Source organism: Halomonas sp. ISL-56 (assembly GCF_018612805.1).
GTDB lineage: Bacteria > Pseudomonadota > Gammaproteobacteria > Pseudomonadales > Halomonadaceae > Vreelandella.
On record NZ_JAGGRO010000008.1, the window covers coordinates 230,449 to 288,119 of the forward strand.

The following is a 57,671-nucleotide window of genomic DNA, read 5'->3' on the forward strand; positions in this document are numbered from 1 at the left end:
ATTTAGCCATTGGCACCTCCCTCGCCACCATCCTTGTCACCGGTTCATCCTCAACCCTGGGCCATTTCCGTCGAGGCAGTATTCACCGTGCATGGCTTAAAGCACTGCTGCCAGGGTTGGTATTAGGTGCCGTCGCCGGAGTGTTTGTTGCCGATAATCTCTCCGGCTCGTCGCTGGGAACTATGTTTGGCATCTTCGTTCTACTCATTGCCGCCAAAATGGTGTTTGGTTTAACGCCCAAGCCCGGCAGTGTCGCGCCAGGCAACTGGGTAATGGCGCTGGCGGGTGTCGCAATTGGCGCTGTTTCAGCGCTGTTTGGAATTGGCGGCGGTGCCATGACGGTGCCGCTGCTCTCGCGCTGCGGTGCCAGCATGACCCAGGCGGTGGGCACGGCTGCGGCAGTAGGGCTGCCTATTGCGCTGGTGGGAGCGCTGGCGTTTATCGTGGTGGGGTGGGGAAATCCTCTGCTACCTGCCTGGGCGACTGGCTTTGTTATGTGGCCTGCGTTCTTCAGTATTGTTATCACCAGCGTTCCATTTGCCCGCTTAGGCGTTAAACTTGCCCACGTTTTGCCTGCCCATGCGCTACGGCTCTCCTTCGCGCTACTGTTGGCGGTGGTAGGGATTCGCTTCCTGCTCTCCTAGCCGGGGAGTATTTGGCTTGTTGAGTGGGCGCTTTCAACGCTTCGTAAATGAACAATTTCCTTTGGTCAGATTAGAGAGTGTAAATGATTAATTACCCGACGATTGACCCAGTGGCTATCTCCTTGGGGCCGCTGCAAGTCCATTGGTATGGTCTGATGTATGTAGTGGGGTTTGTCGCCGCCTGGTGGCTTGGCTGTCGGCGCGCATCGCGTATCGGCCTCAATAATGATGATATCGGTGATTTGCTCTTTTACTGTGCAATCGGTGTCGTTGCCGGTGGGCGCTTAGGGTACGCGCTGTTCTACGGACTAGGGCAGTGGATGTCTGACCCACTGTGGATTTTCCGCGTATGGGATGGCGGTATGAGCTTCCACGGCGGCCTACTCGGCGTATTGCTCGCCGCCTGGATATTCGCCCGGCGCAAACAGCTGGCATTCCTAACGCTCACTGATTTTATCGCCCCGTTGGTGCCGATTGGCTTAGGCGCCGGGCGCATCGGTAACTTTATTAATCATGAGCTACCAGGCCGCGTAACCTCGCTGCCCTGGGGGATGCCGTTTCCCGGCATGGGCGCTGAACCGCGCCACCCATCAGCGCTCTATGAGGCGTTATTAGAAGGCGTCGTGCTGTTTGCCATTCTCTGGTGGGTCTCCGCCAAGCCAACAGCGCGTGGCTTTTTATCCGGGCTATTCTTAATCGGCTACGGTGTATTCCGCTTTATGGTCGAGTTTGTCCGCATGCCCGACGCCCACATCGGCTTTATCGCCTTCGGCTGGGTCACCATGGGCATGCTGCTCACCCTGCCGATGATCGCACTGGGCTTCATTATTATTGCCTGGTCCCGCTCTCAGCCAGTGGATGTTAAGGTTTGATGGGGGCAGAGAACCTTGCCTGATCCAGTTGGAAATAGCGTTATAATGCCAGTGTGTCACCAGAGCCTGTTGGGTAATAGCTGTGCACGATAAAGCCAAATTGAGTTGGTACAGAGGTGTGGTATGAGACTCAGTGAAGAGCAAAAAGCGATTGTAAAGCAGGTAGGTCGCGAAGTTTTTGGTAAAAATGTTCAGCTTGCGCTCTTTGGTTCCCGCTTAAACGACCATCTCAAGGGTGGGGATATTGACATTTTAGTCAAGAGCGATGAGCCAATGACGGGCAAAATGATCAAGATGTTGACCATGACGGCTCGGTTACAGATGCGCCTGGGTGACCAGCCAATCGACATATTGATTTATGATCCAGAAACACCCTTGTCACCTGTGTATGAGCAAGCGCTTACTAATGGAGAGCTAATATGAGTGGTCTTCTTCCGGTTGAGCGCTTCTTGGCTACGCTTAGCATAGTAAAGCGCGAAGGGGATCATTTAACATACAGTTGGCTTACGCTATTTGCTGAAGAAAAGCTGATTACCCAAACATGGGTAGAGACGTTAGATGATCAGCCACAAGAAGCGGTTTTCTTAGAAGCATTCGTTTCCAGGTTTGGCCGAATGCAAGATACGCTAGCCGACAAGTTATTACCTCGCTGGTTACAGGCGCTTGCGGAAAAACCGGGCAGTCAAATTGAAACACTTAATCGGGCTGAACGCTTAGGCGTAGTAAACAGTGTTGAAGGGTGGTTGATTGCCAGAAAACTTCGTAACCAGTTGGTTCATGAGTACATGGAAAATGCTCGCGAGTTTGCAGAAGCGATCAATATTGCGCGAGATTCGAGTCTGATGCTTTTGAGCACCTATAATCAGCTTCATCATTATGCAGAAAATAAAATGTTGTTAACTGAGCTTCCTGGACTGTTAAATTTGCCTAATTAGTAGGCTGAAGCTGTTTGGGGTAAGTTCACGCCCGCGGGAGCAGCGCGAAGCGGTGCCGGGTTTGGCTCGTGCAGGCAAGGTTGGTTGGGTGCCACCAGGCGTCGTTCCGCCGCCACCCGCGGGTGCCTCATTCGCTCGTGCCTCGCGAGATTCGTTACCACGCGCTACGGTTTGTGCACTCACTCTATTTCGGTGGTGTGATTACGTGCCACGGCCACGTTCATAATGTGCACACTCTCTTTGAACCCCCATGCTTCATGTGCATGCGAGATTTAGTAGCGCGTGGTAAGCCTCAGGCGCACCCGCGGAATCAGCGCGCAGCGGTGCCGGGGTTGGCCTAATAACGCTAACAGGCCGCCACCGCTAGACCGGGCAGCTATGGGCGCCTAGAATAAACCGCTACACCGCCCGTTAACTTGGAAATTCTGTGACTGCTACAACGCCCGCGCTTGAACAGCCTTATTTAGACTTGATGCAAACCGTTCTGGAGCATGGCGTTGATCGCCACGACCGTACAGGTGTTGGCACGCGCTCCGTGTTTGGCCATCAAATGCGCTTCGACTTATCGCGAGGCTTTCCGCTACTGACCACCAAAAAACTCCACCTGCGCTCAATCATTCACGAACTCCTGTGGTTCCTGAAAGGTGACACCAACATCGCCTACTTAAAAGAGAACGGCGTGCGGATCTGGGACGAGTGGGCGGATGAAAACGGTGACCTAGGCCCCGTTTACGGCTACCAGTGGCGCAGTTGGCCCGACCCCAAAGGCGGCAGCGTTGACCAAATTGCTAAAGTGCTTGGCCAAATTCGCACCTCGCCCCAGTCGCGCCGGCTGATTGTCTCGGCCTGGAACCCGGCCCAGGTCGATGAAATGCAGCTCCCGCCTTGCCATTGCCTATTTCAGTTTTATGTTGCCAATGGAAAGCTGTCGTGCCAGCTTTATCAACGTAGCGCTGACATTTTCCTCGGCGTGCCGTTCAATATCGCCAGCTACGCCTTGCTGCTAACCATGGTCGCCCAAGTGACCGGTCTGCAGCCGGGTGAATTTATCCACACCCTAGGCGATGCCCATCTGTACAGTAATCACCTTGATCAGGCCAAAGAGCAGTTGTCGCGCGCACCCAAGGAAGCGCCTAAGCTGGTGCTTAACCCCGAAATAGACGACCTGTTTGCATTCCGTTTTGAAGACATTCACATTGACGCTTACGAGGCGCACCCGCACATAAAAGCCGAGGTGGCGGTATGAGCCAGCAAAACGATATGAGTAACCAAAACGGCGCTTTCGACTCCCTAGTGCCGGTCGCAATGATCGTTGCCATGGCTAAAAATCGAGTGATCGGCGTAGACGGCAAGTTACCCTGGTACCTGCCTGAAGATTTAAAGTTCTTCAAACGCATTACTCAAGCAAAACCGCTGGTGATGGGGCGTAAAACCTATGCCTCCATTGGCAAGCCACTGCCCAATCGGCTTAATGTCGTCGTCACCCGCAACGCCGAGTTTTCTCATGAAGGCATACGCGTGTGCCACGACCTGCCTGCAGCGCTAGAACTAGCCGACCAGCATGCCACCATTGAGGCGGCAGAAGAGATCATGGTAATGGGAGGCGGTGAAATTTACCGCCAGGCGTTACCCTTTGCCCAACGGCTGTACATAACGGAAGTGGACATCGACGTAGAGGGCGACGCAACGTTTCCTGACTTCGACCCCAACGAGTGGCGAGAAGTACAGCGCGTAGCGGGGCAGCCAGCAGAAGGGCAGCCAAGCTACGATTTTGTCGTCTATGAGCGCATCGCCGACTGAAAAGGGCAAAGGAGAAGGCTATGGCCGCCAGCTTAATGAATATGCTAGATGACTTAGAAACGCGTCTTGAACGCACACAAGCTGAGCTACAGGCCCTGCGTGAGGAAAACCAGCGGCTAAAGCAGCAATTGGCGCAGAAAGATGCCCAAGCGCAAAGCGTGCCAAGCTCTGAGCCCGCGGCTACAATAAAAGCTGACACATCTAGTGAAGTGGCTTTTGGCACACAGCCCTTGGAAACATCGTCCTTGGAAACATCGTCCTTGGAAGCACCGTCCTTGGAAGCACAGCCCCTCAACACACAAGCACTTGACGTTCCGGTACCTGAAAAGAGTGCATCTGACGAAACTGTTCCTTTCGAAGCTGCCTCTGTCGAAGCTGACCCTGTTGAAGCTACTCCTGCTGAAACGGCCAAAGCACCTTCACCGCATGCCCTGCTTAATCAATGGTACGAGCGATACCCCAAAGCGTTCTTTAAGGGGCATACCAAACCGCTGAAAATAGGTATTCACCAAGAGCTTGCTGAGCGTGAAGAGTGGCCCAATAAGCTGATTCGTCGCGCCTTGGCCAACTATGTGAACCTGCCGCGCTATATAAAAGCAGTGCGAGAGGGTGCAGAACGGGTAGATTTGGATGGCCAGTCCGCTGGCAAAGTCGATAAAGAAGCAGCACTTCATGCGTCGCAAAAACGCGGTGATCAGAAAGCAGTTGGGCAGCCCAAAAAAGGGCAATCTAATTCGTCGCCTGCTGCTAAAAAGCCCCGTATAGTGGCTCCTAAGCAGCATGAAGTAGAACATGAAGTAAAAAAAGCTGAGCCACGTAAGCCGCTTAGCATGGAAGACAAATTGTTAGACCTGCAGCAGAAATTTAAAGGCCGCTGAGACCAACCCTGGCGGCAGGGGTTCCATAAAAAAGCACAATTAGTAAAAAAACACTGTTTTTTTCTATTGCGTTCCCTGGAGTCCCGGTATAGAGTTTGTTCTGCGAGCATTGGACTATAACAAGGCTTAGTTGAGGACATGCCGCATACCACCGGGAAAAACCGGCGGATGGCAAAAGAGCATGGCCCGCAAAAGCCAACTGCCAGCTTATCAAGAGCTGAGCAGCAACGATCGAAACAGTATACGAGTTAAGGAACTTACATCATGAAAAAAACACTTTTAGCGACTGCTATCGTTGGCGCCCTGGGTGCCTCAGCTGCAGCACAAGCTGCAACTGTTTACGACCAAGACGGCACCAAGCTTGACGTCTATGGCCGTATTGCCATGGGTGTCGCTGGTGGCGGCCCTGAGTACAACGGCAACGGCGACAAAATTGATAACGACGCTGAATTCGTAGATGTTTATTCACGTCTTGGCCTGCGCATGAGCCAGGAAATTTCTCGCGACCTGACTGCTTTCGGTCGTCTTGAGTGGCGTTTCGACGGTGACGAGCGTACCGGTCCTAGCGGTAACGGCAACACCGGCTTTAAAGAAGTTCGTCAGAGCTACATCGGTCTGCAAAGCGACCAGTTCGGTACTTTCCAGGCGGGTAACTTCGACGCATTCTACAACCAATTCGTTTCTCTGCCGTTCGATGTTTACATCGACCGTGGTCTGGAATTCGCTGGTCACCCGACTCAGTCACGTGGTGACTCTATCGGTTACTACACACCTGACCTGAGCGGCTTCACCGCATTCTTGCAGCTGAAACACTACAGCGAGCGCGGCCTGACTGAAGCAGAGCAGACTTCTGCTGGCGAAGTAATTGCACCGCAAGGTGGTGTTCGTTACGCACAAGGTCCTGTGACTCTTGGTCTCGGTTTTGTTGACGACGTTGCACGTGGCGGCGGCAACAATGAAATGTTGTACGGCCTGATCGGTTCTTATGACATTACTGACCAGTTCTCTGCGCGTCTGGGTTACGAAACTCGTGACGACAACGGTACTCGTGGCGGTGGTTTCGACACAGTTGGTCTAGGTGGTACTTTCACCACTGGCCCTTGGGCATTTGCTGCTGACATCTACGACGTAGATCCTGAAGGTTCAGACAGCCGCACTGCTTGGGCGCTGGGTTCTTACTACAAAGTTTCCAGCAACTTTGACGTGTTCCTAGAGCTGCAGCAAGCTGACCAGCAGTCCATCAGCGTAAACGTATTCGACAACGACGAAGTTGTTGGTGTTGATACTGCCGATGGCGACGACATGTACTGGCTGACAGGCGCTCGTTACCACTTCTAAGCTTGTTTTAAACACCATGCTTGAAAGGTAACTGCCTAGCAGAACCAAATAGAACCGGCCTCTTAGAGGCCGGTTTTTTTTTGGCTCATTGATTGCCTTTTCTGTAGTTAATACAAATAAGAACGTTTTTCCTTTAACGATAACTTGATATTGTATAACATTGTTCCGCTGCACAGCTGAATAGCTAAAGCAGACAATAAAATTAGCGTATCAAGGGATTATTTCTAATGCAGAAGAAGCAGTTGGCAGTGGCGGTAGCAAGCCTGTTAAGTATCTCCTCGGCTCAAGCCACAACGCTTTATGATCAGGATGGCACGAAGCTGGATATTTATGGACGTATTTCCATGGGTATTGCAGGCGGTGGGCCTGAGTTTAATAGCGCAGGAAATAAAGTTAATGACGGCGCTGAATTTGTTGATGTTTACTCCCGTCTTGGGTTTCGAATGAGTCATGCTGTCACGTCGGATCTAACGGCATTAGGGCACGTAGAGTGGCGCTTTACCGGCGACGAGAGAAACACTAACCAGGGTTTTAATGAAATTCGTCAGAGCTATATCGGCTTGGCGAGCAAACAGTACGGTACGTTGCTGGCAGGTAATTTTAATAGCATGTACTCCCAGTTTGTCTCAATGCCCTTTGATGTTTATCAAGACCGTGGCTTGCTGTTTAAATCCTCGGGTCTGCAGTCCTGGGGTGACTCGCTTGCCTATTACACGCCTGAGCTGAACGGTTTCACCTCTTTCCTACAAGTTAAACACTACAGTGAGCGCGGATTAACGGCTGCTGAACAGAGTAGTGAAGGCGATGTAACCGCTGCTCAGGGCGGCGTTCAGTACCAGCAGGGGGCTTTAAAGGTGGGGTTTGGCGCAGTTGAAAACGTAGTGCGTGGCGGTGGTAGCGGAAACGGCGAAATGCTTTATGGCCTTATCGGCTCATACTCACTATCTGATCAGCTATCAATGCGCTTAGGTATCGAAACCCAAGACAACAGCGATACCTATGGCGGCGGGTTTGAGACGGTCGGCCTGGGTGGTACTTACTCCACTGGGCCCTGGGCATTTACCGCAGATTACTACAACGTAGACCGCGACGACGGTGAAGAGAGCAACGCTTGGGCCGCGGGGGCTTACTATAAGATTTCCAGTGCATTTGATGTGTTCGTGGAGCTAGCGGACGGCGATGCGCCAAGCATACGAAAAGAAAGTTCGGCAGACAGGACATATTGGCTGACAGGGGCGCGTTATCACTTCTAGCGGCATAATAAAGCGCTAAGAGTTAATTTGTGTTTATCAAAACGGCCGCATGTTATGTGGCCGTTTTTTTGATTTTTAATGATCATTGCTCTCACAATAAGAATGAATAGGTTGTACAGGAACTGTCCATGTAGAGCCGGTGGCGGTATTCCCCTACAATGGGGGGCTGGCAAAAGTGCTTTGCGCTTGTGCCAACCACTTTCATCCACCCAGAGAAGTAGGGCAAGGGAATACGCCCGTTATAATCCCTGGGCGGTAGCGTGCCTTTTATTTGGAAATAACTATGTCGATATCTCAACGTTCAGTGGTCTCTCCAGCACGCATGCTGCTGGCAGCGCTGAGCTTAGCCGTGGTGAGTGGTTGTGCCTCGTACCCCTCCAGCTCAGCTCAGCAAGAAGCGCAATATGTATTGAATAACGACCCTGCCACCCTGCTGCAAGACGACAATCTCAATGGCTTTTTAGCACAGGCACCAGCAGGTGCTGTGTTGAATGTTCCTCAAAGCCCATGGGGGAATAATGTCGAGATTGTGGCTGACGCTGCTTACCTTGCCGCGAGTGGTCGTGAGTGTCGCAAGCTAAGAGTGGTAGCCGTAGACTCTAATAACGCGCGTTCTGCACTAGTCTGTAAAACACCCAATGGTTGGGTTAATCAACGCGTTGTGGCACAAACACTACAGGGGCGCAATTAATGAAAGTGACCACACTGCTCGACCGCGCTGCGCTAAATCGCTCGTTAGCCGTCGCTTCCATAGCGCTTGCCAGCGTTTTTGTAGCTCCCAACACCTGGGCGCAGGCGCTGAGCCTTTCCGACAGTATTTTGCCTCAGCAGGCTAACCAGCAAGGCAGCCTGCCGCAGCAGGAAGAAGTCGTCGACACGCCGCGTGCCAATTGGAATAGCGGCACCTATGGCCCGGTTTCAGCCTCTCCACAAGACCCCGATGCGCTACCGCCATTTGGCGCTAACCTATTTACCGGCGGTTTCCGCGGTGCAATGGGAGATGGCCTTAATCCTGATTACCGCATTAAACCAGGCGACCAAGTCACTGTTCGCGCCTGGGGTGCCTTTGAATTCGATCGTGTGCTACCCGTAGATGCCCAAGGTAATATTTTTATCCCTGGCTCAGGGCCGCTAAAAGTAGAAGGGCAGAGCAGTCAACAGGTAGATGGCAGTGTGCGCCAGGCCATTACCTCGGTATACCCGGATAACGTCCAGGTCTATACCAACCTGCAAGGCGTACAGCCCGTAGCCGTCTACGTGACGGGCTATGTTGAAAACCCTGGCCGTTATGCTGGCACTCCCAACGACTCACTGCTCTATTTTCTAGATCAGTCCGGCGGCATAGATCAAGACCTGGGTAGTTATCGTCAAATTCGTGTGATGCGTGAAGGCCGCAGTGTCGCCACCGTCGACCTCTACGATTTCTTGATCAATGGCAATATACCTCGCCCGCAATTCCAAGATGGCGATACCATCGTTGTTGAAGAGCGTGGCCCAGCGATTGCTGTAGGTGGAGATGTTCACCGAGAATACCGTTACGAAATGACAGGCAGCAGCCTAAGTGGCGCTGAACTTGTTAATCTAGCACGGTTAAGAAGCGGCGTTTCTCACGTTTTGCTTCGCGGTGATCGTGAAGATGGGCCTATTGCCCAATACTTCCCCATTGATATGTTTGCCGGTCAAATGATCCGTAGCGGCGACGAAGTATTATTCAGCTCTGATAAGCGCAGCGAAACCATCGTGGTGGAAGTAGAAGGTAGCTATTACGGCCCTTCACGGTACGCATTGCCGCGAGATGCCCGTTTAAGCGAATTGCTGGACGCCATCGCCGTACCTGAAAACATGACTGCCGTAGAAAGCATTTCAATACAGCGTGAAAGCGTCAAACAGCAGCAGGCGCAGTCGCTTGAAGACAGCCTACGCCGACTAGAGACAACCTACCTAGGTGCCCCCTCTAGCACCAATGAAGAAGCGCAAATTCGCGTACAGGAAGCGGAGTTAATTCAGGATTTCATCTCCCGGGCCAGCGAGTTAGAACCAAGTGGCCGTCTAGTAGTGGCCTACGATGGGCGCATTTCCGATATTCGACTGCAGGACGGCGATGTGGTCACCATTCCGGAATTGAGCGACTCCATGCTAATCAGTGGTGAAGTACTTGTGCCCCAAGCCGCTGTTTACCGCCCAGGTATGAGCGTGATCGATTACATTGAAGGTGCAGGCGGCTTCACCGACCGTGCAGATGACGACCATATTCTTGTGGTACGTCAGAACGGTGCAGTTGAAAATGCGCGCAATGTAAACCTGCGCCCCGGCGATGAAATCCTCGTCATGCCCGCTGCACCCACGCATAACCTGCAGCTAGCCTCCACGCTCACGCAGATCCTCTACCAGATCGCAGTAGCCACCAAAGTAGCGGTTGATCTGTAGAAAAGTTCTGTAAAAAGGTAAGGAGTGAGGGGGGAGGGGTAAGAAGCGAATGGTAAGGAGTTAGGAGTGAAGGGTGAGGTGTCAAACAAACACTTCACACCTCACAATTAACACCTCACTCCTCACGATTTACACCTTACCCTTCACAATTAACACCTCACCCCTTACACCTCACTTATTCAAGAAGTAGCGCTATGGATAACGTAAACGGCGGCCCTCGGCGGAGCGCACGAACACCGTGGCAAGTCACGCGCAGCGTGTGGTTCGCCATGTTCATGCGCGAAGCCATTTCGCGCACTATGTCTGACCGTATGGGCTGGTTCTGGATGATCTTCGAACCAGTCGCCTTTACAGGCATTATGGTAGGTATTCGTAGCTTTATTCGCGGCGACCGCCTGGTCGTTAACGCCGAATTTATCCCTTGGATGATTACAGGGTTAATGGGCTTTTTCCTAGTGCGGGAAGGCATGATTCGGGGGATGGGCGCGATTAGTGGTAACAAGGCCCTTTTTGCCTACCGCCAAGTACAGCCCGTAGACCCCGTATTAGTCCGCAACTTTTTAGAAGGCATGCTGCGTAGCTTTATCTTCCTGATTTTTATAGGTGGCGGGTTAATGCTCGGGCTGGACATGTACCCAGATAATGCGCTTAGGGCAATGGCTGCCTGGCTTTCCCTCTGGAGCCTAGGGCTTGGTTTGGGTCTGGTAACCTCAGTAGCGTCGACACTGGTACCTGAGCTTGGCCGAGTGATAACCATGCTCTCTTTACCCCTATTAATAATCTCAGGGGTGATTTTGCCGCTTAATTCCTTACCCCACTGGTTGCTGGAATACCTGATGCTTAATCCCATTCCCCACGGCCTTGAAACGCTGCGCCTGGGCTTTTTTGACAAGTACCAAGTCGTACAGGGCACCAGCATGCTCTATCTCTGGCTGTTTACATTCACGTTAATTGCCCTGGGGCTATTGATGCACCTGCGCTTTACTGATCGTTTGAAGGCACAATAAACTATGCAACGTTCTTATCGTCGTTTTGTAAAAACATCGCCACACTGGGCCGTGGCGTTAATCGCAATAGTGTTAGTCTCGTTTTACTGGTTTGCATGGGCACAGGAACGCTATGTATCCCGTGCCACCGTGGTGTTAGAAAGCCCCCAGGTAGCAACTCCAGAATTTAGCTTATCTTCTATTATGGGCAGCGGTGGTGGCGGTAATACTCACGACCTATTACTGCTGCGTGAGCACTTACTCTCTGTCGATATGTTGCGTCTACTGGATGAACAGCTAAATCTGCGTGAACACTATTCCGAAAACGGGGACATCTTCGCCAAGCTGCATAACCGCGATGCCCCTATTGAGGACCTGCACAAATACTATCTGCGCCGTGTTGAGGTAGAGCTGGACGAGTATGCCGGCGTACTCAATATTCACGTGCAAGCTTATACGCCTGAATTTGCCCACGACATGGCCACGCTGCTGCTGGAAGCAGGTGAAAACCACATGAACGGAATGGGGCACCGCCTGGCGGAAGAGCAGGTGAAATTTTTAGAGCAGCAAATGGTGCGTTTAGACGAGCGCTTCAAAGATACGCGCGCTGCGCTATTAGAGTTCCAAAACGAACATGGGTTGGTCTCGCCTACCAGCACAGTAGAAAGCATCAACCAGGTAGTCGCCACGTTAGAAGCCGACCTCGCCCGCTTCCAGGCGCAGCGCAATGCATTAGCGAGCTACCAGAGCACCCAGTCAGCGGAATTGCGCAGCGTAGAGCGTAATATTACCGCGCTACGCGACCAGATCGTTGAGCAACGCGACCGCCTCGCACAAGCCGCAGGTGGCTCGCTCAACAGTATTTCCGCCGAGTACCAAACGCTAGAGTTGCAGGCGCAATTTGCTCAGGAAACCTACTCAAGCGCGCTTGCCGCACTAGAAAATACCCGTTTAGAAGCCGCTCGTCAGCTCAAGCAGGTCAGCGTGCTGCAAAGCCCGCTGTTCCCGGAATACCCCACAGAACCTAACCGGCTCTACAACAGCAGCGTCTTCGCCATTATCACCATCTTCCTCGCCTTCATCTTCAGCATGCTGATGATGATCATCAAAGATCACCGGGATTAAGGTTGGAGTGAAGGGTGAAGGGTGAGGAGTTAGGAGTTAGGAATGAGGTGCCTCGTCGTGCGGTTTCGAGAAAGCGAGTTCAGCGAGCGTTTTGAGGCAGCTGCAGCGGCAGCCCGGCTCGAATGGCGTCGAAACGATGCCTAATATGGTATGGGTAAGGCGAGCATATTGAGGAGCCTTCATGGGTCAAAGAAAAAGCCACGATCAAAATTTCAAAAACTTGATCTTGGATTATCCTCATGAATCGCTTGCCTTTTTTGCCGCCGAAGAAGCCGAAAACCTTACTCCGAGCGTAAAGATTACGCCGATACGTCAAGAACAGTTAAAAGGGCGCTTAGGAGATCGATTTCACGAGCTAGATGTACCGCTGCTAGTAGAATGGCCCTGTGGCAAGCGTGAAGCACTGCTATTTACGCTGGAAGAAGAAACTGATCCAAACCGCTTCTCTATTCATAGGCTTGCTCACTACACCCTGCATCTGAGTGAGCTATTCGAAACGGAGCGAGTGGTGCCAGTAGTTTTTTTTTTACATTCAAACCAAAATATTGCAGAAAGCCTGCATATAAAAAGTGAGCGGCACAGCTACCTACAGTTCAATTATCTTCACACCCAGCTCAGCAGTTTGTCAGCGGAACAATTCTTTAACAGCCAAAATATAGTAGCGCGGCTGAATCTGCCCAATATGCACTGGGCAGACAAAGATAAAATTGACGTGTATGCCAACGCTATTCAAGGGCTGTTTGCGCTAGAACCCGACTTAGAAAAGCAACTTAAATACATTGATTTTGTCGATATTTATAGCGAACTAGATGAAGATGAGAGGCAAGCCTACCAAAGGCGCTATCCCCAGGAGGAAAGCAAAATGGCCGGTTTAGCAGAAAGACTTCGTAATGAGGGCATGCAACAAGGCATGCAACAAGGCCTTCATGAAGGCATTGAAGGTGCCCTACGGCTTCAACTCAAACTGAAGTTTGGTGAGCTACCAGGTTGGGCGGAAGCGAAGCTACGCCAGGCATCGGACGAACAGCTCACCCACTGGCTGACTCGTATTCTGAATGCTGACAGCCTCACCGGAGTTCTAAGCTAGGGGCAAGGTTGCCCAGACAATTATTCGCACCCGCGGAAGGCGTCGGAACGACGCCCAGTGGCATAGAGCCAAAACCCCGGCACCGCTCCGCGCTGCTCCCGCGGGTGCGCCGAAGGCTTACCACGCGCTACTAAATCACGCACGCACAGAACACAGTGAAAGCAAACCCGTAGCGCGCGGTAACGAAGAACGTGAGTTCAGCGAGCGTTCGTAGGCACCCGCGAAAGGCGTCGGAACGACGCCCAACGGCACAGAACCAAAAACCCGGCACCGCTCCGCGCTGCTCCCACGGGTGCGCCAACGCCTCACACCTCACAATTTACACCTCACAACTCACGGTTTTGCAATGCTCGACATCATTCACCACGGCGGGGCCACTGGGGTAACCGGCAGCTGTCACCAACTGCTACTCAATCGTCACGAATCCCTACTGGTGGATTGCGGCCTTTTCCAAGGGGAAGATGCCGCAGAAAATAGCTTCGAGCAGCTACAAATTGAATTCGATATCAGCACCGTCAAGGCGCTTATCATTACCCACGTCCATATCGACCACGTGGGCAGGCTGCCTTACCTGCTGGCCGCAGGCTTCACCGGGCCAATCATATGCTCGATTCCCACGGCCAAGCTGCTGCCCCTGGTGATTGAAGACGCGCTAAAAATCGGCTTCACCCGCAACGCCCAGCTGATCGAACGCTTTCAAGCCCAGCTCGAAAAGCAAATCGTCAGTGTGCCCTACGGCAAATGGCATAGCGTAAGCGAGGTAAGCGATCACACTGGCGCATGCGCAGGCACCACGCGGGTAAAACTCAAACGGGCAGGGCACATTCTAGGTTCCAGCTACGTGAAAGTGAGTTATCAGGATGCGGCCACCGGTGAAAAAGAGCGCATCGTCTTCTCCGGCGATTTAGGCGCCCCTTACGCACCGCTACTTCCTGCGCCAAAGTCGCCCTACGGCTGCGACCAACTGATACTCGAAAGTACCTACGGCAACCGCCAACACCCAGATCGCCGCCAGCGCCGCGCCACCTTAAAAGCCGCCGTAGAGCAAGCACTCGCTAACGGCGGCACGGTGATGGTGCCTGCGTTCAGTATTGGTCGCACCCAAGAATTACTCTACGAACTTGAAACCATTATCCACCAAGCGCGTTCACCGCAGTGGCAGTCACTGGAAATCATCGTCGATTCACCGTTAGCAGCTCGCTTTACCAAGGTTTACCGCGAGCTAAAACCCTACTGGGATAAAGAAGCCCAAGGACGCCTGCGCAGTGGCCGCCACCCGCTCAACTTTGCCAATCTCTATACCGTGGATAGCCACGCAGAGCACGAACAAACCGTTGAGTACCTAGCCAAAACAGGCCGTCCAGCAATAGTAATTGCCGCCAGCGGCATGTGCGCAGGCGGGCGGATCATGAACTACCTCAAAGCCATGCTCGGCGATGAACGCCATCAAGTACTGTTCGTAGGTTACCAAGGCGCAGGCACCCCAGGGCGAGATATTCAGCAATACGGCCCCCAGGGCGGCTGGGTAGCCATCGACGGTGAACGGTTTGATATAAAGGCAGGCGTGACCACCATCAGCGGCTACTCCGCCCACGCCGACCAAAAAGACCTGCTCAACTTCGTAAAGCGCATGCGCCGTTGGCCACACACCATCCATCTGGTACACGGCGAACAAACCGCCCGCGCTACGCTCAAAGCTGAACTCGAAAGCCTCTATAAACGCAAAGGCAGAAGTGTAACGGTAAGGAGTTAGGTGTGAGGTGTTCCCCCTCACAAGCGAAGCGCTCCCCCCTTACCCATCACTAAGAAAACCAATGATCGAGATAAAAAACCTCTACAAACGCTACCACAACCACCACGGCAGTGATTGGGTGCTTAAAGACATCAACCTCACGATCCCCAAAGGAGTCAGTGTCGGGTTGATTGGTGCCAACGGCGCGGGTAAATCCACGCTGCTGCGCCTGATTGCGGGCATGGATACACCAGAACGCGGCGAAGTGATTCGCCACACCCGCGTTTCCTGGCCCGTAGGGCTGTCGGGCGGCATGCAAAGCAGCATGACCGGTCGACAAAACGTCAAATTCGTTGCCCGAGTACAGGGCAGTAGTTCAGAAGAAGTAGCGCGGATAATCCAGTTCGTGGAAGACTTCGCTGAAATAGGCGAAGCTTTCGACGAGCCCATCCGCACTTACTCCTCGGGTATGCGCTCGCGCATCTCCTTTGGGCTCTCGCTAGCCTTCGATTTCGATGTTTATATCTCAGATGAAGCCACCGCCGTTGGCGATAGATCATTCAAAGCCAAAGCAAAAGAGCTTTTTGAATCAAAAGTAGGTCAATCCTCTCTGATCATGGTGTCTCACTCAGAAGGTATCTTGAAAGATTTATGCCAGGCCGGTGTTTACTTGAAACACGGCACTGCGCACTGGTACGACGATGTAAACGAAGCGATCGCTGCCTACCATGTTGATGTAGATGCCAAAAACGACGGCACCGCACTGCCCAGCGATGTGCCAAGTGCCAGGAAGCACTTGCAAGAGTGCCATCAGGTGCTCAAGGCCGCACAAGAAAACCTAGCGGACTACCAAGAGCGCCAAGCGCCACAGCAAGACATAGCGATAGCTAAGCAGGAAGTTCAAAAGGCGGGAAAAGCCTCGAAAATAGCGCGCGAGCACCTCGAAATGTTGGAAGAACAGCAGCGCAAGGCAAAACGCAAATCTGCCTAGTTTTTAGACCAAGTTCTTAGACCCAGTTTTTACAGATACCGAACCACAGTCAAAAGCCCATCAACATCGGCTATTAAGAGACCTATGAACCCCAAAACCTTTTTAATTACCGGTGGCGCAGGCTTTATCGGTTCTGCAGTAGTCCGCGAGCTTATTCAAAATACGGCCCACCATGTGGTGAACGTAGACAAACTGACCTATGCAGGCAATTTAGAATCTCTGGCAAGCATTGAAGCCAATGAGCGTTATACCTTTACCCAGGCCGATATTTGCGATGCACAGGCCATGCAGCAACTGTTCAAGCAGCACCAGCCAGATGTAGTGATGCACCTGGCAGCAGAGAGCCATGTAGACCGCTCTATCGACGGCCCAGCAGAGTTTATTCAAACCAATGTGGTTGGCACCGCCGTACTGCTGGAAGCCGCCCGTGCGTACTGGAACAGCCTTGAAGGCAAGCGTCGCGACGCTTTCCGGTTCCACCACATCAGTACCGACGAAGTGTATGGCGATCTGGCTGAATGTGAGGAGTCAGGAGTGAGGAGCGAGGAGGAAAACTCACCCCTCACAAGCGGGCAGCGCGCTCACGCCTCACTTTTTACAGAAACTACGCCCTACGCGCCCAGCTCGCCGTATTCAGCCAGTAAAGCCAGTTCTGACCATTTGGTTCGCGCTTGGCAGCGTACTTATGGCCTACCTACGTTAGTCACTAACTGCTCCAACAACTACGGCCCGTACCACTTTCCCGAAAAGCTCATACCGTTGATAATTCTCAACGCCCTAGCCGGTAAACCACTCCCGGTATACGGCGATGGGCAACAAATCCGCGACTGGCTGTATGTAGAAGACCACGCCCGCGCATTGATCAAAGTCGCCACAGAAGGGCAAGTAGGCGAGACCTACAACATCGGCGGGCACAACGAGAAGGCTAATATCGAGGTCGTAGAAGCGATTTGTGAAATCCTGGATGAATGGGTAGTGGGTGAGGAGTTAGGAGTGAGGGGGTCCTCCTTACCCCTCACAAGCCCGCAGGGCGCTCACCCCTCTCAAGCGAAGCGCTCACACAAAGATCTAATCACCTTCGTCACCGACCGCCCCGGTCACGACGTCCGCTACGCCATTGACGCCAGCAAAATCGAGCGCGAGCTAGGTTGGGTACCAGAAGAAACCTTTGAAACCGGCCTACGCAAAACCGTGCAGTGGTACCTCGCCAACGAAACCTGGTGGAAACGCGTCCAAGACGGCAGCTACCAAGGCCAACGGTTAGGTAGTTTGTGAAGAGTAAGCGCTTCGCTTGTGAGGGGTGAGGGGAAGAGTTGTGAGAAAGCATCAGCAACTGCGGGTATGGCAAGAAGCGATGGATCTCGTTGTCACTATTTACTCAATAACCTCAGCCTTTCCATCAGTTGAACGATATGGGCTTGCTAGCCAAATGCAACGTGCCGCTGTATCTGTACCAAGCAATATAGCCGAAGGGGCGGCGCGTGGGAGTAAACCCGACTTTTTAAGATTTTTGTATATAGCACGTGGTTCGCTCAGTGAGCTTGAAACTCAGTGCCAAATTGCCCAACGCTTAGGGTACATGGATGATATTTCAGCACTGGAACTAGCGATTAACTCTGTATTTTCACAGCTAGGCGGGCTGATCAGGCATTTAAAGGCTTCACTATGACATCTGAACACGCACACCTCACACCTCACGCTTCTCCCCTCACTATTTTCATCACCGGCGGCAACGGCCAGGTCGGCTTTGAGCTCCAGCGCCAATTTGCCCTCTTCGGCAACATCCTGGCCCCAACACGCCAAGAGCTCGACCTAACCAACGCCCAAGCGGTTGACACCTATTTAGCCGAGCACCAGCCAGCACTGATCCTTAACGCCGCCGCTTACACAGCGGTTGATAAAGCCGAAAGCGAACCAGCGCAAGCCAAGCGCCTAAATGCCGAGCTGCCAGCACAGTTAGCCGATTATGCCGCAAAGCACAACATTCCGCTGGTGCACTACTCAACCGACTACGTCTACCCAGGTGATGGTGAAGCACCCTGGCAGGAAGAGAGCTCCACCGCACCGCATAGCGTATATGGCCAAACCAAGCTGGAAGGCGACCAAGCGGTTACCCAAAGCGGCTGCCAGCACCTGATTTTCCGCACCAGTTGGGTATACGCCGCCCGAGGCAGCAACTTCATGAAAACCATGCTGCGACTGGGCCGCGAACGCGAAACACTAAGCATCGTCAACGACCAAATAGGCGCGCCCACCCCAGCACGCCTAATCGCCCAAGTCACCGCACTAGCGTTCACGACTCACGATTCACCCAACACCACTCCCCACTCCCCACTCACCATTCACATCCCCTCAGGCATCTACCACCTAGCGCCAAGAGGGGAAACCAGCTGGCACGGTTTCGCCAGCGAGATTTTCAAGCAAGCACAGGCACTTGGCGAAGAGTTAGCGATCCAATCCAGCACAGTGAACGGCATACCTACTACAGAATTTCCAACCCCCGCCCAGCGCCCGCTCAACTCACGTATGAGCCTGACTAAACTTGAAGCCGCGCTTGGTGTCACATTACCGGTTTGGCAATCCCAGCTAGCGCTAACGCTTGCAGAATGCTGTGAGGGGTAAGGAGTGAGGAGTAAGAACACCTAACCCCTCACGCCTAACCCCTCACACCTCACGGCTAATATTTGTATATTCACGGATGATAGACCATGACCACCTCACACCTCACACCTAACCCTTCACAAAGAAAGGGCATTATTCTAGCCGGTGGTTCCGGCACTCGGTTGCACCCCATTACCCGTGGTGTATCCAAGCAGCTCCTGCCCATTTACGACAAGCCGATGATCTACTATCCCATCTCGGTACTCATGCTAGCGGGCATCCGTGAAATATTGATTATTTCCACACCAGAAGACCTTCCCCAATACCAGAACCTGCTCGGCAACGGTGAAGATTTTGGTATCAGCCTGCAGTACGCCGAGCAGCCAAGCCCAGATGGCCTTGCCCAAGCATTCATTATCGGCGAAGAGTTTATTGGCGAAAGCCCCGTTTGCCTGGTACTAGGCGACAATATTTTCCATGGTCAGCACTTCTCCGGCCAGTTAAAGCGCGCCAGTCAGCAAGCTAGCGGTGCCACAGTATTTGGTTACCTAGTAAAAGACCCCGAGCGTTTTGGCGTGGTGGAGTTTGACGACAACGGTAACGCTATCTCCATCGAAGAAAAGCCGCAAAAACCCAAATCGGCCTATGCCGTTACCGGTCTCTATTTCTACGATAACGATGTCGTCGATATTGCCAAAGCCGTAGAGCCTTCGGAGCGGGGCGAGCTTGAAATCACCAGCGTCAATAACGCTTATTTAGAGCGTGGTGACCTGCGCGTAGAGCGTCTAGGCCGAGGCTTTGCCTGGCTAGACACCGGCACTCACGACAGCCTTCTAGAAGCCAGCCAATACGTGCAAACCATTGAGCACCGCCAAGGTCTCAAAATCGCCTGCCTGGAAGAGATCGCATGGCAACACGGCTGGATCGATGACGACCGCCTAGCCTCACTCGCCAAACCCCTCGCCAAAACCCAGTACGGCCTATATCTCCAGCGCCTTTTAAAAGTGAAGGGTAAAACGTGAGGTGAGAGGAGTCTTGCTTCTCGCTTTTAACGCCTCACACCTAACTCTTCACCCTTCACGAGCTCTCTATGCACTACGAAAAACTCGCCATTCCCGATCTAGTTCTGCTCACCCCCAAAGTATTTGGCGACGAGCGCGGTTTCTTCATGGAGACCTTTCGCCAAAGCGAATTTGAGCAGCACTGCGGCAACTACCAATTCGTTCAGGACAACCACAGCAAGTCCGTTCAAGGTATTTTGCGGGGCCTGCACTACCAATATAAGCAGCCCCAGGGGAAGCTAGTCCGCGTTACCCAAGGCGAAGTATTTGATGTTGCCGTTGATATGCGCAAAAGCTCACCCACGTTTGGCCAGTGGGTAGGGGTGACCTTAAGCGAAGAGAATAAGCAGCTGCTATGGGTGCCACCAGGGTTCGCCCATGGTTTTTATGTCACCAGCGAAAAAGCTGAGTTTCAATACAAGTGTACCGATTACTACGCCCCAGGCGACGAAGTGAGTATTCGCTGGGATGACCCTAAACTCGCCATTGAGTGGCCTACCTACGGGGCGGCGCCCCAGCTTTCAGAGAAAGATCAAGAAGGCCTTAACCTGGAAGCAGCCCCCACATTTTCCTAATAAATAGCCACAGGCGGACACATATGTCTTGGCAAATTGCAGTTAGCAGGGAACTGAATGGCGAAACAAATGCCATATAGGAGCTTTTCTTATCTCTTAATGTTGGTAAGTTCCTGTTCGTATTTAACGTTATCCATGGATGAAGCTGGAGAGTTGCAGTGAAAGCACACGAAGCAGTGCAGCTTGTAGAAGCATCATCACTATTTGATGCTAAGTGGTATGTAGAACGCTACCCCGATGTAAAAGCTGCCAAAATGAAACCCGCTGCCCACTACTGTAAATACGGCTGGCACATGTTACGTGACCCATCAAGCCAGTTTTCTACAGCAGGTTATTTGACAAAGCATGAAGATATTAAAAAAGAGGGAATGAACCCTCTTTTGCACTATCTACGTTTTGGAAAAAAAGAAGGCCGAGTGCTTGTAACCAGCGATGAGCATGGGGTTCGGAATAAGCAAAAGGAAGTCAAGTCACCAACTGCACCAGCCAAAGTTAACGCTACTCCAATTAAAAACAGCGCAGAAATAAAAAATCCTAATAAAAACAGCGCAGAAATAAAAAATCCTAATAAAAACAACGCAGAAATAACAAAGCAACTGGCAGAGACTCAGGCGTTGTTAGAACACTATTACATTCGGTGCCAGGAACTTGAGTATCAAGGGCTAGATCATATGCAAACGCTTAAAATGGAGTCTCTGTGAAAGTATTAACGGTATTTGGCACACGCCCTGAAGCCATCAAGATGGCCCCGCTAGCATTACAGTTGGCAGCAGATGAGCGCTTTGAATCCAAGGTATGTGTGACGGCGCAGCACCGTGAAATGCTGGATCAGGTGCTGGATTTATTCGAGCTAAAGCCAGAGTATGACCTGGATATCATGCAACCAGGGCAAGACCTCAATGACGTTACATGCGGTATTCTTCAAGGGTTAAAGCCCGTATTAGAAGAGTTTAAGCCCGATATTGTCTTGGTACATGGTGATACTGCCACCACCTTCGCCACCACCTTGGCCTGTTATTATCAGCAAATTCCGGTTGGGCACGTAGAAGCAGGTTTACGCACAGGGAATCTTTATTCGCCCTGGCCTGAAGAGGGCAACCGTAAATTGACAGGCGCATTGGCAGCCGTCCACTTTGCCCCGACTAGCACCTCCAAACAGAACTTGCTGGCAGAAGGTGTAGATCCCGCAACGATTCACGTCACCGGTAATACCGTAATTGATGCTCTGCTGGACGTTGTTGAAAAGCTCAAGAACAACCCTGAATTGGCGACAGAACTATCGGCCCGCTTTCCCATGCTGGATAGCAGCAAACGCTTGATTTTGGTAACGGGACATCGCCGTGAAAGTTTTGGGGGTGGGTTCGAACGTATTTGCCAAGCACTTGCGGAAACTGCCAAAGCGCACCCTTCAACGCAAATTTTATACCCCGTACATCTGAACCCAAATGTACGTGAACCCGTTAATCGGTTGCTGGCTGATGTAACAAATGTCCACCTGATTGAACCTCAAGACTACCTGCCTTTTGTTTATTTGATGAACCAGGCCGCCATTATCTTGACAGATTCCGGTGGTATTCAAGAAGAAGCGCCCTCCTTAGGCAAGCCAGTGCTCGTGATGCGTGACACCACCGAGCGCCCAGAAGCCCTTGAAGCAGGCACGGTAAAGCTAGTGGGCACAGATGTAGCCAAAATTACCGAAGCGCTGAATACGCTGCTGACAGATGAGCAAGCCTACAACGCCATGAGCTACGCCCATAACCCATATGGCGACGGCAAAGCCTGCCAACGCATCCGCGACGCCCTTAGCGAGAAGTAAGCGCTTCGCTTGAGAGAGGTGAGGAATTACACCTCACTCCTAACCATTCACTATTTACGGTTATATCAATGAAATTTGAAACTATCTCTATGATCGGCCTGGGCTACATTGGCCTACCTACTGCCGCCGTATTTGCCTCACGCAAGCAAAAAGTCATTGGTGTGGATGTTAACCAACATGCTGTGGATACCATCAACAACGGTGAGATTCACATTGTAGAGCCTGAGCTAGATATCATCGTGCATGCCGCTGTAAAGGAAGGTTATTTGCGGGCGACCACAACCCCGGAGCCTGCTGATGCTTTCATGGTGGCTGTGCCTACGCCGTTCCATACAGATGAACACGGCCAAAACCACAAAGCCGATCTCAGCTATATCGAAGCGGCTGCCAAGTCCATCGCCCCTGTTTTAACATCCGGCAATTTAGTCATACTTGAATCAACTAGCCCCATTGGTGCCACCGAGAAAATGGCCGAGTGGCTAGCTGAAGCGCGGCCGGACTTAACCTTCCCGCAAACCCACGGCGAAGCGTCGGATATTCGTATTGCCCACTGCCCCGAGCGTGTACTACCAGGCCATGTAATACGTGAGCTGGTAGAGAATGATCGCGTCATCGGCGGCATGACACCCAAATGTGCTGAAGTGGCCTGCGAGCTTTATAAAATCGTCGTAGAAGGTGAGTGTGTGGCCACTACCGCTCGCACAGCTGAAATGGCTAAGCTAACTGAAAATAGCTTCCGCGATGTCAATATTGCCTTTGCTAATGAGCTTTCCACCATTTGCCACGAGTTGGATATCAATGTCTGGGAACTGATCGCCCTGGCAAACCGTCATCCACGGGTTAATATCCTCACCCCCGGTGCGGGTGTAGGCGGCCATTGCATCGCCGTAGATCCATGGTTCATTGTAGATTCATGCCCAGAGCAAGCCAAAATCATCCGTGCGGCCCGTGAAGTAAATGATGCCAAACCGCTATGGGTACTTGAGCGCGTAAAAGAAGCCTTAGAGTACTACCACCAGCAGCACCCCGATGCAAAACGCAGCGACTTAACAGTGGCGTGTTTGGGCATTGCCTTTAAGCCAGATATTGATGACCTGCGTGAAAGTCCCGCACTAGGCATCGCGCAAAAGGTGGCTGAGCTTGGCTGCCACGTGCAAATTGTAGAACCGAATATTGATGTACTGCCTAAATCACTAGATTTGCCCAATGTAGAGCTTGTTTCGCTAGATGAAGCGCTTGTTCAAGCGGATGCGTTATGTGTTTTGGTTAAGCATAAAAGCTTTATTAAAAATACTGAAAGTGTACGATTAAAAGAGTACGTCATTGATGCAGTTGGTTTGCTAGGTTAATGTCTATTAGTTTTTAAGTTGCAAAATGTATTTTTAAATTATCAGGGCCACATTTACATGGATGAATTGCTTAATTACGCTAAACAGTTAGCGGAGCAAAAAGTTGCAACACTAAACGCCCCGATTGCTAAACGCATTGCCTATGTTGTAAGTCATGGTCAAAGTTACGCCAACAATGGTTATGCAGTTCGTACTCAAGGTATTGCAAAAGCACTAAACGACCATGGTTTTGAAACACTATGTTTTATAAGGCCCGGTAGGCCATGGGAGTTTGGTGCGACGCAAAAAGTGGCGCCCGTTAGTATCATTGATGGTGTGCGCTATATTCATAGTAGGTGGGAAAAGGGCATTTCTCCACAAGGGGAAGAAAAGCACTTAAAAGCGTCTGTAGACAAATTTGTTGAGCTTTTTCGTGTCTTCCGGCCCAATGTTGTGCTAGCAGGCTCTAATTTTATTATTGGCTTACCCGCCTATGTGGCCGCCAAAAAACTTGGCATTCCTTTTTATAATGAAGTAAGAGGCTTTTGGGAGCTTTCAAGAGCTGCTAGAGAGCCAGGTTATGAACTGACGGACAATTTTAAACAAGAGGCTGCAAGGGATAGTTTTGTGGCCAAGCAGGCACAGCGTGTGTTTACGCTAAATCAGCCTATGCAGAAAGAGCTAGCGAAGCGTGGAGTTGATGAAGCAAGAATCAAAATAATTGGCAACGGAATTAATAAACTACCGGTTATACATCCAGCTAGCGAACAGCTGAAAAGCAAGCTAGGTATTCGGCCCGAAGATAAAGTGGTTGGCTATGTAGGTAGCTTTAATGACTACGAAGGTTTGGATATATTAGTTGCCGCATGCCAAGCCCTTATAAATAACGGTACTAATCTAAAGCTCTTGTTAGTGGGTGATGACAGCGTATCAGAAAAAATAGCTGGAAGCACAGGCGAGCATAGCTACCCATGGCTGATTACCACTGGCCGCGTAGCCCATGAGGAAGTCGCTGATTACTACGCGTTAATTGACCAAGTAGTGATCCCACGCAAAAATTTACCCGTATGCCACCTAGTGCCACCAATGAAGGCCATGGAAGCAACCGCATACAATAAGCCACTACTAGTGTCAGATGTCACAGCATTGGTCGATTTAAAGCAGGTCAATCGTCAGATTAGTTTCTTCAAAGCGGATGATGCGGAAAACCTGGCTAGTGTAATAGCGCAAAATCTGGCGCAATCGACCCACCACGGTGATACCCAAAGTGAAAAGATCACTTTCTATGAGCAGGTTAAGCCGTTAGTCGAAGCATTAGAGTCGGCAAACAAAGGGTGGGATGATAAAGCAGCTAAAGAAGCGTTTGCCACTGCAAATAGCCGCTTTTATAAACAGGGCGATATTTCCAGCACGCTTTCAATTTTGCATGAAATGAAGCTGCAAAGCGTTAAGTTTGATAAGCCGAAAAGAGATTTCCAAAGCTTTATTGAAGGGTTAGCGCGCTTAAAGGGCGGCTGGCCGCTGCCGCCCCGCCAGCCAAACGCTGGATTGATGACGCGCCGTCGTCATGCGCTTTACTGCTTACACCAATCAGTACCCCATGCCACCAATGGCTACTCCACGCGCTCCCATGGAATTGCCGTAGGTTTGCAGCAAGCGGGTTGGACAGTGCGGGCCACTACCCGCCCCGGTTTCCCGTGGGACGCAGGCGCTAAAGGGATAAACAAAGGTTATCATGAAGCCAATGTAGATGGCGTTACCTACGCCGCCGTGGCGGGGTGGAACTTAAATAAAACGCCCTTGGACTACTACCTGGCAGAAGCCGCCGACCACTATGTAAGAGAAGCGCAAACCAGCGGTGCTGAAATCATCATCGCGGCGTCCAATCACATCACGGCGTTACCTGCACTGATGGCCGCTCGCCGTTTAGGCTTACCGTTTGTTTATGAAGTGCGTGGCCTATGGGAAGTCACCCAGGCTTCTACGCAGCCCGAGTGGGCAGACTCAGAACGCTTTCACCTCATGCGCGAGCTGGAACAGCAAGCCGCCCGAGAAGCGGATTTGGTCATCACGTTAACCCATGAGCTGGCCACAGAGCTAGAGAGTTGGGGCGTTAAGCGTGAAGGCATCGTCGTTATTCCTAACGCGGTCAATGCCGAGTCCTTTGTACCCACTGCTCCAGACCCTGCCATTACCCACGAGCTAAAGTTAAAGCCGGGCGTGCCTGTCATAGGCTATGCTGGCAGCGCCGTAGCTTATGAGGGCCTAGAGCTTCTAATGGAAGCCATGGCAAAGCTGAAGCAAAACCAACAGGACTTTGTTTTTGTGCTGGTGGGCGACGGTAAAGTGATTGATACCGTAAAAGCGAAGGCTAAAGCGCTGGGTATAGAAGAGCATTGCCGGTTTACTGGGCGCGTACCTTTTGACGCCGTGCCGCGTTACCTCTCTTGCATGGATATCATGCCAGTACCGCGCCTCTCCTCAGCTGTTACGGAAATGGTTTCGCCGCTCAAGCCGCTTGAAGCCATGGCCATGGGTAAAGCGGTGGTGCTTTCTGACGTTTCCCCACACAAGGTAATGGCAGGTGAAAACCAGCGTGCGCTGCTGTTTAACAAAGACAGTGTTGAAAGCCTCACCCAAGCGCTGACAAAACTGATTACTCAACCTGATGAACGCGCTCGATTAGGCCAAGCCGCGCGCGAGTGGATTGAAAAAGAGCGCACCTGGAAGTTTGTTACTAATAATTACCACCATGCACTGCAACGCGTGCTCAATAGCAAGGTAAGTGAGCCAATACAGAAAACAGCTAAAACCCTAGACCAAATCACCCTGGGGTTGATTGCCGATCAGTTCACCACCGACACCCTGGCAAGCGGTGTCAAGGTGGTTAAGCTTTCGCCAGAGAACTGGCAGCAAGAGTTAACCGATCAACCCATTGATGCGCTCTTTGTAGAGTCCGCATGGAAAGGCAATGACTGGGTTTGGCACCGCAAAGTGGGCTATTACGGTGAAGAGGAGTTCGCACCGCTCACCGCCTTATTAACGCACTGCCGCCGTCAGGGCATTCCTTCCCTGTTCTGGAATAAGGAAGACCCGGTACACTTTGACCGCTTCCGTAAAGCCGCGTCACTTTGTGACCATGTGTTCACCACGGATAGCCGCCGGATTATCCCCTATCTAACAACGCCAGGGGCGCTCACTCAGAGCGTTAGTAGCTGCGCCTTCTATGCATCACCAAAGATTCATAACCTGCTGCCTTCAAAGCGGGCATGGCAACCTACGGCAGCCTACGGGGGTACTTACTACGGCAAGCGCTACCCAGAGCGCACTGAGTATATGGATAAGATCATGAGCGCGGCAGCACCGCTTGGCCTTACCATCTATGATCGCCAGCATGACGACCCTGAATCACCCTATAAATACCCCGGTGGCTTGGGCAGCTATGTGGCCGGTAGTCTCAGCTATGAAGAGATGATCGAAGCCTACAAAGCCCATCCGGTTCAAATCAACGTGAATTCGGTACTGGATTCACCCACCATGTTCTCTCGCCGGGTAATGGAGGCCGCCGCCTGTGGTGCGCCCATTATTTCAGGCCCCGCACTGGGCATGAACCGCTACCTGGAAGCAGCAGGGCATGTGGTGCGCACGGAAACCGACGCTGCCCAAGCGCTTGAAAACCTAATGCATCACGATGCCTACCGTTGGCGCGTGGCATTAAAAGGGGCAAGGGCAGTTATGCGTGCCCACACCACGCAAACACGCTTAACCCAGATGCTGCGAACCGCCGGTATGGTGGTAAAAGCACCGGAACTGCCTAGCATAAAGCTCTACTGTGAAACGGTTTCTTTGATTGCCGCTGAGGGATTGGCAAATCAAACCCTACTACCAAGCCACATCGTAGCTTCCCATTGGGTTCCTGGGGCCAAACAGCTACTAGAGGCGTTGGGTATTACTTGCCAGGAAGTAGAAGGGGCGTTAGCACAAGCAAGCGAGTATTGGCTGTATGCCGAATTGCCAGCGCTGGAAAGCCTTGAAGCAGAGGATATAGAGGACTTAGCGTGGACAACCACCTATGCCCAGCATGCACGCATAGGCTTCATCCGTAGTGAGCAGCTGGAAAGTGGCGGCTGGCCAGGGGTGGCATGTGAAAGCGACAAGATAGAACGGGGCTTCCAGTTAATACATGTTGGCCGTCAACTGCCCCCCAACGGGTTGGCAGAGTGGGCAAGCGGCGAAAATACACTGGCGCTACGTAAACCCCATCAGCGTTATGCCCAGGCACCTAATGTGGAGCCCGTTAAAACGGTAGTGATTGCCGGGCACGACCTGAAATTTATCAAGCCGTTTTACCCTTACTTTACAAAAGCAGGCATGCGTTTACTGCTGGATTTCTGGAGCGGTCATAACCAGCACAATGAAATTGCCAGTAAGCGCTTAGTGCGCCAAGCGGATACGGTCTTCTGTGAATGGATGCTGGGTAATGCAATTTGGTACGCCAAGAACAAGCGCGAAGATCAGAAGTTAGTAGGGCGGCTGCACGCCCAGGAACTACGCAGTGCCCTATTTGAAAAAGTGCCGTTTGAAGCCTTTGAGACGGCTATTTTTGTGGGGCCGCACATGCTTCGCCAAGCCATTGCGCGCAACCCCGCACTCGAAAAAAACGGTGTGGTAATTTATAACGGTGTAGATGTAGAGGCGCTTCAAGCGGTGCCACGTAAACCGACTAACGGCAAAGTACTTGGTATTGTCGGCATAGTACCGCAAAGCAAACGTCTGGATCGCGCGCTGGATATTCTTAAAGAGCTTCGCAGGGAAGATACTGGCTACACGCTACGCGTAAAAGGGAAGCGACCAGAAGAATTCCCGTGGATGTTAAACCGCCCTGAAGAGATGGCATGGTATGAAGAGCAGTATCGCCGCATTAAGGAAGACCCTTTTTTAAAAGAGGCTGTTTTTTTTGATCCGCAGGGAAACGATATGCCGGAGTGGTATTCGGGTGTGGATTACATATTATCTGTTAGTGATCATGAAAGTTTCCACTTGGCAGTAGCAGAAGGAGCCGCAGCGGGGTGTAAGCCTGTAGTTTTATCTTGGGAAGGGGCTCAAGAAATATACAATTTCTTATTCATTTGTTCAGATATTCATTCGGCAACTATCTTAATAAATTCATATCCGCCCATATCATTATCAGAGCTTGAGAAATTTATTAAGAAAATAAAAAATGAAAAAGTTTGTGAGGTGTTATCTTTTATTTTATGCGAGCGTGTTAAGGGGGAGAGATGAGTATTAGTTATGCGCCTGTTTTTTATTATAATAAAATTGAAAATGAAAAGGCGGTTTTTTCAAGAGCTAAAGAAGTTCATTTTGGTACATCGAGTTGTTATTTTGAAGGCTGCGGAGTAATAAATGGTACTTTGGTAAAAGATGAAAAAGATTTAAGAGGAGAATTGATTGCTGGCTTTAGCTTCAGAGATTCTTGGAATCTTTGTAGTGGTAGCTATTGCGCATATATAAAAAGAAATGATTGTCTAGAAATCTACCCCGACCCATTAGGTGCATGTCTTCTTTTTAAATATGAAGATGAAAAAGTAATTGCATATTCATCTGACATGAATGAGTTGCTTTTTTTTATTGACAATGAACTTTGTGCAAAAGTAGAGCCTGATATTTTTTATTTAGCTTTGCTTCTTAAAGTGGGTAACGGTGCGTATGGTTATACAAGTTATAAAAATATTAAAGTAATTGATTCTAGAGTTTGTATAACTATAACTGATCAAGGGGTTGGCGAGGAAGTTTTTTTTGATTTTAGATGCGATGAGCTTAAAGAAAGTAATTATGAATATTACCGCGACTGTGCAATAGCAGATATTAAGAGAAATGTTAAAGCGGTGCAAGAAAGTTCTATAAAAAATGTCATTTGTCATATTACTGGTGGTTTTGATTCTCGTTTAGTGGCAGCTGAGATAGCTCGAAGAGATTTTTCCGATAAAATATATTTCTTCTGTTCAGGGCCTATAAATACACTTGATAAAAAAATAGCATATGGTTTGGCTCATGATTTAAATTGGAAAGTCACTGACTTTAATGGCCTAATCAGTGATGGGTGTTCTTTTGAAGACGAATTGGATTTTTTAAAAAAAGGGGTTGGCTTTGCTTCAGGAATGAGAGCGAACTGCGTTGTAAATGAAAACCATAATAAAACAGATGAATTTATTATTTTAAGTGGTGGTTACGGTGAGTGTTTAAGAAGTTTTTATAGTCATAGAACAATTAATGAGGATTTGTCAAGTATTTTGAAAAAGAATTCACTGCTTACCAGCGGGGTAGAAAAAAGAGTAGAAGTGTTAACTAAAAAATATTTAGATGACTATGTTTTAAAGGGACTAAGAGTTGATCAGGCATTGGATCTAATGTATGTAGAACAAAGAAATCGTTATTTTGTCGGGAATATAGCTACACTTTTCAGTAGAAAAACCCCTAGACTAGACCCACTGTATTCTATAAATGGAGTTAAAGCTAGTCTGTGCTTGAAAGCTAAAGAACGCGCAGATAATCGTCTTGGGTTTGATATCATGAAAGAGATAAATAAGCGCTTTTTAGGTTATTCGTTTAATTCAAAGAAATTCGGGGATTCTGTTTTTGAATATAGTGATATTAAAAAAAGTGATATGCTGAAAAGTGTTGCAGATTATGATAACGAGTTGCATAAGCATATTTTTAAAGAACAATGTAATAGTGGATATAAAAGGATAATGAGTAAAGAGGATGTGGATTATGCTAATAAAATTAAGGCTTCACCTTGGCAGGTCTCACAATATAGTAAGATTCAAGATGCGTGTAATAAATTGGTTGTGAATATTGAAGATGATGGTTGCCTAGATAAAAACTATATTAGTGATATTCTAAAAAAAGAAAAACCGCAAAATAGAGTCGAGCTTAGAGACATATTTTCATTGTATAGCTTTCTGAGTTTCTTCGAAAAAAATGCTAATAAGGCTATAGAATGAAAGTTTTTTATAGTATGAAAGAGGCATTGGAATACAGTAGTGAGCACAGTTTTTTGTTGGTTTATAGGCATGTTTTTTTTCCTGTTTATATAAACTATAAGGGCAAAGAGAATTGGCTGGTTTTTACACCTGGAGCTTGCTCAAGAAATAAACCAATGCCAATTTTTCAACGATCGAGTTATAGTGAGCATGTCGATGCCAATGTCATATCATTGTTTGATCCAGGTTTGCTTCTAAATAAAAATCTTACCAATACATGGTTTTCAGGAACACCTGCAAGATATTTTGGTGATTATATATCTGACCTTTTAAAATCTTTTTTTAAAAGTGTTGATATTGAGGGGGAGAACGTTTTTTTATTTGGAACGTCGGCAGGAGGATTGCCAGCATTTAAGATAGCTCAGAAATTAAAAGGAGCAACAGTTTGGTGTGGTAATATACAGACAAAAGCCTATAAACATTCGGCATTTAAAAAAATGCTGCCAGTGTTATATCCTAACAAGATAGAGTCTGAAGTTGTTAAAGAGTTTTCAAATAGATTTGATATTTCTAAGATGGATGGAGATTTCAAAGTTTATTATTTTCAAAATAGAAGTGATGAGTTTCATTATAAAAACCATTATAAACCTTTCATGGATTGGTATTTTAGTAGTAATGCAAAAATGAAAGTAGTATTTAGTGAGTACTACGATGTTGAGTCAGGCCATGGCTCAATTGGCAGACTTAAAGAGTATGAGATTATAGATAAAATGTTAAGAAAAGATTTTCTTTACTTTAACTGGATTGATTGTACTCATGAATGATGAACACATGCTGGCTAAATATATTGGCAATCCTGAAGTCTTTTGGCCTTTATCACATCAAAGAAATGCATTAAAAATTAAGCGTGCACTTGATAAATGCGGCTATGGTAGCGATAAAGATTACGTATGGAAAATAAAAGATTTTGTCAAATTTCGTTCCGATTTTTACGCTAGACATCTTTACATAGTAAATACTGGGAGCGCTGGCTCTCATTGGATTGAAGCAATGTTAGGTCTATTGCCAGGTTTTTACAACGGAGGAGAGATTTATTTTCCTAAAGAAATTAAAAAATATTTGTCAGGATTGAGTAGTAAAGAAGCAAATGAGTTTCTGGATGCTATTTATGTGATTCACTCAGGTGGAATTCATAAAGACTCTTTGACTGCCACAATTAGTAACTCTGCAAATTTAGCAAACCATAGGCAAATTTCTGATTTTAGTTTAAATAAGAAAGTTGTGCTTCTTTTAAGGGATCCTGTAGATGTTGTTATATCCAGAACTTTTAGAAAAAATGAGTATAAAAAAGATATTGCGCCGTCTCTAGATGATAACGAATATTTGGAAAGAAACTGTAAATACGTCGAAAATTTTTATAATCAACTTGATTTGAGTAGTTTTGATGCTGTTATCAGGTATGAAGATTTTCTTGAAAACACATTGGAAAGTCTAAAAGCGCTTGCTAATTTAATAGGTATTGATGCAAGTGAGGCAGAGTTTGAAAGAGCTGTAAGAAAAACATCTCAAAATGAAGAGAAAAATATGCTTGAAACAAAAGGGGAAACTTTAACAAATATTTATATGGGTGAGAAAAATGACCATGATTGGGCGAAAGTTTTTGTGCGTAAAAAGTTGAATGATATATTGGTCAAATATGAATATTTCTAATTCTTTTCTAATTTTATTAACTTTGTGATTGAATAGTTGGTTTTTAAGATGAGGTGTTTTAGTTGATGTGAGTAATGTTCGATTTAGGAGTTAAAGTTGATTTACTTAAATAAAGAAAATATGGTTTTTTTAAAGCCAAGAAAGGTTGCTGGTACTTCTTTTGAGATGGCCTTAAGTCGCTTTGCTTTAAACAAGGATATTGTTACACCCATATCACCTGACGATGAGCAAGAAAGAAAAAATTTGGGCTTTTGTTCATGCCAAAACTATTTAGATCAGAATGGTAAGCAAATATTTAATAATCATATTTCAGCTGCTGATGCTAAGAATAAACTAGAAAGATCCATATGGGAAGAAGCAGAGAAATGTGCCATAGTTCGTAACCCTTTTGATGTATATGTGTCTTTATTTTACTATCATAATGGTCGTGAGGCAGATATATCTAAGCTTTCAGACTGGTATTTAGGTGGTAGGGGAACATCATATCTCGGTGTTAATCATAAGCAATACTTTATTAAAGGTGAAATGATTATTGATCGCTTTATCCGGTATGAGAATTTTGAAGAAGATATTTTAGAACTGGAGAAATCTGTGCCAAGTTTCAAAGGTTTGTACGATACATTCCGAAATATTAAGGCTAAGTCGGGAGTAAGAAGTAATGCATCATATGAGCTAGAAGCTGTATACTCAAAACACCCTGATCTTAAGAGCGAAATTGGACGGTTACATAGCTTTGAAATAACTAATTTTGGTTATACTGTTCTATGATTGCTGTGAAGGCTTTAAGTGAAAAATTATAAATTTGTCGTTCATGTGGGTTACCCAAAAGCGGCTTCTACTTCATTGCAAGATGCTCTTTTAGATTCGGCTGCTTTCCTCAAGCAAAAGGGTATTTTGTACCCAGCTACTTTAATGCCACAGGGCTCTTCTAAGCAAGAAGAGCTTTTTCGTCTTGTGCGATTGAACAAGATCGATAAAATATTCGCATTGCTCAAAAAAGAGTTGGATAGCGCAGAGCATGTGCACACTGTTTTGCTATCAACAGAATCGATTGTTAATCAGTTATATAATATTGACCCTTCCTTGTGGTTAAAGCTTTTTGATGGAATGAAGCGATTTGGTTCATTAGAAATTTTTGTTATACATAGAGAAACCAATAGTTTTTTGTCTTCGTATTATAAGCAGGCGGTTATCAATCAGCCGTCTTCTCTTATGGATTTTTATGGGACACCACTAACTCAGGCTGATTTTTCAAAGCTAACAGCAGTGCAAGAAATAACGAATTTAGAGGGTGTGCTAAAAACGCTGAAAGAAGTTTCAAAAGCGCCTGTTAAAGTATTCAAGTATCAGAAAGATGTAGTGAACAAAGTAGTCAACTGGCTAATTGATGACCATTTATCTGTAGAAACTCCTAGGTTGAGTAACGTTAGTTTACAGCCGGAAGAGGTTGAGCTGATTAGACAAATCAATGCAACTAAACCTTCAGTAGACAACAGAAACGCATGGTTGAATGTGTTAAGTCACTGTTGCCCCCTTGGCAGCCGTACAGCGCTTACGCTTGCAGGTCGTGCCAATGAGGCTGATTTGCAGCAGTTAGATGCAGGCTGGCTATTAACGGTTCTCCCCGCGCAGAACCCTGAACTAGGTGTAAATGATAATAAGTTATTATCGTTAGCTAAAAAAGCTTACGAGTGGTTGTCCCAGCATCAGAGGGAATGTAGTCTTAATCAATCCTTACAATATGAAGATTCTGCGCTTATGCCCTTAAAAAAAATGGATATGGTTGAGCTTGAACGCTGTGTAGTTAAAAAAATAGAGCGAACGGTTACCACTTCTTCTAATGTATCTCTTGGAGAAAAACTATTTACTGCTAAAAAGCTTGAGCTTGCCCCCTTCGCAGCGGTGAATTTTACGGGCTGGGGAAGTTGGGAGCAAGACCCACTCAATAATCGCAGTTGGCAGTGGCGGCTTAATTGGCTTTCATTTCTCTCATATATACTCGCTTATCATCATAGAAAAAGTAACGATGCGATTCTCAACTCTGGAAAAAAAGCTATAGAGTCTTGGTTAAATGCGTATTTAGATACCGATACCGAATACTCGTTTGAATTTATATGGCATGACCATGCGACGGCCCTGCGTGCTGAACAATTAGTACTGTTTTCCTACTATTGCCGGGATAAAGCGCCAGAGTGGTCAGCGCTGAATACTGAGTTTTTAGAATATTTAGAAAATGCATTGATAGTACACGGCGAATGGCTTGCAAAAGATAGCTTCTACTCGGAGCATACGAATCATGGTTTGGAACAAGCGCGGGTACTACTACTGCTAGGTACGGTGTTTGAAGGCAAGCAGGCAGAGGAGTGGCAACAAATTGCAATTCAGCGTATTAGCAGTGAGTTGCAATTTGCGTTTACAGACGAGGGCGTTCATGTCGAAAATAGCCCTGCTTATCATATTTTCGTTTTTAAGGTGTTTCTAGGTATTATCAAAGATTACCCTGACAAGGTATTGGGGGATCTGGCCAGTCAATTTAGCCAATTTTCTGCAAAAGCACTGAATTTTATTACCCATATTTTACGGCCAGATGGCCTTTTGCCCCCTATTGGTGATACTGAGCAATTACCCACCACTGATGCTTACAAAGAGATGTTTGGTAGCACTAACGAGTACCAGCACTTTTTATATGCTCTTAGTCAAGGTAAACAGGGTGTTAAGCCTGAACAGTTGAACGTGGTGTATCCAAAATCGGGTTATGCTGTTTTTAGAGACTGCTGGCCAGGAAGCGAAAAATATAAGCAGGCGCTTCACGCTATTGTTAAAGTGGGCTGCTCTAGTCGCTACCATCACCAGCAAGATGAAGGACACGTTAGTATTTATGCAGGTGGTGAAGATTGGCTGATTGACTCAGGTCTTTATAACTATATTAATAAAGACCCTATAAGAAAGTATATGCGCGGTCGCCCTGGTCATAATGTGCCGATTGTATCCAATGCTTCCTATGATAAAGAGTTTGAGCACAGGCTGAGCGCTTGGCGTGTTATAGATTATAGCGAAAGGGAGGTTCTGCCACATGTTGCCATGCAGCTTGAAGTGCTTCGGCCAGTGGTTCAAACCCGTCAGGTCTGTTTTAGCCCAGTCGATAAAGAGCTAACCATTGCAGATCACTTTGTTAGTGAGGATAATCAGTCGCGCAACTTTACTCTGCAGTGGCATATCCCAAAGAATAAAACAGTAACGGTAAATGGCAACCAGATCAACGTAGAAAGTGCTCTTGGTCAAAAGATGATGATTGAGTTTGATGGCCCTGAGCCAGATAATATCTCTGTAGTCAAGGGTGTTAAGCAAGACAAGGTGTTTAGCTGTATTTCTTATAAGGCTAACCATTACGAACCTAGTCAGGTTATTAAGGTGGCTTATACAGAATATGCTGACCTCGCGATTAAAACGTGTTTTTCGTTTGAGCATGTATTGCCCGATAGTGGATCTAATGGTGAAGTAAACAGTGTTGTTAGCAATACTCCAGAGTTCGCTTCGAAAAATATAATAAGTTATCTCTATGACAAAGTACGGCGTGAAACGCCGCTTGTAGTTGTGGCCTGCGGCGCTGAGGAAGCAACTATCGGGATCGCTAAAGCCCTGCGTGAAAATGGGATTGGGCGCTTGGTGATTTTAGAAAATAGTGAAGAGCGCGCAGAAAAAATTAAGAAAAACTTGAAAGAAAACTACCTCCAGTCATGGGTTGAGTGGCGAATGGGTGATTTGACGCCTTGGCAAGGCGATGATTTTAATGTCTCACCAGCGCAACAAAAAGCCTGTTGGTTTCCCCTTGAGTTAATCGAAGATTTAGAAGCAGTCGATTTTGTTTGGGTTGCTGACTCATTTAATAAAGATTCTAACTTTTTTTGCTATCTAGCGTTACCAGCTTTGCTTGAACGTTTAAGCACCCAAACCCAGATCTGGGTGAATGGCATAAGTGCTCCAATTGAAGAAGAGCTCTGCAAGCAATGGGCAGAGCACCATGGCTTTGAGTTTGAGTATTTGTCTCGTAAAAATGGGCTTGGTGTTTTGAGCCGCAGATAGAGCTTCTGAGAGGGCGGGGCGCCTGTCAGTATTTTTCGTGGACGTCTCGTGCTCTTTGTTACCAAGAGCAACATTTCAGCCCCTTTTTTTCATTATTTGTTATTTATCATTGATGTCTCATGGTTAATTAATCACCACACACAGGAATATTTATGTGCGGAATTGTTGGCGCGGTTAGCGCAAAGGACAGCACGGCTTTTCTTCTGAACGGCCTATCTACATTGGAGTATCGCGGTTACGATTCTGCGGGTTTAGCGTTGCTTTCAAGTGAGCAAAACAGTGGTTTGCAGCGTGCCCGCTCGAAAGGGCGTGTGGCTGAATTAGCCGCCCTTGTGAAGGAAAAGGCGTTAGCCGGCAATGTGGGTATTGCCCATACTCGTTGGGCCACCCACGGTGTACCGGCCGAGCGTAATGCCCACCCACATATTTCCGGTGGGTTAGCGGTGGTGCATAACGGCATTATCGAAAACTACGAAGCGTTGCGTATTCAACTGCAGGGCTTGGGTTATGAGTTCACCTCAGACACCGACACCGAAACCATCGCTCACCTGATTCAAGCCTGCTTTAAAGGTCAAATTGGTGAGCCTGCGGAAAATCTCTTTTCTGCTGTGCAGTGTGCCGTTAAACATCTTAAAGGTGCCTTTGCCCTGGCGGTGGTTAGCGAAGAAGAACCGGATTGCTTAGTGGTTGCCCGTGAAGGTTCTCCGTTAATGCTGGGTATTGCGGATGACGGCCACTATGCCGCTTCAGATGCATCGGCGCTTATCTCCGTTACCAAGCGCATGATGTACCTGGAAAACGGCGACGTGGCCCGTTTAAGCCGGGAAGCAGTGGTGGTGGTTGATCGCATAGGCCAGCCTGTAGCGCGTAAGGTCATTACATCTACCCTGACCGCTAATGCCGTCGAGCTGGGCGACTACAGCCACTACATGCAAAAGGAAATCTTCGAGCAGCCCCAGGCGCTTAGTAATACGCTGGAAATGATTAGCGGGGCAGGGCAGCTACAGCCGGGTATTTTTGGTGCGGAAGCTGCGGCGATTTTTGATCAAGTCGAAGCCGTTCTGATTTTGGCCTGCGGTACCTCCAGCTATGCGGGTATGACCGCTAAGTACTGGATTGAGCAAGTGGCGGGTGTGCCTTGCAACGTGGAAATTGCCAGTGAGTACCGTTATCGCCAAAGTGTTGCTAACCCTAAACAGTTGGTGGTCGTGATCTCCCAGTCGGGTGAAACGGCGGATACACTGGCTGCCCTTCATCACGCAAAATCGTTAGGGCATACGCATACGTTAGCGATCTGCAACGTTCCGGAATCCGCCATTGTGCGTGAAACAGCGCTGCGCTTTATTACCCGTGCCGGGCCTGAGATTGGCGTTGCGTCTACCAAGGCGTTCACCACTCAGCTAAGTGCGCTGTTCCTACTGACTCTGCTGCTTGCCAAAGCTAATCAGCGCTTAAGCGAAGCGGATGAAAAAGCTTATTTGGATGAGCTGCGCCATTTACCTATCGCGGTAGATAAAGTGCTAGCGCTTGAGCCCAGCATTGAGAATTGGTCTAAGCAGTTCGCTGACAAGCAACACGCACTATTTTTAGGCCGTGGGCGACATTACCCCATTGCGTTGGAAGGGGCGCTTAAGCTTAAAGAGATCTCCTACATTCATGCCGAAGCTTACCCGGCGGGTGAGCTGAAGCATGGCCCCTTGGCGTTAGTAGATGCTAATATGCCGGTAGTCGTGGTGGCTCCCAACGATGAGATGTTGGAGAAGTTAAAAGCCAATATGCAGGAAGTCAGTGCCCGTGGCGGTCAACTGTACGTATTTGCCGATGGTGATAGTGCCGTGAAATCATCCGAAGGCGTGAATGTACTGATGATGCCAGAGCATTACGGCCTGCTCTCACCGGTATTGCACGTGGTAGCGCTTCAGTTGCTTTCCTACCATGTGGCGTTGGTGAAAGGCACAGATGTGGATAAGCCGCGTAATTTGGCTAAGAGCGTGACGGTAGAGTAGTGCCAGTGGGCGTCGTTCCGACGCCTATCGCGGGTGCCTCATTCGCTCGTGCCTCGCGTACATCATGAGCACTCATTTGGGGTGGCTGTTCGAAGCACGTGGCGAGCCCCAAGCCTTTTGAAAAGAGCCGAACCTGCGGGCTCTCAAGAATGGATTCTAGCCAACTTCACGCGGAAGTAGTTGCGTTAGTGGCCGTTGTATAAAGGAGATTTAGCGAATGTCACTTTTTTTTGTGCATATACCTAAAACTGCCGGAACAAGCTTTCGACGGGGTGCTGAAGCGTATTTTTCGCCAGAGCGAATTGTTTATGATTATGGCCCGAACGCTAAGGCAACGTCTCCTTTTGTGAAGGAGTCTTTGCATGTTGATCAACCTGATTTCTGGCAGTTCAAAAAGGCACTTGATAATCCTGCCATGATCGTAGGGCATGTGCCTATTGTGCGGTTTGTTTCCCTTTGGGGGGTGGGAAACACCATTACCTTCCTACGTGAACCGCTGCAACGTATTGCCTCTGAGTATGCGCACTTTGTCAGGAATAAGAATTACACGGGAAGCTTCAAAGAATTCTATTTAGACCCAGGGCTGCGTAATCGTCAGCGCAGGGCTCTTTACGGAGTAAATCTTGAAGCCATCGGGTTGATAGGCTTTACAGAACGTTATTCTGAAAGTCTGGAAATGTTGAATGATCGTTATGCAACCCGCATTCTCGAGCGCGAAGACAATCGGGGTAAATCTCGTCTAGAAGACGAGTACGAGCTTGATGAAAAAGATGTCATCGAACTCAGGAAATTGAATAGGCGAGACATTGAGCTTTATCAGTACGCCTTAGCATTGTTTGATTCACGCTATGCGATGTTCAAGTCGAACCAACCCTGGGCGCATGCTTGTATTGAAGAGGCTAATACGGAGGGTGTCAGCGGTTGGGCTTGGTGGGCGGATGAGCAAGATGCGCCGGTAGAGATCGAACTGTGGGTTAATGGTGAGCTTTCTAGTACTGTGCTCGCAGTGAAATTATGCAAGGAATTATGCCATTTGCTGCCACCCCGTGGCGGGTATGTGGGCTTTAATCTACCTCTGAAGCTGTCTCCACTTGATACGGTGCAATGCCGTGTTGCCGCAACGGGGCAGTGGTTTCCGCCAAACCCGCGTAGTGTCGAGGAAACGGTGACGTAATATCTTCAACGTCAGTCGGGTTCTGGCAAGATAACCCAGCTTATTAGTGTCGCTCCTACATGAAGATCAGCCGGATTTCTGGCACTACTCGCTGGTGTTTGAGCACAAACCTTGTAGCGAGTAGTAAGCGCCAGCACACCCGCGGGAGCCGCGCGCAGCGGTACCGGGGTTGGGCTTGTGTGGGGAAGGTTGGTTGTGTGCCATGGGGCGTCGTGCCGACGCCTTTCGCGGGTGCGCTGACGCTACGAAAGCCCTCACCCCTCACATCCTTCACCTAAAACGGAAACACTAGCGGCGTTATCAGAAGTACCGCTGCTGAGTAGGTGACGCTGACAGGCAAGCCAATCTTTAAGAAGTCAGTGATACGATAGCGGCCGGGGGAGTAGACCATTAGGTGGGTCTGGTAGCCAAACGGGATTAAAAAGCAGGCGCTGGCGCCGTATGCCACGGCCATTACAAACGGTAGCGGGTCGGCGCCAAAGGCGTGGGCTGTGCTCCAGGCGACCGGAAAGGCGAGTGCGGCAGCGGCGTTGTTGGTCACGGTTTCGGTGAGTAGCAGTGTTAGTAGGTAGCAGCCAACAAATGCAGCATAGACACCGTAGCCACTGAACAGCCATTGCATACCGCTGGCTAGCAAGCCCGCCGCGCCTGAATTTTCCAGCGCTTGGGCAATTGCTAGTGCCGAACCAATAATCAGCCATAGCTCAAACGGGAAGCGGCGGCGCAGTTCCGCCAGGCTGATCACCTTCATCAGCAGTAGCCCGCCCAGCATTATCAGCAGCCCGTGGAACAGTGGTAGCACATTGGCGGTGGCCAGGGCGATCACCGCTGCGAAGCCACCTAGGGTGAAAAGACTCTCTTTGCCAGTCAGCTGCGGCCTTGTAAAACTACCGCTAAGTAAGTGGAAGTTGCGGTCTAGGTTGCGGTGCTGCCGGAAATCAGCGCTTACCGCTAAAAGTAAGCAGTCACCCACGCGCAGGGGGATTTTACCCAACTGGCCCTCTAAGCGTTTCTCTCCACGTCGTATGCCCACTACCCCTGCGCTAAACATGCTACGGAAATCTACGTCTTGCAGAGTTTTTCCTGAGAGTTCGGACTCGTGTGAAATCACCACCTCTACCAAATTAGTCGCCAGCAGGTTGTCGGCCTGATGACCAAATAGATGTAGCCCAGGAAAGCGCTGTAGGGCTTGCACCTTGCCAACTTCTCCCGTGAAAACCAGCGTGTCATTGGCTAGCAGTTGCTCTTTCGGTGCCACGGGGCTAATCAAGCGCCCGTGGCGCTCTATTTCCAGCAAGTAGAGCCCCTCCAGGCTACGCAGGCCATTCTCTTCGATAGTTTTGCCGATCATCGGCGAATCGGGCTCCAGGTCGGCGGCTAGAAAGTAGGAGAGCTTTTCATTGGTATTTTCCAACGGGTGGTGCGGCAGGGTATTTGCGCGCCACATTAGAACGCATAGGGTCACCAGCGCCACGGGAATGCCCACTAGGCTGAACTGGAACATGCCCAGCTCGCTGCCACTGGCGCTTAAGTTAAACGAGTTCACCACTAGGTTGGTAGAAGTACCCACCAGTGTAGTAATACCACCCAGGATAGAGGCGTAAGAAAGCGGGATTAATAGCCGAGAAGGCGCGATACGCTGCTGGCGCGAAATAGCTCCGAGAAAAGCAGCCACCACGGCGGTGTTATTTAAAAATGCGGAAAGCACTGCCGTACTGCCCATTAAGCGTGCCGTCGCCAGCCGTGGGTGACCCTTTAGCAAGTGGCGCGATAGCCAGTCCAGCAGGGGCGAGCGCTCAAGCGCTAGCGATACCAGCAGCAGAAGCAGAAGCGTGGCGAGTGCTGGGTTGGTGTATTGGGTGAGCAGGGTGGCGGTGTCGACAAAACCGAGTAGCAAAAAAATGGCGGCTAAGGTGACAAACGCAATGGCAGGCTTTACGCGCCCGCTGATTAACAAGGCTAATAAAATAGTAATAGAAAACAGAACGGCCCAGGGAGTCATGGTGGGTCCTTAAAAACGTTAACGTCATGGCTTGCTTGCTGGATTTTACGCAGGCTTTTATGATGGTGTCTAATGAATGCCAATTTTTGATCTTCTATTACTTTAAAACTGTATTTAATACAGGTGGTTATCGTTAATTTTGAGCATTAAACATTTATCGCCTGAAAAGCTCAATGAACGTCGCATGCAAGCCGTAAAGCTCCGCTTGGATGGATTGACCGTTGCGGTGGTAAGCCAGCAAACCGGGCTCTCTTCCCCGACCGTCTCGGCTGCCTGGAAGGCGTTTCGTGAAGGTGGCTGGGCGGCAGTGCCGGTGCGTCCCCGGGGCCGTTTAAAAGGGCAGGCCAACGTCCTTGATAGCGCTATTCAACAGCGGCTGTGGGAAGCGCTGCATAGCCAGCCCCCCGCTGAACAGCCAGGCTGGAGCAGCGCTGACCTTGCGGCTTTTTTACGCGATGAGCTCGGCGTCGAGTTGACCCAGCGCGGCATTGAGCACTGGTGGGAAAACCAAGGCCTGAAACATGAACCGTGGCCGTTAAGCGCATTGGCTAAGCAACGCTCTCAACAGGGCCGGTGGTATCGGCAGGCTGTGGAGCCACTGCTTGGCAAATTAAAAGACGCCGATCAGCGTTGGCAGGGCGGTGTGCGCCGGGTGGCGCATCCACAGGGTTCGGTTTATCAGCTCTATTTGCATGGCCCGCGTGGACGGTTGTGGATGCGTTGTTTTAAGCGCCCTCCATTGGCAGGTCATTATCTAGCCGCTATGCAGACGCTGATTGGCAAGAGTGAAGAAAATAAAGGGCCAATCGCCTTGGTATTTCATGGCGCTTGGTTGTCAGCCAGCCCGGAAGTAACGGCTTGGCTGACGCAACAAACGATGTTTTGGTTAGTGCCGGTACCTGCCGATATGGGCTTGTCTGCCTAGCGCTGAAGAGCAAATTTTTTCACGCTACGTTCTTCACACCATTTTTTTTCACACAATTGTTGGGATAGATGATGACATCACTCACCCATTTACAGCGACTGGAAGCGGAAAGCATTCAGATCATGCGCGAAGTGGTTGCCGAGACTGAAAACCCGGTAATGCTTTACTCCGTTGGTAAAGACTCCGCGGTCATGCTGCATCTGGCCCGCAAGGCCTTTGCGCCTTCGCCGCCACCGTTCCCGCTGCTGCACGTTGATACCCGCTGGAAGTTCCGGGCCATGTATGAATTCCGCGACAATATGGCGGATGATATTGGTATGGATCTGCTGGTGCACATCAACCCGGAAGGGGTTGAGAAAGATATCAATCCATTTACCCATGGCTCGGCTATCCATACCGACATCATGAAAACCGAAGGCTTGAAGCAGGCGCTGGATAAGTACGGCTTTGATGCAGCTTTCGGTGGCGCCCGGCGGGATGAAGAGAAATCACGCGCTAAAGAGCGTATTTTCTCGTTCCGCACCGCGCAGCACCGCTGGGATCCGAAAAACCAGCGCCCCGAACTATGGAAGCTGTATAACACGCGCAAAAATGGCAAAGAGTCGATTCGTGTGTTTCCGATCTCCAACTGGACCGAGCTGGATATCTGGCAGTATATCTACCTGCAGAATATTCCCATTGTGCCGCTTTACTATGCCGCCGAACGGCCAGTGGTTGAGCGCGATGGCGCGCTAATTATGGTCGATGACGAGCGTATGCCGCTAGAGCCGGGTGAAGTACCCATGATGCGCAAGGTACGCTTTCGTACCCTCGGCTGTTACCCGCTAACTGGCGCAGTTGAATCAGAAGCGGACACCTTGCCCGCCATTATTCAAGAAATGCTGCTGACCAAAACATCGGAACGCCAGGGCCGGGTGATTGATAGCGATAGCGCGGCCTCCATGGAGAAGAAGAAGCAAGAGGGGTATTTTTAATGTCTCACTCATCTGACCTGATTGCTGAGGATATCGAAGGCTACCTGAAAGCCCACGAGCACAAGGGATTGCTGCGCTTTATTACCTGCGGCAGCGTCGACGACGGTAAAAGTACTCTGATTGGCCGCTTGCTGTTTGAGTCCAAGTTATTGTTTGAAGACCAACTGGCAGCGATAGAAGCGGACTCGAAAAAGTACGGCACCCAGGGCGGCGAGATGGATTTTGCGCTGCTGGTGGATGGTCTGGCCGCCGAGCGTGAGCAGGGCATTACCATTGATGTGGCGTATCGGTTCTTCTCGACCGAGAAGCGCAAGTTTATCGTTGCAGATACCCCAGGGCACGAGCAGTACACCCGCAACATGGTGACTGGGGCTTCCACCGCTGATGCGGCTATTTTGATGGTCGATGCGCGCCACGGTATTTTGACCCAAACCCGTCGCCATAGCTTTTTGATGTCGTTGATGGGTATGCGCCACTTAGTGGTGGCGATTAACAAGATGGACTTGGTCGACTACTCCAAAGCGCGTTTTGACCAGATTGTTGAAGAGTACCGCGCTTTCGCCAAACAGCTGGGTCTGGAGAACATCACTTTCATTCCCATGTCGGCGCTGAAGGGCGATAACGTCATCGAGCACAGCGCCAAAATGCCCTGGTACCACGGCACAACGCTGTTGGGTTACCTGGAAACCGTCGAGCTGGATGCGGAACACCTTCAGCGCTCGCCTTTCCGCATGCCGGTGCAGTGGGTCAATCGCCCCAATCTGGATTTCCGTGGTTTTACCGGTATGGTGTCCAGCGGTGTGGTACGCCCCGGCGACCAGATCCGCGTTCAGCCTTCCGGTAACACTAGCACTGTCTCGCGGATTTATACCCTGGATGGCGACTTGGAAGAGGCCGTTGCCGGTCAGTCGATTACGCTGCTGCTAGACGATGAAATCGACATCTCCCGTGGCGATGTGATTTCCGGCGTTGACCAGCCAGCTCACACCGCCGACCAGTTCGAAACCACCCTGGTGTGGATGCACGAAGCGCCGCTGTTACCTGGCCGCCCTTACTTGATGAAGCTGGGCACTCAAACGGTTTCGGCGACCGTGACGGATATCAAATACCAGGTCAATGTAAATACCCTGGAACACACTGCGAGCAAGCAGCTTGATCTGAACGGTATTGGTATTTGTACCCTAAGCCTTAACCGTGCCGTTGCCTTCGATGCCTATAAAGACAACCACGATACCGGTGGCTTTATCCTCATCGACCGTATGACCAACAATACGGTTGGTGCAGGCATGCTGCACTTCGCCTTGCGGCGCAGTCAGAATATCCATATGCAGCATGTGGATATTGATAAGCAGGCGCGTGCATTGGCAAAAAGCCAGAAGCCCGCGGTACTTTGGTTTACCGGACTTTCCGGGGCGGGTAAATCGACCATCGCTAACCTGGTGGAGAAAAAGCTCTTCGCCCACGGCCAGCATACCTATTTGCTGGATGGCGATAACGTGCGCCACGGTTTGAATCGTGATTTGGGCTTTACCGACGCTGACCGGGTGGAAAACGTTCGCCGGGTGGCGGAAACCGCCAAGTTGATGGTGGATGCCGGGCTGATTGTCATGTCGGCGTTTATCTCGCCTTTCCGCAGTGAGCGTCAGTTGGCGCGGGATCTGTTGGAAGCGGGCGAGTTTATCGAGATATTTGTCGATGCACCGCTGGATGTCGTTGAAGCACGTGACCCGAAAGGCCTCTATAAAAAGGCCCGACGTGGGGAGCTGAAAAACTTCACCGGCATTGATTCCGCTTATGAGTCGCCTGAGGCGCCGGATGTTCATTTGAAAACATCTGAAATGGATGCAGAAGAAGCCGCCGACGCCGTGATCGCAGCGCTGCGTGAGCGTGGAATGATTAGCTGATTGGAATGCTCTAGCTGTCAGGTAGTGGCGAGTTTGGCCGCTACTTGGCAGCTTTTTTATGCAAGGAAGAAGCGTATGTTTGTTATTGATCAAGCCCTGTTGGATGCTGTTGAACACATCGCTCGTGATGCAGGCGATGCCATTATGAGCGTTTACGCTCGCGAGTTCAGCGTGGAAGAGAAGGACGATAAAAGCCCACTAACTGAGGCTGATAAAGCCGCGCATAACGTGATTATGCGTGGTTTGCAGGCGCTGCCGGTGCAGATCCCCATCCTTTCTGAAGAGGATATAGAGGGTTTTACCGGTGCTGATGTTGAAGGCCGTTATTGGCTAGTCGACCCGCTGGATGGCACCAAAGAGTTCATTAAGCGTAACGGTGAGTTCACCGTCAATATTGCCTTGATTGAAAACGGTAAGCCGGTGCTCGGCGTGGTAACTGCCCCGGCGCTTGACGTTGGCTACGTGGCCGCACAAGGGCTGGGCGCGTTTAAGGTGGAAGCCGATGGAAGCCGCAAAGCTATTGCCGTGGCAGGTAAGCCTAAAGCGGGTGTCACTTGGCGGGTAGTGGGTAGCCGCTCGCACCCGAGCCCTGATTTGGCCGCTTGGCTGGAACAGCTGGGTGAGCACACCATGCTACCCATGGGCAGTTCGCTGAAGCTGTGCATCATTGCCGAAGGTTTTGCTGATGCTTACCCCCGTTTGGGCCCTACCTGCTTGTGGGATACCGGCGCTGCCCACGCGGTAGTGCTTGAAGCAGGCGGCCGAGTAGAAACTCTGGAAGGCACCCCGCTTAGCTACGCCACCCCCAGTGAAAAGCTTAACCCCTATTTTGTGGTGTGGGGGTGCTAGTTCAGCGGCCGGCGCTGCCATTGCGGGTTCGTCACCAGTAAAGGGACGCTAGTATCGCTTTTGTATTGATCATAAAACCTGAACTGATGCTATGTTTGAAGTCGGGCGGGGCTCAATAACAAAGGGAAGATGGGAATGGTACAAAAAATAATGGTACAAAAAATAAAGCTAACCTCTATTTTGACCGCAACGGCTCTTGCTCTGCTGCTATCTTCTTCTGCCTTGGCGGAGGAAGTGTTTAGCGAGACAGCAACCGGTATGGTAAATGCCGCTGTTCAAGCGATCTGCGATGGTGATAAAGACAGACACCTTGCAATGCATCAACGAAAAATCGAACCCGATCCATATTATGACGAAAAGTTTTCTGCCTTCCATGAGGCATGCAAAGAGAACGGTATCGCGGATATTGAAATAATAACCGAGCTTGATGATGTATTAATGCAAGAGCAAAAGCGTCGCTTTCATATTGATGCAAACATACTTATGGGAGACGGGGCATTGTACGCAACCACGTTTCGAGTGGTTTGGGGGGCATTCGGGGCCCCAGCGGGCACTAATCCTGTTGAGGCGTGGAGGTTGGGTGGCCTTAGTCGAGTTGAAGTACCCATCCTTAAAGAAGTCCAGACTGTAGATTAGCTTTACTATAGTGAATATTCATTCAAGGTCGTTACCACACTCTGCAACGCTTATACTCCCTGGATTCACGATTCACGATTCACGATTCACGATTCACGATTCACGATTCACGATTCACGATTCACGATTCACTTATTAGGTTACTAAATAATGCGTAAATTTTTCGGCACTGACGGCGTACGCGGTCGCGTGGGGGAGTTTCCCATGACCCCTGATTTTGCAATGAAGTTGGGGTGGGCCGCAGGCCAGGTATTGGGCGCTGAAGGTGTTAGGGAAGTATTAATTGGTAAAGATACCCGTGCCAGTGGGTATATGTTGGAATCGGCGTTAGAGGCGGGCTTTTCTGCGGCGGGTGTGAATGTTGCCCTGGTGGGGCCATTGCCGACCCCTGGTGTTGCCTATTTAACCTCTACGTTTCGGGCGGATGCGGGCGTGGTGATCAGCGCCTCCCATAACCCGTTTTATGATAATGGCATTAAGATTTTTGGGCAGGGTGGTCATAAACTTAATGATGTTCAAGAGCAGGAAATTGAGCGTTGGTTGCAGGTTGCTATTGACGGCGGCATGACCTGCGTTAGCTCCGAGAGACTCGGTAAAGCACGCCGTATTGATGATGCCGCTGGTCGTTACACGGAATATTGCAAGGCTAACCTGCCAGGGCATTTGAGTTTGAATGGCCTGAAAATTGTTATCGATAGTGCCAATGGTGCGGGCTACCGAGTAGGGCCTGCTGTTTTTCGTGAGTTAGGCGCCGAGTTAATTAGTATTCACGACACGCCCAATGGTCTCAATATCAACGAAAACTGCGGCGCGACGGCTATGCAGAGCTTGTGTGATGCAGTGCTGGCCCATCACGCAGATATGGGCATAGCCTTGGATGGCGATGCTGACCGCCTGATGATGGTGGATCATACCGGTACCGTGGTCGATGGCGATGAGCTTTTATATCTACTTGCGAAAGAGGCTAAGCGCGCGGGTTACACTGGTGGTGTAGTGGGCACTCAAATGAGTAACTTGGGGCTTGAGCAGGCGCTCGATGGATTGAATATTCCTTTTAAGCGCGCCAAGGTAGGTGACCGCTATGTGCTGGAACAGCTAAACGCCACGGGCTGGCGATTAGGCGGGGAAGGCTCTGGCCACTTGCTAAGCCTTGATCACGCCTCCACTGGCGATGCTATCATCGCCTCACTGCGGGTGCTTACCAGCCTGCTAGCGCAACAGGCAACGTTATTTGACGCAAAGCAGGGTATGCACAAACTCCCACAAACATTAATTAATGTGCGTTATACCGCCCAAGCAGGGCATGATCCTCTTGATACCCTAGAAGTGCAGCAAGCCGTCGCACAAGTCGAACAGCAGCTTGGCCAAACGGGCCGCGTGCTGCTGCGTAAATCCGGCACGGAACCCTTGATCCGCGTGATGGTCGAGGCTGTGGATGCTGGTCAGGCTCAAAACTGTGCCCAACAAATTGCTGATGCGTTTTCTTAGGCGATCACGGTAGGTTTTCCTGTTACACGAGGTAATGACTTTTGACATCATCTTCAACGCTTAGCTTGCCCTCTGAGTATAAGACCGAGAAATATTTGTCAGATATCGCGGACATCGAGCAAAGCCCTTGGTTTGATGCTGACTGGTATATGATGCAATACCCCGATGTAGCTGTTTCCGGTATGTCGCCCGCACAGCATTACCTGCTGCTGGGGGAGGCTTGGGGGCGCAAAGCTGGCCCGCGTTTTGATGCCGAGTATTACCTTAATAACCATCAGGATGTCGCTAAGGCGGGCGTTAGTCCATTATTGCACTTCACACGTAATGGCGAAAAAGAGGGGCGCATGCCAGTTGACCTGCTGGCGCACCAGGTTGAGGAGCTACTGTGGCAACAAGCTGACACCTCGACGCATTTAAAGACACTGAACGGCTTGCTTATTCATCAAGACCCCTGGGAGGCCAGTTATGCAGCATGGGCGCTGGGGCGTTGGTTTGCCTGGCAAGGAGAGTGGCAACAATGCGCGGAAGTGTTGTCACGCCGCCGCTCGCTGCAAGATGTTAAGCCCGCTATGGCGGCCCCATGCTTATTGGAGGTGGAAGCCCTGGTCAATGACGGCCAGCTCGTGGAGGCTTGGCAGCGTATCCAGCAATTAATGGTCGCATTCCCCGACTATCCTGACACCTCCTTAGCGCTGGCTAATTTGTTGGCAGTGCAGGCCGCTACCCTGGCTGGGGAGCCTGCCACACCCCCTGCGTCTTCACAGGCACGCGCGCTAACGGAGCAGTTTCGTTTACGACATATTAACGCGCTGTTTACCCGTGCAAAACACTCTCCGCTCGCCCTTAGAGATGCTAACCAGCCCTTAACGCTCGATAACTTAACTTCCGACAGTTTAACGCACGAAAACACAGCAAAGGCTCGTTCTTCTACGCGTGAGAGCGGCGAGCTGGTCAGCGTCATTGTGCCGTTATTTAATGCAGAGGCCCACTTGGCAACGGCACTGCGCAGCCTGGCTGAACAATCTTATGCCAACATAGAAGTTATCGTGGTGGACGATGCGTCTACCGATAACTCGCTAGCTGTGGCCCAGGCATTTAGCCAGCAGGATTCTCGCTTTCGGGTGCTAACTCAGCCCACCAACCAGGGCGCTTACGCGGCACGAAACCGTGGCTTGGCAGCATCGCAGGGGGCATTTATCACCGTTCACGATAGTGATGATTGGTCGCACCCTCAAAAGCTTGAAGTCCAGGTGGCAGGCTTGGAAAGCAAGCCAGAATGGCAGGCGTGCTTTAGTGATTGGGTTCGCTGTTCTACTGAAATGCTATTTACTCGTTGGCGTGTTGAAGCGATGGATGGATGGATTTATCGCAATACGTCATCGTTTATGTTTCGGCGGAAGGTTTTTGAAACAATAGGGTTTTGGGACGTGGTGAGAGTGGATGCTGATACTGAGTATTTCCAGCGCTTTACGGCTGTCTTTGGCGCTAAAGCCTTTGGTGGCGTTAAGCGAGGCGTTCCATTGGCCTTTGGCCGTAGCTTGCCTGCCTCTCTTAGCCAGGCAGGCCCCACACATTTAGTTACCCAGTTTAACGGGGTGCGCTGTGATTATCGTTATGCGGCGGCCCAGTGGCACGAGAGCGCCGAACAGCCAAGCGATTTGTACCTGCCGGCCCACCCAGGTGTTCGCCCCTTCCCAGCACCAACTGCCAACTTGCCCGGTTGAGCTGGTATCCTATTGCCCATTTATTACGTGTTAGGAATTCATTGTGAGTCAGCAACAGCATCCGGTAGCACCACACGCCTCAAAAGACCTTGGTATCAAGCCTTCCATTAATACGCTGGCCCAGGGGTCAATGTTTTGGCAACCTGATTACCGCGAGGCATCACCCTGGCTGGAGCATCTGCCGTTTCTGTTTTGGTTGGTAGAGGCACTGCGCCCACAGCAGGCGGTTGGGCTGGGAGTAGATAGCGTGGCGCACTTTGCGGTTTGCCAGGCCGCTTCACGGCTACGTTTGGGTACCCGTTGCTTTATGGTAGGGGGGCATGAAACTCCAGCAGGCAAGCAAGATGCTGAGGCCATTCGGGCCTATGCTGCTGATCACTTCGCCACGATTAGCCAGTGGCTAGAGGCGACTCCCACACGGGCGATTGACCAGTTCGATGATAGCTCAGTCGACCTGTTACTGCTGCATGTAGAAGCCGATGACAATAGCGTGGACTATCTGCTCGATCGCTGGTTATCAAAGCTCTCCTCCCAAGGTGTCGTGGTGGTGCCGGGGGTTTCCCGCCGGGAACCAGGCTGCCTTGTGTTCCGTGCTTTTGAAACCCTTAAAGCCCGCTATCCGCACTTTGTATTTCACCATGCAGGTGGGCTGGGGGTTATTGCGGTAGGTAATGATCTGCCCCCATTGCTTAAAAACCTTTTAGGAGCGTTGGAGTCGGTTGCTTCTACTCAGGTGGTTCAGGATGTGTTTGCCCGTTTGGGTCGCAGTTGCCAGGATAAAGTGACTGTGCGCTACCAGCAGGCACTTTCACAAGCTCTGGAAGCCCGAGTAAATGAACAGGCGAGCAACTTAGCTACTGCCGAACAGCGTGTGCAGGATCAGTCAGAGCAGTTACAGCGGGTAGGTGAAGAGCGCGAAAAGCTGAAGGTACGCCTTGAGCAGCAGGAGTCACGGTTCGCTCAGGAGCGTGGCCGTTTGGCTGAGCGGGTTAGCTCGCTTGAAGAGTTTAACGATGAGCTGAAAAAAGAGCTGATGCGTCAGCGTGAGCAGGGGGAGCGCCAAGCAGTAGAGGCTCGTGAGCAAAGCGAGCGCCAAGCTAACGAGGCCCGTGAACAACGCGAGCGTTATGCTGCTGAATCCCACGAGTATGCCCAGGCGTTGAAAACCAGCGAACAGTCGCTAAACCAAGCCCAGCATGAAGTGGAAGAACATAAGCGGATGCTGGAAACACGCTTTGGCGAATTGGCCAAACTAACCAGCCTGCTTGAATCTAATGAAAAGAGCTTGCGTAGCGCCCATGATGAGAACACTGGGTTAACCAATAAACTGCAAAAAACCGAGTCGTCGCTCCAGGCGCGCTTTAATGAGCTGGGCCAACTGACCCGTAAGCTTCAGGAGGCGGATCAGCGGATTGGCGATGTTGAAAAGAACCGTGCTGATCTAGAACAACAGCTGGCACAGCAGAAGAAAGCGCACAGTGAGCTTTCTGCTCAGCTAAAAGCGGCAAACGAGCGCGAAAAAGAGGCGCTCAACGCAGTGGATGAGCGCTTCCGCGAGCTGGCCGTGATTACTGACCTGTTAGAGAAAAACGAAGCGCAGCGAGAGCGGTTACAGCGCGAGCTTGAGGATACAAAAGCCGCTAACCAGAAACTGGAGCTGGATGCTAAAGCCCGCCAAGAGACCCAGCAACAGCATGAGCGTGAGATCAAGCGCCAAAGCCACGAATTGGCTGAGTTGGTGAAACAGTTGGAAGCTCAGCGGGCTCCATCGCTCCCAGAAGTTGCTGCTCCTCAAGTAGAGTCGCCAGTTCAAAATAGTGTTGCAAAAGCCCCACCGCTGACAAAACGAGCGATCAAGCGCCAGGTCGCGTTAATTGAAAAGAGTCAATGGTTCGATGCGAAGTGGTATTTAGCGCAATACCCGGATATTGCCCGTGATAGCAAAATGTCGGCAGACCCTGCCCGCCACTACCTGTTAATGGGTGGTTTCGAAGGTCGCGACCCGTGCCCAGACTTTAATTCCGCCTACTATCTTGAGCACAATCCTGATGTGGTTCAAAGCGGCATTAACCCGCTTGTACACTACATTAAGTTTGGTGAAAAAGAGCAGCGCAGTACTAAAAAATAGTACTAAAAAGTAGTACTAAAAACAGTACTAAACAGTACTAAAAGCAGTACTAAAAACAGTACTAAAAACAGTACTAAAGTATAGTGCAAAGGAACTGTAATGAGCGATGCTAACCGTCAGTCGTTATTAGATGCAGAGTTATTTAATGCATCGTGGTATGTCAACCGTTACCCGGATGCGCAGCATAGCCAGCTTTCTCCGCTGGAACATTTTGTGAATTATGGCTGGGCGCTGGGCCGCTGCCCAGGGCCTGGTTTTGATCCTGACGAGTATTCCCGCCGCTACCCGGATGTTGCTACGTCGGGGCTAGATCCGTTGCTGCACTACCTACGCCATGGTCGCAGCGAAGGGCGTCGGGCAGTCGTGGGGGAGGGCGATTCCCCTGCCGTGCCACAGCTTGCGGTTGTGTTACATGCTTACCATCTTGAGCTGGTGGCACTGTTAGGTGACAGGCTTGCCTTGCTGAAAGAGCCCTTCGACCTGTTTATTACCACCTCCCATGCGCCGAATACGCGGGAAATTGTGGCGTTGCAGAAACGCTACCCTGGTGCAAAGGTGGTGCACTGCCCTAATCGGGGGCGGGATATTGCCCCGTTTTTTTCGCTAATACCTCATTTGCAACAGTATACGCTGTGCTTGAAGTTGCACACTAAACAGGGCGTAACACCGGTGGCGAAGCAGTGGCGGGATACGCTTTTGAGTAGCGTATTGCCGAGTGGCGGCGGCGTGCAGGCGTTGCTGCATAAGCTACGTAGCGACCCCCGCTTGCAGTTAGCGGGTCCACAGCGGCTGTTTATGAGCCAGTTGGCAATGCGGTTTGGCAATGGCCCATGGCTGGAAAAGCTGGCGCCGCGGGTTAATGTTGCCCTGGAAAGCGATTGGGGCTTTTTTGCTGGCAGTATGTTTTGGTGCCGCCCCCAAGCGCTCTCTGCCTTGGCTGCCGAAGTGGCACCGTTAATGTTTGAGCCAGAAACCGGCGAGCAGGATGGTGAGTTGTCCCATGCGCTGGAACGTTTGGTGGGTGGTGTCGTGCGCCCCCAGTCAGAGCGGGTGTTGCTGTTACCCCATGGGTCTAATGGCGAGCTTTCGCCTTATCAGATGGAGACTGGGCTGGAAAGCACCATGCCATCAGAGCTACTGATCGATAGTAGTGACCTTCAAGAATTGCAGGTGCTTGGCACGAGTGGCGTGAAAGCGGCCAGAAAACAAGGCTTGAATGGAGACCTTAACCTCAACGGCGATCTCGCGATTTGTGGCTGGTTGGCCGATAGTGGTTCCAGCGCGCCGCGTTCGGCATTAATCCGTATTGATGGCTGTCATGATATTGAAGTTGTTGCTAATCAGTTCCGCAATGACCTGCGTGATAACGGTATTCATGATGGGCGGCATGCCTTCGAGGCGTATCCGCCTGTTCAGCTAGTAGACGGCGAAAGCCATCACATCGAATTAATTGATACCCAGAGTGGGCAAGTTGTGGCCAGTGGCGATGCGCTATGGGAGTTTCAGCGCTCCTTTAGCGACTTTGCGGGTTATCTTGCCAATGGGTTGGTTGACCCGTATTTGTCACGCCCGTTTCGCGAGGCGGATAAGCGTTGTTTGGCCGCCATGGAGAACGTGGCAGATGGGTTGGCTCGTGATGCACAGTCACTCGCCACGGCGCCACTAGTTACCGTCATTATGCCCTGCTTTAATCGTTTGGATACCATTGAGGCGGCGGTCGAGTCGGTAAGTAGTCAGGTGTATGCCAACTGGGAGTTGCTGTTAGTAGATGACGGCAGCACCGACGGCACACGTGAGTGGTGTGAGCAGCAGGCCGCTAAAAGCGAGCGTATTCAACTGATTGCGCTGAAGGCTAACCGCGGAGTCTCCCATGCCCGTAATCAGGGGTTGGCGGAAGCCAAAGGGGCGTATATTGCGTATCTGGACTCAGACAACGTTTGGGATCCGCGTTATTTGGCTGCCATGGTGGGGGCGTTTAGCCGTGAACCCACGGCGCAGGCACTTTATTCAGGGTTATATCGCTACACCGGCAACGCTACGGAGCCTTCTGGCGTGTTGTTTGGCCCTTTGAATCGCGCACTGTTGTTCAACAGAAACTATGTGGATCTCAACTCGTTTTGCCACACTAAAGAGGCTTACCAACAGTGTGGGGGATTTGACGAATCGTTGCCGAGGTTTGTGGATTGGGATCTGATCCGCCGCTATAGCCAGCATTTGCGCCTCTGTTCGGTGCCTGTGGTTTTGACTCATTATTACTATGGCCGTGCTGCCAATACGCTTACCGCTAACACGGAGTATGCTGGCTATTTAGAGCAGGTACGTGAGTCCACTGGGCACCAGTGGGCTCCTGCGGCTTCAACTGCCCCAACTGCACTGCAACGAGGCGTGTCAGTAGTCATTCCCAGCTACGAGTCGTTAGAGGATCTGCGCGATTGCTTAACGAGCCTGGAAACGCTGGCGCTTGGCAATAAGCTCGAAGTCATTGTGGTGGATAACGACTCTTCGTCGCCAGTGAAGGAGTTTCTTTCGGAGGCTCAGGCGGCAGGGCGGCTAAAAGCGATCTTTAATACCTGCAACTATGGCTTTACCCATGCGGTTAACCTGGGCTTGGCAGCGGCTAAACCAGACCACGACCTGGTGCTGCTGAATAATGATGCCCAAGTAGAACCCGGTGCGCTGGAAGCCATGCAGCAGGCTGCGGCCCAGCTGCCGGATTGCGGGCTAGTTGTTCCCCAGCAAATTTTGCCGGGTGGAACGCCTACCTTAACCACCCATGTGCCTTACGCCGATGCCGACCAGCCTTGCGATGTTAATCTCTCGGCTCATCACAGTAATATTGTGACTCCGCCGTTATTGCATGACGGTCGGGTGTTGGAGATCAGCTTTGCACCGTTCTTCTGCGTGTACATTCCCCGCGAAACATATCGACTCGCTGGGCCTCTAGATGCGCAATTTGGCCGCCATTATCGCTCTGACCGTATTTATTGCGATGTGGTAAGACACCTGTTGGGGCTGCGTATTTATCATGTCAGCGATGCGTGTGTTGTGCACAAACTACAGAAATCTACACGCGTGCTTTCTGGTCGTTCCAATAGTCAATTCGATCTAATGTTCAAGAAAAATCAGTGGGATGAGCCAACGAGACATACCCTTGGCTTTCGTAAAGCGGTGTGGGATATCTGACCAGAAGCGCTTCGCTTTTGATGCTGCTGCACTTTCCCGTAACAGGGCTGTCTGAGTGTCCACGTGGCCCGTTTTTAGGGCCAGATCAAGCGTTCTTACAGTCAGCTATGGACGGTTTCACTGAGAATGATTGAAAACATCGCCTTTAAAGACAGAGCTCTTAAAGACCGAGTTCTTAAAGACAGAGCCCTTAAAAATGGGGCTCTTAAAAGCAGAGCCCTTAAAGACCGAGCCCTTAAAGACCGAGCCCTTAAAAACCTAGCTCTTAAAAACCAGTGGGAGATGCCAGCCATACGTTTTGCTCGCTTTGTTAAACGCTTTGTTGGGCGGGATACCTTAAACCGCTATATAGCAGGATTTCGCTGGCATCTTGATTTCCCTGATGCGCAACGCTCCCCGTGGTTACTTGCGGGTGGGTGGGTCGTTCAGGGCTGGGTGGTACTGCCTGACGCATTAGCCGAATGGGTAGGCAAGGTCGAAATTATTGCCCGTTGGAGCAATACCTTTGAACTTTGCCACCCTCTATCGGTGCGTCGCCCTGATGTCATTGAAGCCCTTTTTGGCGCCGCTGATGAGTCCCACCCCCAAGTGCAGTGTGGTTTTCGTTTTACTGTACCTCACCGATTGGAGCAGTTCTCACTGTTTCTTCGCTTAGGTGACATGCAGTTCCCGCTTACCCAGGTAGACATACCACCTGTTGAACATTTAGATGATGCTGCCCCTCCTTCCATTAAAGTACTTGAGGGCAAGCAGGGGTGGTTGTTTTTGGACAATGACACTAACGGTAGTGTTGATCAGTACCGGGGTCGACTTCGTCTAACTGAAGCGGGGGTAGATCAGTGGCAGCAGTACTTACAAGGCGTGGAACAGCTGGCTGACACTGCCAGGGCCGCTCATGCGGTGTTGGTGGCACCTTCTAAGGAGAGTGTCATGGGGCCTAGCTATCATCCATTTGCTGAGGGTAGTAATGGCCCCATACAGCAATTAATGGCGTTGCCTGAAGCGCGTAATATTATTTACCCGCAAGCGCTTTTGACTCAATTGGGTGATGAGGCTTTTATTCGTACGGATAGTCACTGGTCCCACCAAGGCTCAATGGTTGCAGCAACGGCGTTGGCAACGGCGCTCGGCCTTGATTCTCCGGCAGTAAACGCGCTTTTCGCCGAAGATGAGTACGTGCAACGTAAAATAGCGGGTGACCTGGGAAATAAATTTACGCCCGAACGCCATTGCAACATAGAGGTACTGCGTTCGTTTAGCTATGTGAAGTGCCGTTACTATGATAATGGCTTGCCCAACTTTGGACGTTTGTCAGTATTAGTAAATGACCAAGCATTGATGCCCGGTGTTTGTTTACTATTTGGTTCGTCTTCCAGCTATTCGATGCTTCATTACTTATGCCGCTTGTTCCAACAAGTGGTGTATGTGCACAGCGCTGGAAGTATCGACCCTGAGCTGGTGAAAGCAGTTAGCCCGGCTTATTTAGTGGTGCAAACCAATGCACGGTTCATGGTGCAGGTACCTGAGGTGGATCAGTCACTTTTGACGTTAATTGATGAAAAACGTGCTCGACTATCCGAGGATGAATGGGCTTTGGTGGCTAAGCGGCAGGTCTCCGTTGCTCACGATGATGCACTTATTTGTAAACTTAATTTAACACCTTGGCTCGTCTAGCAGGGTTTTATAGCAGGCTGGTGTGACACAGCTTAAGGACTGGTAACATGCTCGCTCCATATCCGCCGGATAAGACGCTTTTGAATGAATGCTAACCACTCGTCACTAGATAAGTCTTGGTATCCTCATCACCGCAGACCTCAGCAGTTTGTTCCTTTACAGCAATTAGAGGTGACTTCACAACCTGGTGAATGGCAGTCCCTTGGCGCTGAGCCCCTTTTTGCACTAGAAGGGCAGCTACCGCTACCCGGCTGGAACATGGTTGAAATTGCCTGTGAGCGAGACGTGACCAGTGTGGTATCCAGCCTCACATTTGAGTCATCACGGCGCTCGTTAACGGTGGAATTACCCCTGCGGGTGGGGAAGATCACGAAGCGACTGGTATATGTACCCTGGGGCGTGAAACGTGTGACGTTTGCGCCCATGAATGCAACCGGCACGTTTTCCTTGGAGCATTTTCGCTTCGTATGGCTAACACCTATGTTTGCCTATAACCGTTTGCTGCAGCGGTTATCAAACATGCATGAACACTATCGTGATCTTTCTTTGAAGGAAATTGAGTTTAGTTTGAAGCAGCAGGCGCGTAAACAGAGCCGCAAATGGCAAACTATTGCCCTGGAAGATTACGAAAGTACCTTCATTAGCTTTTCCACCCGTCGTCACTACCAACAGTGGGTTCGCCAGATTGAGCGTAGGCGGGCACCTAGCGATCATCTCGTGGCGCTGCGTTCCCACCTTCATTCGTTTGATTGCAGTGTGCTACTGGTTTGCCCTTC

General features: G+C 50.2%; 44 protein-coding genes (2 of these 44 only partly in view). 43 read left to right on the forward strand and 1 reads right to left on the reverse strand.

Annotated features, from left to right (window positions below):
• From J7J49_RS07080 to J7J49_RS07235, 32 genes are all read left to right on the forward strand, one after another.
• Positions 1-644, forward strand: partial view of a sulfite exporter TauE/SafE family protein gene (locus J7J49_RS07080; protein WP_373557068.1) — the 3' portion only. 142 nt of this gene lie to the left of the window's left edge; 644 of the gene's 786 nt are visible here — the last part of the coding sequence; its start codon lies beyond the left edge, outside the window; its stop codon occupies positions 642-644.
• 83 nt (positions 645-727) lie between these two features.
• The gene (lgt, locus tag J7J49_RS07085) at positions 728-1,516 is read left to right on the forward strand and encodes a prolipoprotein diacylglyceryl transferase (protein WP_215091334.1); all 789 of its coding nucleotides are present in this window, start codon (positions 728-730) and stop codon (positions 1,514-1,516) included.
• Positions 1,517-1,639: 123 nt separating this feature from the next.
• Positions 1,640-1,939 (forward strand): nucleotidyltransferase domain-containing protein, encoded by a 300-nt coding sequence (locus J7J49_RS07090; RefSeq protein ID WP_215091335.1) that lies wholly within the window; start codon positions 1,640-1,642, stop codon positions 1,937-1,939.
• Positions 1,936-2,451 (forward strand): hypothetical protein, encoded by a 516-nt coding sequence (locus J7J49_RS07095; RefSeq protein WP_215091336.1) that lies wholly within the window; start codon positions 1,936-1,938, stop codon positions 2,449-2,451. The genes J7J49_RS07090 and J7J49_RS07095 overlap by 4 nt, the downstream gene beginning before the upstream one ends.
• A 427-nt stretch (positions 2,452-2,878) precedes the next feature.
• Complete coding sequence (locus J7J49_RS07100; protein WP_215091337.1) at positions 2,879-3,697, forward strand: thymidylate synthase; 819 nt, start codon at positions 2,879-2,881, stop codon at positions 3,695-3,697.
• Entirely contained in the window at positions 3,694-4,251 is a 558-nt protein-coding gene (locus J7J49_RS07105; protein ID WP_064236358.1) for a dihydrofolate reductase, read from the forward strand. Before J7J49_RS07100 ends, J7J49_RS07105 begins: the two co-directional genes overlap by 4 nt.
• Positions 4,252-4,271: 20 nt before the next feature.
• Positions 4,272-5,129 carry a ProQ/FINO family protein gene (locus J7J49_RS07110; RefSeq protein WP_215091339.1) on the forward strand — a complete coding sequence of 286 codons (858 nt, stop codon included), beginning with the start codon at positions 4,272-4,274 and terminating at the stop codon, positions 5,127-5,129.
• A 264-nt stretch (positions 5,130-5,393) separates the two neighbouring features.
• Positions 5,394-6,467, forward strand: coding sequence for a porin (locus tag J7J49_RS07115; protein WP_215091340.1), 1,074 nt, complete (start codon positions 5,394-5,396; stop codon positions 6,465-6,467).
• A gap of 227 nt (positions 6,468-6,694) precedes the next feature.
• A complete protein-coding gene (locus tag J7J49_RS07120) occupies positions 6,695-7,720 on the forward strand; it encodes a porin (protein ID WP_215091342.1) in 1,026 nt (341 codons plus the stop codon).
• Positions 7,721-8,003: 283 nt separating this feature from the next.
• Positions 8,004-8,411 (forward strand): RT0821/Lpp0805 family surface protein, encoded by a 408-nt coding sequence (locus J7J49_RS07125; protein WP_215091344.1) that lies wholly within the window; start codon positions 8,004-8,006, stop codon positions 8,409-8,411.
• A complete protein-coding gene (locus J7J49_RS07130; RefSeq protein ID WP_215091345.1) occupies positions 8,411-10,147 on the forward strand; it encodes a polysaccharide biosynthesis/export family protein in 1,737 nt (578 codons plus the stop codon). The genes J7J49_RS07125 and J7J49_RS07130 overlap by 1 nt, the downstream gene beginning before the upstream one ends.
• Positions 10,148-10,341: 194 nt before the next feature.
• Positions 10,342-11,154: an ABC transporter permease gene (locus J7J49_RS07135; protein ID WP_215091347.1), complete on the forward strand. Its 813-nt coding sequence runs from the start codon at positions 10,342-10,344 to the stop codon at positions 11,152-11,154.
• A 3-nt stretch (positions 11,155-11,157) separates the two neighbouring features.
• The gene (locus J7J49_RS07140) at positions 11,158-12,258 is read left to right on the forward strand and encodes a KpsE/RkpR family capsule polysaccharide export protein (RefSeq protein WP_215091349.1); all 1,101 of its coding nucleotides are present in this window, start codon (positions 11,158-11,160) and stop codon (positions 12,256-12,258) included.
• Positions 12,259-12,439: 181 nt separating this feature from the next.
• The gene (locus tag J7J49_RS22465; protein WP_251048181.1) at positions 12,440-13,345 is read left to right on the forward strand and encodes an RpnC/YadD family protein; all 906 of its coding nucleotides are present in this window, start codon (positions 12,440-12,442) and stop codon (positions 13,343-13,345) included.
• A 346-nt stretch (positions 13,346-13,691) separates the two neighbouring features.
• A complete protein-coding gene (locus J7J49_RS07150; RefSeq protein ID WP_215091351.1) occupies positions 13,692-15,098 on the forward strand; it encodes an MBL fold metallo-hydrolase RNA specificity domain-containing protein in 1,407 nt (468 codons plus the stop codon).
• Between the two features lie 61 nt (positions 15,099-15,159).
• Positions 15,160-16,068, forward strand: coding sequence for an ABC transporter ATP-binding protein (locus tag J7J49_RS07155; RefSeq protein WP_215091353.1), 909 nt, complete (start codon positions 15,160-15,162; stop codon positions 16,066-16,068).
• 84 nt (positions 16,069-16,152) lie between these two features.
• The gene (gene rfbB / locus J7J49_RS07160; RefSeq protein WP_215091355.1) at positions 16,153-17,343 is read left to right on the forward strand and encodes a dTDP-glucose 4,6-dehydratase; all 1,191 of its coding nucleotides are present in this window, start codon (positions 16,153-16,155) and stop codon (positions 17,341-17,343) included.
• Between the two features lie 40 nt (positions 17,344-17,383).
• Complete coding sequence (locus tag J7J49_RS07165; protein ID WP_353048349.1) at positions 17,384-17,737, forward strand: four helix bundle protein; 354 nt, start codon at positions 17,384-17,386, stop codon at positions 17,735-17,737.
• Entirely contained in the window at positions 17,734-18,690 is a 957-nt protein-coding gene (gene rfbD, locus J7J49_RS07170; protein ID WP_215091357.1) for a dTDP-4-dehydrorhamnose reductase, read from the forward strand. Before J7J49_RS07165 ends, rfbD begins: the two co-directional genes overlap by 4 nt.
• 86 nt (positions 18,691-18,776) lie before the next feature.
• A complete protein-coding gene (rfbA, locus tag J7J49_RS07175; RefSeq protein WP_215091359.1) occupies positions 18,777-19,691 on the forward strand; it encodes a glucose-1-phosphate thymidylyltransferase RfbA in 915 nt (304 codons plus the stop codon).
• A 68-nt stretch (positions 19,692-19,759) separates the two neighbouring features.
• Positions 19,760-20,305, forward strand: a complete 546-nt coding sequence (gene rfbC, locus J7J49_RS07180) for a dTDP-4-dehydrorhamnose 3,5-epimerase (RefSeq protein ID WP_215091362.1) — start codon at positions 19,760-19,762, stop codon at positions 20,303-20,305.
• A 158-nt stretch (positions 20,306-20,463) separates the two neighbouring features.
• On the forward strand, positions 20,464-21,006 hold the full coding sequence (locus tag J7J49_RS07185; protein WP_215091364.1) for a hypothetical protein: 543 nt from the start codon (positions 20,464-20,466) through the stop codon (positions 21,004-21,006).
• Positions 21,003-22,121, forward strand: a complete 1,119-nt coding sequence (wecB, locus tag J7J49_RS07190) for a non-hydrolyzing UDP-N-acetylglucosamine 2-epimerase (protein ID WP_215091366.1) — start codon at positions 21,003-21,005, stop codon at positions 22,119-22,121. The genes J7J49_RS07185 and wecB overlap by 4 nt, the downstream gene beginning before the upstream one ends.
• 68 nt (positions 22,122-22,189) lie before the next feature.
• Positions 22,190-23,470: a UDP-N-acetyl-D-mannosamine dehydrogenase gene (gene wecC / locus J7J49_RS07195; protein ID WP_215091368.1), complete on the forward strand. Its 1,281-nt coding sequence runs from the start codon at positions 22,190-22,192 to the stop codon at positions 23,468-23,470.
• Positions 23,471-23,527: 57 nt separating this feature from the next.
• Positions 23,528-28,732 carry a glycosyltransferase gene (locus J7J49_RS07200; RefSeq protein WP_215091370.1) on the forward strand — a complete coding sequence of 1,735 codons (5,205 nt, stop codon included), beginning with the start codon at positions 23,528-23,530 and terminating at the stop codon, positions 28,730-28,732.
• Positions 28,729-30,456 carry a hypothetical protein gene (locus J7J49_RS07205; protein WP_215091372.1) on the forward strand — a complete coding sequence of 576 codons (1,728 nt, stop codon included), beginning with the start codon at positions 28,729-28,731 and terminating at the stop codon, positions 30,454-30,456. Before J7J49_RS07200 ends, J7J49_RS07205 begins: the two co-directional genes overlap by 4 nt.
• Positions 30,453-31,259, forward strand: coding sequence for a hypothetical protein (locus J7J49_RS07210; protein WP_215091374.1), 807 nt, complete (start codon positions 30,453-30,455; stop codon positions 31,257-31,259). The genes J7J49_RS07205 and J7J49_RS07210 overlap by 4 nt, the downstream gene beginning before the upstream one ends.
• Positions 31,252-32,145: a sulfotransferase domain-containing protein gene (locus tag J7J49_RS07215; RefSeq protein WP_215091376.1), complete on the forward strand. Its 894-nt coding sequence runs from the start codon at positions 31,252-31,254 to the stop codon at positions 32,143-32,145. The genes J7J49_RS07210 and J7J49_RS07215 overlap by 8 nt, the downstream gene beginning before the upstream one ends.
• Before the next feature lie 96 nt (positions 32,146-32,241).
• Positions 32,242-32,913 carry a hypothetical protein gene (locus tag J7J49_RS07220; protein ID WP_215091378.1) on the forward strand — a complete coding sequence of 224 codons (672 nt, stop codon included), beginning with the start codon at positions 32,242-32,244 and terminating at the stop codon, positions 32,911-32,913.
• 18 nt (positions 32,914-32,931) lie between these two features.
• The gene (locus J7J49_RS07225; protein WP_215091379.1) at positions 32,932-36,228 is read left to right on the forward strand and encodes a heparinase II/III family protein; all 3,297 of its coding nucleotides are present in this window, start codon (positions 32,932-32,934) and stop codon (positions 36,226-36,228) included.
• Positions 36,229-36,380: 152 nt separating this feature from the next.
• On the forward strand, positions 36,381-38,234 hold the full coding sequence (gene glmS / locus J7J49_RS07230; protein WP_215091381.1) for a glutamine--fructose-6-phosphate transaminase (isomerizing): 1,854 nt from the start codon (positions 36,381-36,383) through the stop codon (positions 38,232-38,234).
• A 217-nt stretch (positions 38,235-38,451) separates the two neighbouring features.
• Complete coding sequence (locus J7J49_RS07235; RefSeq protein ID WP_215091383.1) at positions 38,452-39,408, forward strand: sulfotransferase family 2 domain-containing protein; 957 nt, start codon at positions 38,452-38,454, stop codon at positions 39,406-39,408.
• Between the two features lie 274 nt (positions 39,409-39,682).
• Here J7J49_RS07235 and J7J49_RS07240 read toward each other — a convergent pair whose 3' ends face one another.
• On the reverse strand, positions 39,683-41,410 hold the full coding sequence (locus J7J49_RS07240; protein WP_215091385.1) for an SLC13 family permease: 1,728 nt from the start codon (positions 41,408-41,410) through the stop codon (positions 39,683-39,685).
• Between the two features lie 184 nt (positions 41,411-41,594).
• On the opposite strand from J7J49_RS07240, the gene J7J49_RS07245 reads away from it, so the two are divergent.
• The 11 genes from J7J49_RS07245 to J7J49_RS07295 all read left to right on the forward strand — a co-directional run.
• A complete protein-coding gene (locus tag J7J49_RS07245; RefSeq protein ID WP_215091387.1) occupies positions 41,595-42,335 on the forward strand; it encodes a helix-turn-helix domain-containing protein in 741 nt (246 codons plus the stop codon).
• 71 nt (positions 42,336-42,406) lie between these two features.
• A complete protein-coding gene (gene cysD / locus J7J49_RS07250; protein ID WP_215091389.1) occupies positions 42,407-43,309 on the forward strand; it encodes a sulfate adenylyltransferase subunit CysD in 903 nt (300 codons plus the stop codon).
• On the forward strand, positions 43,309-45,213 hold the full coding sequence (gene cysN / locus J7J49_RS07255) for a sulfate adenylyltransferase subunit CysN (RefSeq protein ID WP_215091391.1): 1,905 nt from the start codon (positions 43,309-43,311) through the stop codon (positions 45,211-45,213). The genes cysD and cysN overlap by 1 nt, the downstream gene beginning before the upstream one ends.
• Positions 45,214-45,288: 75 nt before the next feature.
• Entirely contained in the window at positions 45,289-46,062 is a 774-nt protein-coding gene (cysQ, locus tag J7J49_RS07260) for a 3'(2'),5'-bisphosphate nucleotidase CysQ (protein WP_215091393.1), read from the forward strand.
• A 135-nt stretch (positions 46,063-46,197) separates the two neighbouring features.
• A complete protein-coding gene (locus J7J49_RS07265; protein ID WP_215091395.1) occupies positions 46,198-46,698 on the forward strand; it encodes a hypothetical protein in 501 nt (166 codons plus the stop codon).
• Between the two features lie 150 nt (positions 46,699-46,848).
• The gene (gene glmM, locus J7J49_RS07270; protein ID WP_215091397.1) at positions 46,849-48,186 is read left to right on the forward strand and encodes a phosphoglucosamine mutase; all 1,338 of its coding nucleotides are present in this window, start codon (positions 46,849-46,851) and stop codon (positions 48,184-48,186) included.
• A 95-nt stretch (positions 48,187-48,281) separates the two neighbouring features.
• On the forward strand, positions 48,282-49,910 hold the full coding sequence (locus J7J49_RS07275; RefSeq protein ID WP_251048182.1) for a glycosyltransferase family 2 protein: 1,629 nt from the start codon (positions 48,282-48,284) through the stop codon (positions 49,908-49,910).
• A 43-nt stretch (positions 49,911-49,953) separates the two neighbouring features.
• Positions 49,954-52,038, forward strand: coding sequence for a coiled-coil domain-containing protein (locus J7J49_RS07280; RefSeq protein ID WP_215091401.1), 2,085 nt, complete (start codon positions 49,954-49,956; stop codon positions 52,036-52,038).
• A gap of 99 nt (positions 52,039-52,137) precedes the next feature.
• Positions 52,138-55,221: a glycosyltransferase gene (locus tag J7J49_RS07285; protein WP_215091403.1), complete on the forward strand. Its 3,084-nt coding sequence runs from the start codon at positions 52,138-52,140 to the stop codon at positions 55,219-55,221.
• Positions 55,222-55,347: 126 nt separating this feature from the next.
• Positions 55,348-56,895 (forward strand): alginate O-acetyltransferase AlgX-related protein, encoded by a 1,548-nt coding sequence (locus J7J49_RS07290; protein ID WP_215091405.1) that lies wholly within the window; start codon positions 55,348-55,350, stop codon positions 56,893-56,895.
• A 171-nt stretch (positions 56,896-57,066) separates the two neighbouring features.
• A protein-coding gene (locus J7J49_RS07295) for a glycosyltransferase family 2 protein (protein WP_353048350.1) crosses the window boundary here: on the forward strand, positions 57,067-57,671 show its 5' portion. Its footprint extends 1,585 nt past the window's final position; only the first 605 of its 2,190 coding nucleotides appear in the window; it begins with the start codon at positions 57,067-57,069; its stop codon lies beyond the right edge, outside the window.

Coding starts and splice junctions, on each gene's coding strand:
- lgt (WP_215091334.1), top strand. CDS start 728: ATGATTAATTACCCGACGATTGACCCAGTGGCTATCTCCTTGGGGCCG.
- J7J49_RS07090 (WP_215091335.1), top strand. CDS start 1,640: ATGAGACTCAGTGAAGAGCAAAAAGCGATTGTAAAGCAGGTAGGTCGC.
- J7J49_RS07095 (WP_215091336.1), top strand. CDS start 1,936: ATGAGTGGTCTTCTTCCGGTTGAGCGCTTCTTGGCTACGCTTAGCATA.
- J7J49_RS07105 (WP_064236358.1), top strand. CDS start 3,694: ATGAGCCAGCAAAACGATATGAGTAACCAAAACGGCGCTTTCGACTCC.
- J7J49_RS07110 (WP_215091339.1), top strand. CDS start 4,272: ATGGCCGCCAGCTTAATGAATATGCTAGATGACTTAGAAACGCGTCTT.
- J7J49_RS07115 (WP_215091340.1), top strand. CDS start 5,394: ATGAAAAAAACACTTTTAGCGACTGCTATCGTTGGCGCCCTGGGTGCC.
- J7J49_RS07120 (WP_215091342.1), top strand. CDS start 6,695: ATGCAGAAGAAGCAGTTGGCAGTGGCGGTAGCAAGCCTGTTAAGTATC.
- J7J49_RS07125 (WP_215091344.1), top strand. CDS start 8,004: ATGTCGATATCTCAACGTTCAGTGGTCTCTCCAGCACGCATGCTGCTG.
- J7J49_RS07130 (WP_215091345.1), top strand. CDS start 8,411: ATGAAAGTGACCACACTGCTCGACCGCGCTGCGCTAAATCGCTCGTTA.
- J7J49_RS07135 (WP_215091347.1), top strand. CDS start 10,342: ATGGATAACGTAAACGGCGGCCCTCGGCGGAGCGCACGAACACCGTGG.
- J7J49_RS07140 (WP_215091349.1), top strand. CDS start 11,158: ATGCAACGTTCTTATCGTCGTTTTGTAAAAACATCGCCACACTGGGCC.
- J7J49_RS22465 (WP_251048181.1), top strand. CDS start 12,440: ATGGGTCAAAGAAAAAGCCACGATCAAAATTTCAAAAACTTGATCTTG.
- J7J49_RS07150 (WP_215091351.1), top strand. CDS start 13,692: ATGCTCGACATCATTCACCACGGCGGGGCCACTGGGGTAACCGGCAGC.
- J7J49_RS07155 (WP_215091353.1), top strand. CDS start 15,160: ATGATCGAGATAAAAAACCTCTACAAACGCTACCACAACCACCACGGC.
- rfbB (WP_215091355.1), top strand. CDS start 16,153: ATGAACCCCAAAACCTTTTTAATTACCGGTGGCGCAGGCTTTATCGGT.
- rfbD (WP_215091357.1), top strand. CDS start 17,734: ATGACATCTGAACACGCACACCTCACACCTCACGCTTCTCCCCTCACT.
- rfbA (WP_215091359.1), top strand. CDS start 18,777: ATGACCACCTCACACCTCACACCTAACCCTTCACAAAGAAAGGGCATT.
- rfbC (WP_215091362.1), top strand. CDS start 19,760: ATGCACTACGAAAAACTCGCCATTCCCGATCTAGTTCTGCTCACCCCC.
- wecC (WP_215091368.1), top strand. CDS start 22,190: ATGAAATTTGAAACTATCTCTATGATCGGCCTGGGCTACATTGGCCTA.
- J7J49_RS07200 (WP_215091370.1), top strand. CDS start 23,528: ATGGATGAATTGCTTAATTACGCTAAACAGTTAGCGGAGCAAAAAGTT.
- J7J49_RS07205 (WP_215091372.1), top strand. CDS start 28,729: ATGAGTATTAGTTATGCGCCTGTTTTTTATTATAATAAAATTGAAAAT.
- J7J49_RS07210 (WP_215091374.1), top strand. CDS start 30,453: ATGAAAGTTTTTTATAGTATGAAAGAGGCATTGGAATACAGTAGTGAG.
- J7J49_RS07215 (WP_215091376.1), top strand. CDS start 31,252: ATGAATGATGAACACATGCTGGCTAAATATATTGGCAATCCTGAAGTC.
- glmS (WP_215091381.1), top strand. CDS start 36,381: ATGTGCGGAATTGTTGGCGCGGTTAGCGCAAAGGACAGCACGGCTTTT.
- J7J49_RS07235 (WP_215091383.1), top strand. CDS start 38,452: ATGTCACTTTTTTTTGTGCATATACCTAAAACTGCCGGAACAAGCTTT.
- J7J49_RS07240 (WP_215091385.1), bottom strand. CDS start 41,410: ATGACTCCCTGGGCCGTTCTGTTTTCTATTACTATTTTATTAGCCTTG.
- J7J49_RS07245 (WP_215091387.1), top strand. CDS start 41,595: ATGCAAGCCGTAAAGCTCCGCTTGGATGGATTGACCGTTGCGGTGGTA.
- cysD (WP_215091389.1), top strand. CDS start 42,407: ATGACATCACTCACCCATTTACAGCGACTGGAAGCGGAAAGCATTCAG.
- cysN (WP_215091391.1), top strand. CDS start 43,309: ATGTCTCACTCATCTGACCTGATTGCTGAGGATATCGAAGGCTACCTG.
- cysQ (WP_215091393.1), top strand. CDS start 45,289: ATGTTTGTTATTGATCAAGCCCTGTTGGATGCTGTTGAACACATCGCT.
- J7J49_RS07265 (WP_215091395.1), top strand. CDS start 46,198: ATGGTACAAAAAATAATGGTACAAAAAATAAAGCTAACCTCTATTTTG.
- glmM (WP_215091397.1), top strand. CDS start 46,849: ATGCGTAAATTTTTCGGCACTGACGGCGTACGCGGTCGCGTGGGGGAG.
- J7J49_RS07285 (WP_215091403.1), top strand. CDS start 52,138: ATGAGCGATGCTAACCGTCAGTCGTTATTAGATGCAGAGTTATTTAAT.
- J7J49_RS07290 (WP_215091405.1), top strand. CDS start 55,348: ATGATTGAAAACATCGCCTTTAAAGACAGAGCTCTTAAAGACCGAGTT.